Here is a 56372-nt window from a genome sequence, read left to right on the forward strand (position 1 = left end):
GGGCGTGACCTATCGCGGCAGCGGACAGGCGCTGATGGATGTGAATGCCGGACGCGTGCCGCTGATGTTCGACGGCATGACCTCCTCGCTGGCTCAGGCGCGGGGCGGGCGGGTGAAGCCGATCGCGGTGTCCTCAGCGCGGCGCTCGGCCTTCGCGCCGGAGGTGCCGACGCTTGCGGAATCGGGCGATGCCCGCCTGACCGGCTTCGAATCCGTCGGCTGGACCGGCATTCTCGCCGCGCGCGGCACGCCACGCGCCGTGGTCGAGCGACTGAACACCGTGGTGAACGAGGCGCTGGCCGATCCGGCGCTCACGCAGCGCTTCGCCGCGCAGGCGCTGGAGCTGTTCCCGCCGAGCTCGCCGGAGCAGTTCGCCGACTACATCCGCGCCGATGCCGCGCGCTGGCAGCGCGTGGTGCGCGAGGCGAAGATCCCGACGACGAATTGAGAGGCGTGCCCGCCGCGGGGCCCGTTCACGTTGCATCGTGGCGAGCCTGAACCGCGCTGCGGCCGCGCATCCCTCTCCATGACCCGGCGTTGCCCGCTCAGACCATCGCCGTGTGGCGGTGGCGGGAGGGCGATCCATGGCCACCAACCCCGATCCCTACGACCCCGCGAAGACCAGCTTGCCGCCGGCCGGGCCGCTCGGCACCGCGCCGTATTATCGCCGCCGCTCCACCTGGGGGTGGGGCGGCGCGGCGCTGGTGATCCTGCTGGTGTTGCTGGTGCTGTGGCTGTTCTGGCCGCGTGTGGAGCCCGCGCCGCCGCCGGGCGCCCTGGCGCCGCCGCCCGCGGGCGCGCCCGCCCCGGCGCCAGTTCCGGCTCCGACGCGCTGAAGCTGGCCGGGCGGCGCTACGGCGCGCCGTCCGCGTCCAGCGTCCGGCCGGCCCGGTGCCGCTGCAGCAGCCACAGGCCGATGCCGATGGAGATGGCGAGCAGCACGGCCGCAAGGGCGAGCTGCCACGCGCCCTCGACCCGGATGCCTTTGCCGAGCAGCGCGAAGACCACGGTCTGCGGCAGGTAGCCCAGCGCCGATCCGGCGAGGAAGGGCAGCAGCCGCAGCGCCGCCATCCCGGCCAGCAGGTTCAGCCCGATATTGCTGCCGACCGGCAGCAGGCGCAGCGCCAGCGTGGTGCCGAAGGGGTTCGCCGCCAGGATGTCGCGCAGCGGCCGCAGCCGGTGTCCGAACCGGCCGCGCAGCCGCCGCTCCGCCCAGTCGCGGCCGAGCAGCCTGGCCCAGCCATAGCTGGCCACGCAGCCCAGCAGCTGCGCCGCCATCGCCAGCCCGGTGCCGAGCACCACACCGAAGGCATAGCCGCCGAGGAAGGCCACCGACTGCCGCGGCACACCGGCCGCGGTGATGGCGGCGCCGACCGCCACGAAGACCAGCTCGCCCCACAGACCCTCGTCGCGGATCGAGGCGTCCACCCAGTCCGTGCCAGGCACGCCGCCCATCTCACGCAGCAGCGCCCCGCCCGCCACCAGCCCCGCCGCCAGCAGCAGCAGCTTGCCCAGCGACCGCCAGCGCCCTGAACGCGGCGCCGAGCCAGGAGTCATGCCGGATCCCATGGAGCGTGACCTGCGCTCGCCGCGGGCGGGCGAGCGCCCGAATGGGCGCCGCGCGTCATGCCGGAGGCGTGCCCTCGGCACGACGTGGCGCGAAGCCAAGCGCGCGGAGGCGCGCGCCGACGCTTGATGGCGGATCGGTTACGATCCGCGGGACTCGGCGTCACGGCGGCGGGATGGGCTCGGCCGCCGGGCGCTTCCAGCGGCGCTGCAGCCAGATCACGCCGAGCAGGTCGGACAGGCTGACGATCAGCCGGTCCAGCGTGCCGTAGTTGGATGCCCCCCGCAGGCGCGGGCGATGGTTCACCGGCTCGCTCACCACGCGCGCGCCCTGGCGCAGCACCAGCGCGGGCAGGTAGCGGTGCATGTGGTCGAAGCGCGGCAGGTCCAGGAACAGGGCGCGCGGGAAGACCTTCAGCCCGCAGCCGGTGTCGGGCGTGGCGTCGCCCAGCAGCCTGGCGCGGATCGCGTTGGCGATGCGGCTGGTCACGCGCTTCACGCCGCTGTCCTTCCGGCTGACGCGATGCCCGGCGACCAGCGCGGGCACGCCGCCGGCGACCTCGGCGCGGGCGCGCGCCCAGAGGCGGGGGATGTCCGCCGGGTCGTTCTGCCCGTCGCCGTCGAGCGTGGCGATCCAGGCACCACGCGCCGCCCGCACGCCGCTGATCACCGCCGCCGACTGGCCGCAGGACGCGGCGTGGCGCAGCGCCACAAGGGGGAAGCGCAGCGTCGCCTCCGCCAAGCGCCGCGCGGTCTCGTCGGTGGAGCCGTCGTCGACGCACACCACCTCGTAGCGCGTGCCGTCCAGCGCCGCCGCGATCTCCTCGAGCAGCGGCAGCACGTTCGGCGCCTCGTTGCGCATCGGGATGACGACGGAGAGCAGGGGCGGTGCGCCGGTGCCGGATGCGGCGGAATCCTCGGCGATCGCGACCGGGGCATCGGCGCGGGGCACGACCGGCGCCGGGTCGGCGCTGGCGGGCCGGTCCGGCCCCGGAGAGAGGTCGGGGGCCATGCGCGGCGGGGTAGCAGGGGGCCAGCGGCCGGGCAAGCAGGCCGGGCGGGGGTGCCAGACGCGGAACACGGCCCCTTGGATGTGGGCGGGTGGCGCAAGCGACCCTATTATGGGGGGCAATGCCCTTCGATCTTCGCCCGCTCACCCTTCCCGAATCCGAGCGCCCCGCCCGCCGGGATGCGCGCGCCGTCGCATTCTGGCTGCTCGGCGTCGCCGGGCTGGTCTGGATGATGGTGGCGATCGGCGGGGCGACGCGCCTGACGGGCTCGGGGCTCTCCATCATGGAATGGGCGCCGCTGTCCGGTGCGCTGCCGCCGCTGACCGAGGCGGAATGGCAGCGGCTCTACGATCTCTACCGCACCATCCCGCAATACGCGCTGGTCAACCAGGGCTTCGGGCTGGAGGGCTTCAAGGAGATCTTCTGGCTGGAATGGATCCACCGGCAATGGGGGCGGCTGATCGGCCTTGCCTATGCCGCGGGGCTGGCCTGGTTCTGGCTGCGCGGGCGGATCCCCTCGGGCTACAAGCCGCGGCTGCTGCTGCTGCTGGCGCTGGGCGGGCTGCAGGGCGGCGTCGGGTGGTACATGGTCGCCTCCGGCTTCGAGGCGGACCGCACGGCCGTCGCGCCCTATCGGCTGGTGATCCATCTCGGCCTGGCGCTGGTGATCTATGGCGCGCTGCTCTGGACCGCGCTCGGCCTGCTGCGGCCGGAGCGTGATGCCCCGGACACGGCCCGGCCGGTGCGCGCGGCGGTGCGCGTCACCTTCTGGGCGGTGGTGGCGGCGATGCTTGCGGGCGGCTTCGTCGCCGGCACGCGGGCCGGCTTCACCTGGAACACCTTTCCGCTGATGGACGGCGCGCTGGTGCCATCCGGCCTGCTCTCGCTCGATCCGTGGTGGCGGAACCTGACGGCAAATCTCATGACCGTGCAGTTCAATCACCGGGTGCTTGCGACACTCGCGGGCCTGGCCGCCCTCGCTGCGGTCGCCCTGGCGGTGCGGCGCCTGCCGTCCGGCCACGCGCGGCGGGCCGTGCTCGGGCTCGGCGCCGCGGTTGCGCTGCAATACGGGCTCGGCGTGGCGACCCTGCTCTGGGTCGTGCCGGTCTCGCTCGGCACGCTGCACCAGGCGACGGCGGTTCTCGTGCTCACGGCGGGGCTGGTCGCGCTGCACGCCCTGCGTCCCGCGCGCCGCGCCCCATGACCGACATGGCCTTCGCGCAGCGCGTTCTGGATTCGCTGCCGCATGCGATCAGCGCGATCGACGCCGAGGGCCGCTTTGCATTTGCCAACGCAGCCTTCTGGCGCGCGCTGGACCTGCCGCCGGCGGCCTGCCCGCTCGGCAGCCCGGTGCGGGTGCTGGTGCAGCGCCTCGCCTATCGGGGGCTCTACGGCCCTGGCGACCCGCAAGCGCAGGTGGAGGCGGTGCTCGCGATCGACCGCAGCCGGCCGACGCGGCGGCTGGTGACGCAGGCCGAGGGCTCGCGCGCCGTCGAGATCCTCTCCGTGCCGCTGCCCGAGGGCGGCTTCGTGAATGTCGGCCATGACGTGACGGCGCTGGTGCATGCGCGGGAGGAGCAGGCCGCGCGCGCACGCCTGCTGGAGAGCACGCTGGCCGAGCTGCGCAGCGGGCTCATGCGCTTCGACCCGGCGATGCGCGTCAGCTTCCACAACGCCGCCTATGAGGCGCTGGCGGGCCTGCCCGGCGGGGCCGTGCGCCCCGGGATGACCCATCGCGAGCTCGTCGCGCTGCTGGAGCGGCACGGCCAGTTCTCCGGCAACGAGGAGGCGGAGGAGGTGCTCGCGATCCTGGAGCGGGACCGCGTGGTCGCCGCAACGCGCGAGCGCCGGCGCCCTTCGGGCAAGGTGCTGCGCTTCGACGTGCGCCCGACCAGCGACGGCGGCTGCCAGGTGGAAGCGACCGACATCAGCGCGTTGAAGGCGGCCGAGGACGAGGCCCGCCGCCGCGCCGCGCTGCTCGACGGCATCCTGGCCGCGCTGCCGCACGGCGTCTGCGTCTATGGCCCCGACCGTCGCGTGGCGATGGTCAACGACGCCTATCGCTGCATCATGGCGGGCTCGCCCCTGGCGATCGGCGAGCACATCGAGGACATCGCCGCGCGGCGCATCGCGGAAGGCGAGTTCAGCGCGGACTACGCTGCTGACGTCCTGGCGAATCCCTTCGGCCCGAACGGCCCGATGGGGGAGCGCGTGCGGCACCGCCGCAACGGCACCGCCATCTCGATCCGCGGCGCGCCGCTGCCAGATGGCGGCCACATCTCCGTCGTCACCGACGTCACCGCGCTGCATGAAGCGCAGCAGGAACTGCGCCAGCGCGCGGCCCTGCAGGCGGCGATGCTCGGCACGATCCGCCACGGCATCATCCTCTACGGGCCGGATCGCCGCCTGCTCGCCGCGAACGCGAAGACGGCGGAGATGACGGGGATTCCGCGCGACCGGCTGCTGCCCGGCCGCAGCATGGACGAGCTGCTGGACGAGCAGGTCGCGCGCGGACAGGTCACGGCGGAGCAGGCGGCGCGGATGAAGGGCTACGACCGCAGCCGGCCGCTGCGCTACACGCGCGACTGCCCGGATGGCCGGGTGCTCGACACCGTCTCCGAGCCGACGCCCGACGGCGGCTTCGTGATCACCTACAGCGACGTGACGGAGGACCGCGCGATCCGCGCCGAGCTCGAAAGGGCGCGTGCGCTGGCCGAGGCGGCTTCGGAGGCGAAGACGCGGTTCCTCGCCACCATGAGCCACGAGCTGCGCACGCCGCTGAACGTGGTGATCGGCCTGTCCGAGGCGATGGGCCGGGAGCACGACCTGTCCCGCGCCCGCGAATACGCGGAGATGATGAACGAGGCCGGGCGCCACCTGCTGCAGCTGGTGGACGACATCCTCGACGTCGCGCGCAGCCAGGCCGACGCGCTGACTGTCGCCGACCTGCCGATCTGCTCTGCCGAGGTGATCGCGAGCGCCATCGCCGCCGCCATGCCGATGGCGAAGACCAGGGGGCTGCGCCTGGCCGCCGAGTTCGGCGAGCGCCTGCCCGCCCTGCGCGGCGATGCGCGGCGCTTGCGCCAGGTGCTCGACAAGCTGCTGTCCAACGCGCTGAAATTCACGCCGACCGGCGGCAGCATCACCGTCTCCGCCGGGCTGGAGGGCGAGGCGCTGGTGATCCGGGTTGCCGACACCGGCATCGGCATCCCGCCCGAGGAGCGGGAGCGGATGTTCGAGCCCTTCACCCAGCTGGACAATTCGCTCTCGCGCCAGTTCCCGGGCTCTGGCCTCGGCCTGCATCTGGCGCGGACGCTGACCATCGCCCTCGGCGGCGCGCTCACCCTCGAGCAGCCGCCCGGACCCGGCACAGTCGCGGTGCTGCGCTTCCCTGCCGACCGCCTCCTCACCATATCCGAGGACGTGACCGAGACGGCCGGCGCCGTGCCGGGCTGAAACTCCTTCCTGCGTAAGGACCACCACGTGACCGACGCGCTTGCCGCCACCGACACGCTGTTCTTCTCCACGCTGGATCGCGCGGCCGCCGAGCGGCTGACCGCCGAGGCCGCGCGCGGCGCGGAAGATGGCGAGCTGTTCCTGGAACACCGGGAGAGCGAGGCGATCAGCCTGGAGGACGGCCGCATCCGCAGCGCCTCCTTCGACGCGACGCGCGGCTTCGGCCTGCGCAGCGTGGCCGGAGAGGCGGCGGGCTATGCGCATGCGGCGGAACTGTCCGAGGCAGCGCTGGCCCGCGCGGCGGAGACGGTGAAGGCCGTGGCGGCGGGGCATTCCGGCACGCTGGATGTCGCCCCGCGCAGCACCAACCGCCAGCTCTATTCCGAGCTGAACCCGCTGAGCGCGATGGACTTCGCCGCCAAGACCGCGCTGCTGCAGGAGATCGACGCCTATGCGCGCGCGAAGGACAGCCGCGTGAAGCAGGTGATGGCGAGCATCACCGGCGAGTGGCAGGCGGTGCAGATCCTGCGCCCCGACGGACGGCGCGTGGCCGATCTTCGCCCGCTGGTGCGCATGAACGTCGCCGTGGTGGTGGAGGCGAATGGCCGCCGCGAGACCGGCAGCTTCGGCACCGGCGGCCGCTTCGCCTATGACCGCGTGCTGGGCGAGGGAAGCTGGAAGGCCGCGGTGGACGAGGCGCTGCGCCAGGCGCTGGTCAATCTCGATAGCGTTCCAGCCCCCGCCGGGGAGATGGAGGTGGTGCTGGGTCCTGGCTGGCCCGGCATCCTGCTGCATGAGGCGATCGGCCACGGGCTGGAAGGCGATTTCAACCGCAAGAAGACCAGCGCCTTCGCCGGGCTGCTTGGCCAGCGCATCGCCTCGCCCGGCGTGACGGTGGTGGATGACGGCACCCTTCCCGATCGCCGCGGCAGCATCACGGTGGACGACGAGGGCACGCCCTCCGGCCGCACCGTGCTGATCGAGGACGGCATCCTGGTGGGCTTCCTGCAGGACCGGCAGAATGCCCGGCTGATGGGCGTGAACCCCACCGGCAACGGGCGGCGCCAGAGCCACGCGCATATCCCGATGCCGCGCATGACCAACACCGTGATGCTCGGCGGCGCGCATGCGCCGGAAGAGATTCTCTCCAGTGTGAAGCGTGGGATCTACGCCCTGAACTTCGGCGGCGGGCAGGTGGACATCACCTCGGGCAAGTTCGTGTTCAGCGCGAGCGAGGCTTACCTGATCGAGAACGGAAAGCTCGGCGCGCCGGTGAAGGGCGCGACGCTGATCGGCAACGGGCCCGACGCGCTGACCAAGGTGGCGATGGTCGGCAACGACATGGGGCTCGATCCCGGCATCGGCACCTGTGGCAAGCAGGGGCAGGGCGTGCCGGTGGGCGTGGGCCAGCCGACGCTGAAGATGACGGGGCTGACCATCGGCGGGACGGCGATGTAGCGCCCGGGAGAGACGCGCATGGACATCAGGCGGGCCGGCTCGCGCCCATCCGGCAAGGGGCCGGCCGAGTATTTCACCGGGGCCGTGCGCATCGACCCCCTGTTCGAGGCCGCCGACCCGGCCCGCGTGGCCGGCGCGAGCGTCACCTTCGAGCCCGGTGCGCGCACCGCCTGGCACACCCATCCGCTCGGCCAGACCATCATCGTCACCGCGGGGCTCGGCTGGGCGCAGCGGGAAGGCGGCCACGTCGAGGAGATCCGGCCGGGCGACGTCGTGTGGTTCCCGCCGGGCGAGAAGCACTGGCATGGCGCCTCGCCGACCACGGGCATGACCCATATCGCCATCCAGGAAAGACTCGACGGCAAGACGGTCGAATGGCTCGAGCCGGTGAGCGAGGCCGAGTACCGGCGCTGATCACGACTCCGTGCGGGACTCAGCCCTTCGACTGGCAAGGCGTTCCGCATCCGACGCCAATACGACGTGGCGACGGAAGGGAGGACGCGCATGCGGCAAGGATGGGCTGCAATGTTCGGCGGCGTGCTGGCCGCCCTCTGCATGCTGGTGCCCGGCACCCCGCGCGCGCAGGTTACCATCTCTATCTCCTGCAGCGCGCTCGGCATCGAGGCGCGGCTCTGCCGCGAGGGCGCCGAGGCCTGGGCGCAGCAGAGCGGCAACGAGGTGCGGCTGGTCTCGACGCCGAACAGCGGCACGGAGCGGCTGGCATTGTACCAGCAGCTCCTGGCGGCGCGTTCGCCGGATATCGACGTGTTCCAGGTGGATGTGGTCTGGCCGGGCATCCTGGCGAACCATCTGCTCGACCTCTCGGGCCGCATCGACGTCGCCGGCCATTTCGAGGAGGTGGTGCGCAACAACACCGTGGACGGCCGACTGGTCGCGATCCCGTGGTTCGTGAATGCCGGCCTGCTCTATTACCGCCGCGACCTGCTGGAGGCGGCGGGGCGCGACGTGCCGGAGACCTGGCAGGCGCTGACCGAGACCGCGCGCGCGGTGATGCAGGCGGAACGCGAGCGCGGCAACGCGCAGATGTGGGGCCATGTCTTCCAGGGCCGCGCCTATGAGGGACTGACGGTCAACGGCATCGAATGGCTTGCGAGCCACGCCGCCGGCCGCATCGTGGAGCCGGACGGCAAGGTCTCGGTGGACAACCCGCGCGCGGCGCAGGCGCTGGCGCTCGCGCGCTCCTGGATCGAGGCCATCACGCCGCTCGGCGTGCTGAACTACGCCGAGGAGGAATCGCGCGGCGTCTTCCAGTCCGGCAACGCCGTGTTCATGCGCAACTGGCCCTATGCCTGGCCGCTGCTGAACGCCGAGGACAGCCCGGTCCGCGGCAAGGTCGGCGTGGCCGTGCTGCCGCGCGGCGACGTGCCGGGCGGCGTCCATGCGGCGGGGCTCGGCGGGGAGCAGCTCGCCGTCTCGCGCTACACGAAGCACCCCGATGAGGCGGTGGACCTGGTGCGCTACCTGACCAGCCCGGCCGAGCAGAAGCGGCGCGCCATCGCGGGCGGCTTCACGCCGAGCATTGTCGCCCTCTACGAAGACGAGGAGTTGCTGGCACCGAACCCCTTCTTCCGTGATTTGGTGCCGACGCTGCGCAGCGCGGTCGCGCGCCCTTCTGGCGTCACCGGGGCGCGCTACAACCGCGTCTCCGCCGAATTCGCGGCGGCGGTCCACAAGGCGCTGGCGGGGCAGGCGGAACCGGCCGAGGCTCTCGCGGATCTGGCGCGCAGCCTGCAGCGGATCGGCCGGGCCGGCCGCTGGTGAGCGCGGCCGCGCAAGCGGCGCCCGTCGCGGCGCCGCGCGCCCGCAACGCGATCTCGGGCATGCAGCGGCGCCGGCGGCGCACCGCCTGGCTGTTCCTGTCGCCGATGCTGCTGGTGCTGGCGCTGGTCGCCGGCTGGCCGCTGCTCCGCACGGTCTATTTCGCCTTCACCGATGCGACGCTGTTCGACATCGCCTTCCATGAGTTGGTGGGCGCGCAGAACTTCGCCTTCCTGGCCAGCGATCCCGACTGGTGGGCGGCGGTGCGCAACACGCTGATCTTCGCCACGGCGTCGGTCGCCATCGAGACCCTGCTCGGCCTGGTGATCGCGCTGACGCTCAATGCGCGGCTGCGCGGGCGCGGGCCGCTGCGCGCGGCGATGCTGATCCCCTGGGCGATCCCGACCGTCGTCTCGGCGCAGATGTGGGGTTGGATGCTGCACGACCAGTACGGCGTCATCAACGCGGTGCTGCTCTCCCTCGGCGTCATCGCGACGCCCTGGGCCTGGGTGGCCGATCCCTCGCTGGCGCTGTGGTCGGTGGTGGCGGTGGACGTCTGGAAGACCACGCCCTTCATGGCGCTGCTGATCCTGGCCGCGTTGCAGCTGGTGCCGCGCGACGTCTATGAGGCGGCACGGATCGACGGGCTCGGGCCGGTCGGCATCTTCGTCCGCATCACCCTGCCGCTGATCCGGCCGGCGCTCATGGTGGCCGTGCTGTTCCGCGCGCTGGATGCGCTGCGCGTCTTCGACCTGATGTATGTGCTGACCGGCAACAGCCCCTCCACCGCCTCCATGTCGGTCTATGCGCGGCAGCAGCTGGTGGATTTCCAGGATGTCGGCATGGGCTCCGCCGCCGCCACCTTCCTCGCGCTGGTGGTCGCCGCCTCCGCGGCGCTGATCATCGTGGCCGGCCGCGTGCGCTTCGACACGGCAGGGCGCTGAGATGCCGCGCCCGCTTCGCCGCGCGATGGGCCGTCTCGGGCTCTGGCTGCTGGTGGCGGTCATCGTGGTCTACACGGTGTTCCCCTTCTACTGGGCGATCGTCTCCTCGCTGAAGGGCGGGCAGGCGCTGTTCGGCACGGAGCTTCTTCCGCGCGATCCGCAATGGAGCAACTATGCCGAGCTGTTCCGCCAGCAGCCCTTCGGCAGGAACATCCTCAACTCGGTCTTCGTCGCGGGTTCGGTCGTGCTGGTCTCGCTGGTGCTGGCCTCGGGCGCGGCCTATGCGCTGGGCCGCATCCGCTTCCGCGGGCGCGTGCCGCTGCTGATGGTGATCCTCTCCGTCTCGATGTTCCCGCAGGTCGCGGTGCTGTCGGGCATGTTCGAGCTGATCCGCTGGCTCGGCCTCTACAACAACCTGCTCGGCCTGACGCTGAGCTACCTGATCTTCACCCTTCCCTTCACGGTCTGGGTGCTGACCACCTTCATGCGCGAATTGCCGCAGGAGCTGGAGGAGGCGGCGATGGTGGACGGCGCGACTCCCTTCGTGACCATCACCCGCGTCTTCCTGCCGCTGATGGCGCCGGCCATGGCGACGGCGGGGCTGCTGGCCTTCATCGCGGCCTGGAACGAGTTCCTCTTCGCGCTGACCTTCACGCTGACGAACGAGATGCGCACGGTGCCGGTGGCGATCGCGCTGATCAGCGGCGCCTCCGCCTTCGAGCTGCCCTGGGGGCGGATCATGGCGGCCTCCGTCATCGTGACGGTGCCGTTGATCCTGCTGGTGCTGGTGTTCCAGCGGCGGATCGTGGAGGGGCTGACGGCCGGCGCCGTGAAGGGTTGACCCTGGCTTCCCTTTTCCCCGGATTGCGGAGACAACTCCGCAACGGGCCGCCCTCCCCGACGGCCCCCGAGGGAACGCCCATGACGCCGCGCGGCCGCCATTTCTTCGCCAATCCGGGCCCGACCAACATCCCGGACAGCATCCAGCAGGCCATCACCCACCACACGGTGGACTTCAACGGTCCCGACTTCCTCGCCGTCTACGATGCCTGCATCGCCGGCCTGAAGCGCGTGCTGCGCACGCAGCAGCACCTGTTCATGTACACCGGCTCCGGCCACGCGGCCTGGGAAGCCACGCTGACGAACCTGCTCTCCCCCGGCGACCGCATCCTGGTGATCGAGACGGGCCACTTCTCCGAATCCTGGGGCCGCATGGCGACAGATCTGGGCCTGGAGGTGGAGACGCTGCCCGCCGATTGGCGCCGCGGCGTCGATTACGCGGCGCTGCGCACGGCGCTCGCCGCGGATGGCGCGCATCGCCTCAAGGCCGTCTGCGCCGTGCACAACGAGACCTCCACCGGCATGACGCTCGACCTCGCGCGCATCCGCGCGCTGCTGGACGAGACGAAGCATCCCGCGCTGTTCCTGGTGGACACCATCTCCTCCCTCGGCTCGCTCGACTACCGGCATGACGAATGGGGCGTGGATGCCGCGGTCGGCGGCAGCCAGAAGGGGCTGATGCTGCCGGTGGGCTTCAGCTTCACCGCCGTCTCCGAGAAGGGGTTTCGGGCGCACGAAGCTTCCCACCTGCCGAAGCACTACTTCCACTGGAGCCGCATGCTGGAGCGGCGGCACCGCAGCTTCATCGGCACGGTGCCCATCGCCCTGTTCTACGGCCTGCGGGAATCGCTGCGCCTGATCGAGGAGGAGGGGCTCGACAACGTCATCGCCCGCCACCATCGCCTGGCGGAGGCGGTGCGCCGCTGCGTGCGGCAATGGTCGGGCAATGACGGCCCGCAGCTTTTCTGCCTCTCGCCCGAGCGCGTCTCCGATTCCGTCAGCTCCATCCTGGTGCCGGAAGGCAGCGATGCGGAGGCGCTGCGCCGCCGCGTCGCCGGCATGAATGTCGCACTTGGCGGCGGGCTCGGCCGGCTTGGCGGCAAGGTCTTCCGGATCGGCCATCTCGGCGACCTGAACGAGCCGATGATTCTGGGCATCCTCGGCGCCACGGAGATCGGGCTGCGGCTGGAAGGCATGCCGCATGCGCCGGGCGGCGTGGAGGCGGCGATGGCCTATCTGGCGGAGACCGCCGGCTGAGAACGGCATGCCGCGGCGCTATCTCGACCAGCGCCTGAAGCTGCCGCTGCTGCGCGTCGCCGATGCGCTGGAGGCGCATGGCAGCCTGCTCAAGGCGGCCTCCGCCCTCGGCCTCGGCCAGCCCGCGCTGTCGCGCAGCCTGCAGGAGCTGGAGGAGATCGCCGGCGCGCGGCTGTTCGAACGCCATCCGCGCGGCGTGCGGCCGACCGAGGAGGGCATGGTCATGGTGCGCACGGCGCGCCGCGTGCTGGCCGAGCTGCGCCGCGCCGACGAGGAGCTGGATGCCGTCGGCAGCGCGGAAGGCGGCAGCGTCGCGATCGGCGTGCTGCCCGTCGCTGCGGTGGGCGTGCTGCCGGGCGCGCTGATCCGGCTGAAGCAGCGCCATCCCGCCATCCAGGTGCGCCTGCAGCAGGGCCGCACGGAGGAATTGCTGGCGCTGCTCGCCGCGCGGGAAGTGGAACTGGTGGTCGGCCGGCTCTACGCGCCCTCACTGCCCGATGGCTTCCTGCGCGAGGCGCTGTGGGAGGAGCCGATCTCCGTCCTCGCCCGTGCTGACCATCCGATCCTGGCGCGCGAAGGCCCGGTGCCGAAAGAGGCGCTGCGCCGCTACGACCTGGTGCTGCCCACCGTCACGCAGCGCGTCGGGCAGGAGATCGAGCAGCTCTTGTCGCTGCTCGGCCTGATGCCCGCAGCGCCGCTGCGCTCCTCCTCCTACGGCTTCATCCGGGAGATGCTGCTGGCGACGGATTGCCTTTCCGTCATGCCGCGGCTGATGATGACGGGCGACCTGCTGCGCGGCGCGCTGCGCGTGGTGCCGCTGCCCATCCCGGCGCCGGCGCGGCCCGCGGGGCTGATCCTGCCGCCGGAATCCAGGCCATCGCCGGCCGCCGCGGCCTTCCTCGCCTGCCTGCGCGACCACCTGGCGGAGATTTCCGCCCGCGGGCTTGCCGATATGCCGAACAGTGATACCAAGCCGGCAAGAAGCAATAGGACTCGTCGCCGCGTCGGGCCTAGGTAGCGTCGCGGGACGGAGGAAACCCATGCAGGGCGACGAGCCAGTCATGGACATCGCCCATCTGGGGCATGTCGAGCTGCTGACGCCGAAGCCGGAGGAGAGCCTCCGCTTCTTCCGCGACGTCATGGGCATGACCGTCAGCGGCGAGAAGGGCGACAGCGTCTTCCTGCGCGGCTGGGACGACTACGAGCGCTATTCGCTGCAGCTCACGGCATCGCACACCTCCGGCCTCGGCCACGCCGCCTTCCGCACCCGCAGCGCGCAGGCGCTGGAGCGCCGGGTGGCCGCGCTGCGCGCCGATGGCGCCGAGGTGACGCGCACGGGAGAAAACTTCGGCCATGGCGAGAGCTTCCGTTTCCGCGATCCGGACGGCCATGTCTTCGAGCTCTATTGGGAAACGGAGTGGTACGCGGCGCCGCCCGACCGCCGCCCCGCGCTGAAGAACCAGGCGGAACGCTATCCCGCGCGCGGCGTGAACGTGCGCCGTCTCGATCACTTCAACTGCCTCGCCGTGGATGTCCGCGCGTGCCGCGAATTCTTCCAGCGCACCCTCGGCTTGCGCTGCACGGAGCGCATCGAGCTCGACAGCGGGGAGGAAGCCGGGATGTGGCTGACCTCCAACAACAAATCCTACGACTTCGCCTTCACCAAGGAAGCGCATGGCGTGCCAGGGCGCTTCCACCACGTGACCTTCGCGCTCGACAGCCGCGAGGCGATCCTGCAGGCCGCCGACACCTTCCTCGAGGCCGGCGTCTTCATCGAGACGGGGCCGCACAAGCACGCGGTGCAGCAGACCTTCTTCCTCTATGTCTGGGAGCCCGGCGGCAACCGCGTGGAGGTGGCGCATGCCGGCGCGCGGCTGATCCTCGCGCCGGACTGGAAGACCATCACCTGGACCGAGGCCGAGCGGAAGAAGGGCCAGGCCTGGGGCCTGAAGACCATCGAGAGTTTCCATACGCACGGCACGCCGCCGTTGCCCGACAGCAAGAGGTAGATCGACATGCCCGCCAACACCGCGCTCGTCGTCAGCGCCCATTCCGCCGATTTCGTCTGGCGCGCCGGCGGCGCCATCGCGCTGCATGCGGCGAAGGGCTGGGAAGTCACCGTGATCTGCCTGAGCTACGGCGAGCGCGGCGAGAGCGCGAAGCTGTGGCGCCAGCCCGGCATGACGATGGAGAAGGTGAAGGCCGGGCGCGAGGCGGAAGCGAAGCGCGCCGCGCAGGTGCTGGGCGTGCACGACATCCAGTTCTGGGACCTCGGCGACTACCCGATCAACCTGACCAACGAGGCCTTCTTCCGCCTGGTGGACGTGTTCCGCGCCATCCACCCGAAGTTCATGCTGACGCACTCCGAGAAGGACATCTACAACCACGACCACCCGGCGGTGACCGCCTGGGCGCAGAATGCGCGCATCACCGCGCAGGCGCATGGCCACAACCCGCACCAGAAGGTCCTGGGTGCGCCGCCGGTCTTCCTGTTCGAGCCGCACCAGCCCGAGCAGTGCGACTGGAAGCCGGACGTCCTGCTCGGCATCGACAGCGTGTGGGAGAAGAAGCGCGCCGCCATCGAGTGCATGGAAGGGCAGGAGCATCTGTGGGAGTATTACACCCGCGTGGCCCTGCAGCGCGGCGCGCAGGCGGCGCGGAACTCCGAGAAGAAGATCACCTATGGCGAGGGCTACCAGGCGGTGTTCCCGCATGTGGTGGAGACGCTGGCGTGAGCTTCCGGGCACCTCCGCGCCGCGCCGGCTTCGTCGAGAGGCCGGATGGCGCGCGCATCGCCTACGAGGTCACGGGCGAAGGCCCGGCCATCGTCTTCGCGCATGGGCTCGGCGGCAACCTGATGTCCTGGTGGCAGCAGGTGGCGCATTTCGCGCCGCGCCACACCTGCGTCGCCTTCTCGCATCGCGGCTTCTTTCCTTCCGTCGCGCCGGCGGGCGGGCCGGACCCTGCCGAATACGCAGGCGATCTCGCCGCGCTGGTGGATGCGCTGGACCTCGGCGAGATCCGCATCGTCTGCCAGTCCATGGGCGGCTGGACCGGCGTGGAATACGCGCTGCTGCGTCCGGGCCGCGTGAAGGCGCTGGTGCTGGGGGCCACGATCGGCACGCTCGATCCGCGCCAGGCGCCGGGCGGCGCGCCGACGCATGACGCGGCGGCGGCGCGGGCCGAGCTGGTCGCGCGCGGCATCAACCCCGCCGCCGGCGCCCGCATGGCGGAGGAGCAGCCGGCGCTGCACCACCTCTACAACCACATCTACAGCCTGAGCCAGGGCTTCGACCGCGAGGCGGTGCGCGCGAAGCTCTACGCCATGCGCAATCGCGCGCCCGCGAGCTTCGGCGCGGCGAACACGCCTGTGCTCTTCGTGCCGAGCGAGGAGGATGTGGTGCTGCCCTATTCCGGCAGCGCGATGGCCGCGGCCGTGCCCGGCGCTCGCGCCGTCACGCTGCGACGCGCCGGCCATTCGGGCCATTTCGAGCGCGCGGCGGAGTTCAACGCCATCGTCGAGGCGTTCTTCCGCGAGGTGGGCGCATGACGGTGGTCAAGCGCAATCCGCCGCGCGTGGCGCCGGAGATCGCGGCGCAGTTCGCACCCTATGGCGTCGCGACGATCCATGAGGCGCAGGGCCGCAAGGGGCTGCTGCAATCCCACATGCGGCCGATCTATCCGCGCGCACGCGCCATCGGCACGGCGGTGACCGTCTCGATCCCGCCGGCCGACAACTGGATGATCCATGTCGCGGTGGAACAGTGCCGCAAGGGCGACATCCTGGTCGTCGCGCCGACCTCGCCCTCCGACGCCGGCTATTTCGGCGAGCTTCTGGCCTGCTCGCTCGCCGCACGCGGCGTGGTCGGGCTGGTGATCGAGGCCGGCTGCCGCGACGTCGCCGCACTGGAGGAGATGGGCTTTCCGGTCTGGTCGAAGGCGATCTCCGCCCAGGGCACCGTGAAGGAGACGCTCGGCAGCGTGAATCTTCCGGTCGTGATAGCGGGACAATCCGTGGACCCCGGCGACCTGATCGTCGGCGATGATGACGGCGTCGTCGTCGTGAAGCGCGCGGAGGCCGACGCGGTGCTCAAGGCCAGCGCCGCGCGCGAGGCGAAGGAGAACGCCACGCGCGCCCGCCTCAAGGCCGGCGAGCTCGGCCTCGACATCTACGGCATGCGGGACGCGCTGGCGAAGAAGGGCCTGCGCTACGAGGATGCGGATGCCTGAGCCCGTCGCCCTTCGCGCCGCCATCGGTCGCTACCCGCACACCGAGGCAATCCTCTCCGGCGCCATCGCCTCGCCGCTGCTCAGGCTCGACTGCGCCGACCTGCCCGTGCCGAGCCGTGCCTTCGCGCCGATGGTGCGGGAGGCGCGCTACGACGTCAGCGAGATGGCGATCGCGACCTTCCTGATGGCGAAGGCCTGGGGCAAGCCGCTCGTCCTGCTGCCGGTCACGCTCGCCGCGCGCTTCCAGGAAGGTGCGCTGCTCTGCCGCAAGGACGGCCCGGTGCAGCGGCCGGAAGACCTCGTCGGCAAGCGCGTCGGCGTGCGCGCCTACAGCCAGACCACGGCCCTCTGGCTGCGCGGCGTGCTGGCGGAGCGGCACGGCGTCGCCGCCGATGCCGTGCAATGGGTGACCTTCGAGGACGCGCATGTCGCCGAGTATCGCGACCCGCCCTTCGTGGAACGCGCGCCGAAGGGATCGGATCTGCTGGCCATGCTGAAGGACGGCGCGCTCGACGCCGCGATCTTCGGCAACGACATGCCGAACGACCCCGCGCTGCGCACGGTCTTTCCCGACGTCGCCTCGGCCGGCGCCGCATTTCGGGCGCAGCACGGCTTCGTGCCGGTGAACCACCTGGTCTGCGTGCGGCAGGAACTGGCGGAGAGCCAGCCGGCGCTGGTCGTCGAAGTCGCGCGCCTGTTCCGCGCCGCGACGGCCGGCAGCGGCCTGCCGCAGGGCCGCGCCGCGCTCGATCCGGCCATCGCGCTCGCCATCCGCTACTGCACGGAACAGGGGCTGCTGCCCCACACGCTGACGCTCGACGCCGCCTGGGCCGGCCTGCCCGCCGGCATCGCCTGAAGCGGCACCTCAAGGGAGGACGAACCAACATGCACGCCATCACCCGCCGCGCGGCGCTGCGCGGGCTTGCCGCCGGCGCGCTCGCGCTGCCGGCACTCGCGCATGCGCAGCAGGGCTGGCCCAACCGGCCGGTCCGCGTGATCGTGCCCTTCACGCCGGGCGGCAGCACGGACATCCTCGCCCGCGCGCTGTCCACCGAGTTGCAGGAAACCCTCGGCCAGCCCTTCGTGGTCGAGAACCGCGCCGGCGCCGGTGGCACGCTGGGGTCGGAGGTCGTCGCCCGCGCCGCGCCCGACGGCCACACGATCATGATGGGGCATATCGGCACGCTGGCGGTGAACCCCTCTCTCTACCGTAACCTCAGCTTCGACACCGTCACCTCCTTCCAGCCGATCGTGCTGGTGGCGATCGTGCCGAACATCCTGGTGGTGAATCCGCGCAAGGTGGCGGCCAGCAACGTGCAGGAGTTCATCGCGCTGGCGAAGCGCGATCCGCGCGGCCTCACCTACGGATCGGGCGGCAACGGCTCCGCCGCGCATATCGCCGCGGTCGCCTTCAGCGACGCCACCGGGATCGAGATGACCCATGTGCCCTATCGCGGCACCGGCCCGATGATGACCGACCTGATCGCCGGCACCATCGACCTGACGATGACCGGCGGCCCGCCCGCTCTGCCGCCGGTGCGTGCCGGGCAGCTGCGCGCGCTCGGCGTCTCCTCGCTGCAGCGCCTGTCCAGCGCGCCCGAGATCCCGACCATCGCGGAGCAGGGCGTGCCCGGCTTCGACGCGACGCAGTGGTATGGCCTGGTGGCGCCCGCCGGCACGCCGCGCGCGGTCGTGGATCGCCTGAATGCCGAAAGCGCGCGTATCCTGCGCGGTGACAAGCTGCGTGCGCGGCTCGAGGCGGAAGGTGCCGATCCGGCCCCTGGCACGCCGGAGCAGTTCCGCGACCTGATCGTCGCGGAGCGCGAGCGCTGGGGCGCGCTGATCCGCCGCGCCAATGTGCGCGCCGACTGAGTCCGTGAATGGGAGGCCAAGGAAGATGACTCGTATCAGCCGTCGCGCCGCGCTTGCCGCGGCCCTGTCCCTGCCGGCGCTCGGCGCGCGCGCGCAGACCTTCAGTCGTCCCGTGCGCATCGTCGTGCCCTTCGGCACGGGTGGCGTCGCGGACCTCACCGCACGCGCGGTCGCCCAGCAGATCGCGCCGCTGCAGGGCCAGCCCGTGGTGGTGGAGAACCGGCCGGGTGCCGGTGGCATCGTCGCGATGCAGGCGCTGGCCGGCGCGCCGGCCGATGGCCACACGCTGATGGTCGCCAGCAACGGCACCGCGATCAGCGCCAGCCTGTTCCGCAACCTGCCGCTCGATCCGCTGAAGGACCTCGCGCCGATCGTCACGATGGGCGCCTTCCCAATCGCCGTGGTCGTGAAGCCGGATTCGCCGATCAAGGACATCGCCGACCTCGTCGCGCGGATGAAGGCGGCGCCGGGCCGGCTGAACATCGGCACCATCACCCGCGGCAGCACCCAGAACCTCTCGGCCGAGCTGTTCAAGATCCGCACCGCGACCCAGGCCGAGACGGTGGTCTTCCCGCAGACGCCGCAGCTCGTCACCGCGGTGCTGCGCGGTGACGTGGATGCGGCCTTCGAGATCACCGGCCCGATCTTCGGCCAGATCCAGTCCGGCGCGCTGCGCGTGCTCGGCGTCACCTCGGCAGAGCGGGCGGCGAACCTGCCGAACGTGGCGACGCTGATGGAGCAGGGCGTGCCCGATTACGACGTGGCCTCCTGGAACGCGCTCGTCGCGCGCGCCGGCACGCCGGCCGAGGCGATCACCGCGATCAACCGCGCCGTGAACGAGGCGCTGGCGAAGCCCGAGCTGCGCAACGCGTTGACCGCGGTCGGCGTCGAGCCGAAGGGCGGCACGCCGGAGCAGATGGGGCGCCTGCTCGCCGCCGACATCGCCCGGTGGGCGGAGGTGATCGAGAAGGCCGGGATCGAGCGGCAAGGATGAGCATGCGCGAGATCCCCACCTGCAAGGGCCCGGACCCCGACACGAAGACGCCGCGCTACCGGCCGCCGGCTGGCGCCTGCGACACGCATTGCCACATCTTCGGACCGGGCGCCGTCTTCCCCTACGCGCCGGCCCGCGCCTACACGCCGCCCGATGCGCCCTACGAGGCGCTGAGGAATCTTCACCGTATCCTCGGCATCTCGCGCGCCGTCATCGTGCATGCCTCCTGCCACGGCAGCGACATGCGCGTGACGCTGGACGGGATCGCGCGCTCCGGCGGGACCATGCGCGGCGTCTGCGTGGTGGATCCCGGCGTCACGGATGCCGAGCTCGCGCGGCTGCACGAAGGCGGCATCCGCGGCGTGCGCTTCAACTTCGTGAAGCATCTCGGCGGCATGCCGGACATGGACGTGTTCCGCCGCGTGCTGTCGCAGGTCGAGCCGCTCGGCTGGCATGTCGTGCTGCATCTCGATGCGCAGGACATCGTGCCGCTCGCGCCGGTGATCTCCGCGATCCGCATCCCCTTCGTCATCGACCATATGGCGCGGGTGAAGGCGAAGGACGGGGTGGACCAGCCCGCCTTCGCGCAGCTGCGGGAGCTGATGAAGAACCCTCTCGCCTGGGTGAAGGTCTGCGGGGCGGAGCGGATCAGCTCCGCCGGCGCGCCCTTCCGCGATGCGCTGCCCTTCATCCGCACGCTGGCGGCCGATGCGCCGGACCGGCTGCTCTGGGGCACCGACTGGCCGCATCCGAACATCGCCGGCGACATGCCGAACGATGGCGACCTGGTGGATCTGCTGGCCGAGGCGATCGCGGACGAGGCGCTGCGCCACCGCATCCTGGTGGACAACCCGACGCGGCTCTACTGGCAGGACTGACCCCGGCAGCAGGCGCTACCCGCCGCGATCCTCCTGCACCTGGTCGCGCCAGAAATAAAGCTGGCCGGTCGCGGCGCCCTCCACAGGGGAGAGGCGCAGCATGTCCTCGGTGCGTTGCTGAAGGCGCCAGGAGGAGGTGCGGAAGACGGTGACGCAGCCGCCCTCCGCCCGCGCCGCCGCCAGGCGGCGCAGCGCGGCCGGGTCCGCAGCGGGTTCGCGCAGCAGGCGCAGCGCCCCGGCGTCCGCACAGCCCGTCGTGCCGTCGCGTGCCACGCGCCAGATCGGTTGTGTCTCGGCGGGCTGCGGCGCGGGCCGCCGCACCGCCCGGGTCGCCGGCGGCGGCGGAGGCGGCGCGACCTGCTGCGCGCGTGACGGCACCGCCGGGTGTTCGGCCGCGCAGCCGGCTGCGGTCAGGAGCAAGGCGAGGGCGAGACGCCGCATGATCACCTCCTGTTGAACAGGACGGCCTGGTGCAACCGGGGGGACTCAGCCGGCATCCTCCAGGCTAGCTGGAACAAAGAACTTCCGTAACGGGGCAGCGCGCCGCAAGCTGCATGGGCTGCAAGGAACGGGGATGCCGCCAGGCACGGGCTTCGCTTCACGCCTCCAACGCCGGCGCCTGCTGGCCGGCTTCGGGCTGGGCGCGCTGGTGGCCGCTTCTCGGCCACTGGCCGCCGCGGAGCCGGAGGATGCGGCCCTTGCGCGCCTCGGCCAGGCGCTGGCGGATGTGCTGGAGGCGGAGCTTCGGCGGATCGAGGCCGGCCTGCGGACCGCCGCCGCGGCCATGGCACCGCCGGGGACGGCGAATGGCGGCGCCCTGGACATCCTCGCCCTGGATCGGCTGGTGCGGGCGGCCGCCGCGGCGCTGGACGTGCCGGTGCTCGGCTTCGACCCGATGCTCGCTCCGCTGGCCGATTCGGCCCTGCCGGCCGGCACGCCGCTGCCTGCCTCCCCGGCGGCCGAGCTCGCGGCGGATGCGCTTGGTGCGATGCGCACGGCCGTGGCGCCCTTCGGTGCCGATCCGGTCCGGATCGGCGTCGCGGTGCCCGTCGGCGGGGGCGCGGCGGGCCGCGCCCAGGCGGTGCTCCTCGCCGCGCCTGCCGCGCCCGACCTGCTCGGGGGGCTCGCGGCTGTGCTCGCACGCATCCCGGAGGCGGGCGAGGTCTCGGTGCGCCTCGTCGCCCTGGGCGCGGGGCAGGATGCACCGCAGACCATTGCCTGGGCCGGCCGCGATCCGGTGGGCGCGCCCGATGACCGTCGCGTGACGCGCGCCCTGGCCGGCGCGCCCCGGCTCGCCCTGCTGTTATCCGGTCCCGCCGCCCCGCCCCCGCCCGAACCAACCGCATTGCCGGTCGTCGCGTCCGCGGTTCCGGTGCTGGCCGAGCTGCCCGCGGCGCCGCCCGCCCCCGTCCCGGCGCCACGCGCCGGCCTCGACACGCCGCTGCTGACGGTGGTGGGCCTCGGCGCGGCGGGGGTCGGTGCGCTGGCGGCGACGTTGCTCGCCAGCATCGGGCTGCGGCAGGCCCGGCGCGGCGCCGGGCGCAAGGCGGCGGCGCTGGCCGCCGCCGAGCAGGAAGCGCGGCACGCCCTGGCGGAATTGCGCGCGATCCACGACACGATCCCGACCGGACTCGCGCTGCTGGACCCGGAGGGCCGGCTGCTGAGCGCCAACCTGCACCTCGCCGCCCTTGCGGGGCTGGCGCCGGAGGCGCTGCCGGGCCGCCGGCTGGCGGATGTGCTGCCCCCGCCTTTGGCGGAGGCGATCACCGCCGGCCAGGCGCAGGTCCAGCGCGAAGGCCGCCCGGCGCTGGATGCGGCGGTGGTCGTCCAGGCGGCGGGGCCGCTGCGGCACGAGCGGCATCTCCTCGTCTCCTGCCATCCGGTGCGGGACGCCACCGGCCGCATCGAGGCGGTGAGCACCACGGTGCAGGATGTCACCGCGCGCGCGCGCGCCGAGGCCGGACGCGACCTGCTGGTGCAGGAGCTGAACCACCGCGTGAAGAACACGCTGGCCACCGTGCAGACCATCGCGCAGCAGACCATGCGGCAGGCCGGCGACGACCCGGCCGGATTCCAGCGCAGCTTCGGTGAGCGGCTGCGCGCCCTGGCCCGCGCGCATGACCTGCTCACCGCCCATGGCTGGGGACCGACGCAGCTCGGCCCGGTGCTGGAGGCCGCGCTGGCACCCTGGCTGGCCGACCGGCGCATCGCGGTGGAGCCGGGGCCGGAGGCCCTGCTGCGCCCGGCCCAGGCGCAGGCGCTGGTGCTCGCGCTGCATGAGCTGGCGACCAATGCCGCGAAATACGGCGCGCTCTCCGTCGAGGAGGGGCGCGTCCAGGCCGGCTGGTCGGTGAACGAGGCGGACGAGGTCGAGCTGCGCTGGTCGGAGACCGGCGGCCCGCGCGTGAAGGAACCCTCCCGCCGCGGCTTCGGCACGCGGCTGCTCGGCCAGGTGCTGCGCCAGGACCTCGGCAATGGTGCCGTGCCGGAGGTGGTGTTCGATCCGCGCGGCGTCCGCGCGACGGTGCGCTTCCGCCCCGCCGGGCTCGCCGCTGCGCCGGACGGCGAGGTGGCTCAGAGCGCGAAGGTGTCCGGGTGGAACAGTTCTTCCGGCGCGACCTCGCGCGCGGCAAGCCCGTCGGCCATCGCGTAGCGGCACATCGCGGCGATCTCGTCGCGGTTGCGCGCGAAGCCGTAGGGCCAGGGATCGCCGCCCATGAAGGCCGTCTGCGCCGCTGCCTCGGCGGCGATCCAGGGCAGCGAGACGCGCAGCACGTTCACCATGGCAAGCTCGACGAGCGCTTGCGCCTTGGCTTCGGCGAAGGCGCGGTGCAGCGCGGCCGCGAGGCCCGGATGCGCTTCCGCGACGTCGCGGCGGATGGCGATGCAGTGCATGATCGGGAAGAAGCCGGTGGCCTTGAAATAGTCCTGTTCGGCCGCGCGCGTGTCGGCGAACAGCCGCGCGACGGGCGCGCTGCGCTGCACGAAGCAGGCAGGCGGGCGCGGGCCGATGAAGGCATCGAGCCGGCCCTCCGCCAGCATGCCCTCCAGCGTCTCGCCCGCCGGGATCACCTGCATGTCGAGGCCGGGCGGCAATTGCAGCGGCGTGCGTTCGCCCCCCGAGCGCCACGCGATGCGCCGCGTGTCCACGCCGTGCTGCTCCCGCAGCATGCCGCGCACCCAGAGCGCGGCGGTCTGCTGGTATTCCGGCACGCCGATGATGCGCCCCGCCAGGTCTTCCGGCCGGGCGATGCCGCGATCCGTGCGCACATAGATCGCGCCGTGGCGGAAGGCGCGGGAGGGGAAGATGGGCACGCCGATGTAGCGGCTGTCGCCACGCGCGACCGAGAGGATGTGGCTCGCCATGGAGAGCTCGGTGATCTCGTGCCGCGCCTCCCGCATGGCGATGCGGAACAGGTCCTCGGGCTCGCCGGCGATGCGGGCGATGTCGAAGCCTTCGATCGCGACGCGCCCCTCATGGATCGGGCGCGTGCGGTCGCTCATCGTGCAGGCGAGGGTGAGGGTCATGTGGCCTTGGCGATGTTCTCGGGCGTGAAGGGCCAGTGCCGCACGCGCACGCCGAGCGCATCGGCGATGGCGTTGGCGATGGCGGCGATGGTCGGGCCGAGGCTGCATTCCCCGGCGCCGAGCGGCGGCGCCTCCGGCCGCGCGATCAGCTCCACCGCAACCTCCGGCACCTCCGGGAAGCGCAGGATCGGGTAGCGCTCCCAGGCATCGGAGGTGATGGTGCGCGTATCGTGGCGCACCGCTTCCAGCAGGCACATCGATGTCGCCTGGATCGCGCCACCCTCCACCTGGTTGGCGATGCCGTCGGGGTTGATCGGCTCGCCGACATCCGCGGCGAGCCAGAGACGGCGGCAGAAGACGCGCTCGGCGCATTCCACTTCGGCCACCGCCGCGCACCAGGCGCCGGTGCCCTTGTAGCGCGAGACCGCCAGGCCGAAGCCGTGCCCCTCCCGCTTCGCGCGCGTCTCCCATCCGGCCATCCGCGCGGCGCGGGCGAGCACGTCGCGCGCGCGCGCATCGTCCAGGTGGCGCAGGCGATGCGCCAGCGGGTCTTCGCCCGCCCTTGCGGCGATGTCGTCCATCACGCTCTCGATCGCCCAGACATTCACCAGCGCGCCGAGGCCGCGCAGCGCGCTCGCACGGATCGGCATCGCCTGCAGCGTGTGCATCCCCACATGCAGCGCCGGCACGCGATAGGGCGGCACGGCGTTGCGCTGCGCACCGCCGCCGCCGGCCAGCGGCGGATTGATCGAGAGCGGCACCTCGAAGCCGTCCGCGATCATGGAGGCCGAGAGCAGCGTCGGCAGCGCGCCCCGCCCCGGCCTGCCCGAATGGCCGTTCGAGGTGACCTGGTGCCGCCACGCCAGCAGCGTGCCCTGTGCGTCCGCCTCGGCCTCGATCTCCACCAGCATCGCGGGCGAGAAGGGCGACCAGCCCAGCTCCTCGGCGCGGGACCACATCAGGCGGATCGGCGTGCCGGGATGCGCGCGCGCGACCAGCGCGGCATCCAGCGCCACGTCGTCGGCGCCGTTGTGGCCGTAGCAGCCCGCGCCTTCGGCATGGTGCACGACGATGTTCTCGGGCGGCAGGCGCAGCGTCTTTGCGAGGTCGGTGCGCAGGTTGTAGATGCCCTGCGAATGCGTCCAGACCTCCAGCGTCGCGCCGTCCCAGCGCGCAACGGCACAGGACGGTCCGATCGAGCCATGCGCCAGGAAGGGTCGAAGGAATCTTTGCTCGACACGATGCGCGGCTTGCGGCGTCCCGGCACTGCGTTCGGTGACGACGGATGTCTCGCGCGGCGCGCTGCGCAGCCAGTCTTCCAGCGCGGACTCATGGGGCAGCGTGTCGCGCTCCTCCCAGCGCGCGCGGCGCGCGACACGCTCCGCCGCCTGCTCCGCGTGGTGCTCCTCCGCGGCGACGACGGCGACGAAATTGCCGTCGCGCAGCACCGTCGCGCCGCCGGGCAGCGCGCCCTGATCCAGCGCCGTCAGCACCGCGCCGCGGGAAGACGGGCGCACCAGGCGCGCATGCAGCATCCCCGGCAGCCGCAGGTCGTGGACGAAGCGCGGCGCTCCAAAAACCTTATCGGGCAGGTCGCGGCGCGGCGCGGAGGTTCCGGCGACGCGGCGCTCTGCGGCCGGCTTCGGCTTCGCCTCCGGCGAGGCCTCCACGGCCAGCAACCCCGCATCGGCCATGCTCCAATAGGAGCCTAGCACGCGGCCATCCGGCGCGCAGAATTCCCCGTCGCGAACGACGATGTCGTCGAGCGACACGCCGCTGCGCTGGGCGACAACGGACCGAAAAATGCGGCGCGCATCGGCGCAGGCGTGGCGCAGCGCCATGCCGCTCTCCTGGATGGAGAGCGAGCCGGAGGTCACCGCCTCGTCCGGGCTGTCCGGCGTCGCGGCGGGCTGCACGCGGATGCGCGCGAGCGCGACGTCCAGCTCCTCCGCGCCGATCTGCGCGAGCGCGGTCAGGATGCCCTGGCCGAGCTCCACCTTTCCCGGCGAGATGGTGACGAAGCCTTGCGCGTCGAAGCGCAGCCAGCGGTCCAGCCGGCGGTTGACGTGCAGGCTGCCCGGCAGCCGCGGCCGTCCGTCGTCCACGACGCCCCTGAAGGCCAGGTTCATGCGGGCGCCATGGCGTCTGCCGCGCGTCGCACGGCGCGGATGATTCGGTTGTGCGAACCGCAGCGGCAGAGATGCGGCGCCAGCGCCGCCTTGATCTCCGCATCGGATGGCTGCGGCACGCGCCGCAGCAGCGCCGCCGCCGCCATCAGGATGCCGGAGAGGCAGTACCCACACTGCCCCGCCTGCAGATCCAGGAAGGCCGCCTGCAGCGGATGCGGTGCCTCTGGCGTGCCAAGCCCCTCCACCGTCTCCACCTGCCGTCCCGCCGCGGCTGAAACCGGCAGCGTGCAGGCGAAGGCCGGCGCACCGTCCAGCAGCACGGCGCAGGCGCCGCATTGCTCCGTCCCGCAGCCGAAGCGCGGGCCGGAGAGGCCGAGCGGGCCGCGCAGCGCGGCGAGCAGCGGCGCCTCCGCCTCGATCTCCGGCGCGACGGGCGCGCCGTTCAGGACGAAGCCGACCGGCACGCGAGGCCTCTAGCTGGGCGTCATCTTCGCCATGCGGATGTATTCCGCCTGGCGGGTGATGTCCTGGCGCAGGAAGGCATCGAATTCCGCGATGCTCATCGGCATCGGCGCGGCGCCCATGCGCGCCTGGCTCTCCCGCGTGGCGGGCAGGGAGAGGATGCGGTTCAGCTCCGTGTTCAGCCGCTCGCGGATCGGCAGCGGCGTCGCCGCCGGCGCCATGATGCCGAGCCAGATGGAGGCCTCGTAGCCGGGCAGCGCCTCGGCCACCGCGGGCAGGTTCGGCAGCAGCGGGCTGCGCTGCGGGCCGGTGGTGGCCAGGCCGCGCACGCGGCCTTCCTCGATCTGCGGGCGCATGGTCGGGATGGCGTCGAACATGATCGGCACCTGGCCCGAGATCAGCGCCGTGCGCGCCTCGTTCGAGCCGCGGAAAGGCACATGCGTCGCCTGCGCGCCGGCCATGGCCAGGAACACCTCGGCCGCCACGTGGTAGGGCGTGCCGGGGCCGGAAGAAGCGTAGTCGTACTTCCCCGGATTGGCCTTCAGCAGCGCGATGAACTCCTGCAGGTTCTGCGCCGGCAGCGACGGGTGGATCGCCAGCACGTGGTGCGCGATGTTCAGCGCCGCCACCGGCGCCAGGTCGCGCATCAGCTGATAGGGCCGGTTCGGCAGCAGCGTCTCGTTCGCCGTGTGCGTGTTCGACATCAGCAGCAGCGAGTAGCCGTCGGGGGCGGACTTCACCACGTTGTCGGCGCCGATCGTGCCGCCCGCGCCGGGGCGGTTCTCCACCACCACCGACTGGCCGAAGGCCTGCTGCAGCGGCTCCGCCAGGAAGCGCGCCGCAACATCGGCGGAGCCGCCGAGGCCGAAGGGCACCACGATGCGGACATTGCGCTGCGGCCAGTTCCCCTGCGCCTGCGCGATGGCGGGCAGCGCAAGCCCGGCGGCCAGGATCGTCCTGCGACGAATCATCTCTTTCCTCCTCGGTGTCGTTGGTCGGACAATCGTGCTTGCGTGACGGTTCGGCAACCCCTCGCGGCATCGCACCGGCTGCGTCAGGATCGGGTTCACGTGTCCGACGGCTGAAGGAGGCATTCCATGGGTGAGACCGCATCCATACCGCTCGAGCGTTTCGCCGCCGTCCGGGCGCTGGCGCAGGGCTGGTGGCTGTTCCTGCTGCGCGGCGTGCTCGGCATCCTGTTCGGCATCGTGATCTTCCTGTTCCCCGGCGTGGGGCTGGCGGTGATCCTCGCCTTCCTCGCCGCCTGGGTCGGCGTGGACGGCGTCGCCTCCCTCGTGCACGCCTTCCGCGGCACGCCGGACCCGACGGGGCGGCACCGCTCCCGCACCTGGCTGACGCTGGACGGCATCGCCTCCCTGGCGCTGGCGGCCGTGGTGCTGATCGCGCCCGGCATCTCCGCGATCTTCCTGGTGATCTGCGTCGGCGCCTGGGCGCTGGTGGTGGGCGTGTTCCGGCTGGTGATGGCCTGGCGGTCCGGCAGCTGGATGCTCGGGCTGCTCGGCGCCGTCTCCGTGCTGGCGGGGCTGATGCTGATGATCGCGCCCGGGCCCGGGCTGCTGGCGGTGATCTGGATCGTCGCGCTCGAGGCGATCGCGATGGGCGTGCTGTTCGTCGGCCTGGGCTGGCGGCTGCGCAAGGTCGCCAATGACCCGCACGGGCCGGTGGCGGCGTGAGGAGGCCGGGGCGCGTGCCCTGGCCCCGCCTCACGGGATGACGAAGATGTCCGAGGCGGTGATCGTCGGCGCGCCGGCGAGGGTTGCCAGCATGACGGAGGCCGTCGGCCCGGTACCGTCCGGGTCGAAGCTCACCACCCCGCCGGCGTAGAGGATCTGCGCGATCGACGCGGTGGGCCCGCCGGCCGCGAAATGCGCCGCCGCCAGCGTGCCGAGCGGCAGGCCCTTGAAGAAGGTGGCGTCCACCTGGATCGTGTCGGCGCCCGGCGTGAAGTCGGTGATCAGGTCGCCGCCGTCCTGCAGCCGGATGTAGCGGAAGATGTCGAAGCCCGCGCCGCCGCTGAGCGTATCGGCGCCGGCCTCGCCCAGCATGATGTCGTTGCCGTTGCTGGCGGCGATGCTGTCGTCGCCGGCGCCGCCGAACAGCAGGTCGCGCTGGTTGACGCCGGCAATGGTGTCGTTCCCCGCCCCACCCGATTGCAGCGAGGGCCGGGCGGGCGAGGCGAAGGCGTCGTTCCCCGCGCCGCCGATGCGGGCGACGAAGGTGGAGGCCGCCTCCTCCACCGTCCCGTCGCCGTCCGTGTAGCGCGCCACCGAGCGGATCAGCGTGCCGAGCAGCGCGCCGGAGGGCGCGAAGCCGAGCCCGATGGCGCCCGGGATGTCCTGCCAGGTGCCGCCGGTGAAGGATTGCCAGCGGAAGGCGATCTCGCCGATGCCGTCCACGTCGGCGAGCTCGGCCGAGGTGGTCAGCACGCCCGCGCTGGCGTTGATCAGCAGGTTGACGATGCCGGTCGGCGCGTCGTTGACCGGGGTGAGGTCCATGCGCGCGACGGCGCCGACCTGGTTCGTGCCGTCGGAGACATCGAAGGCGAAGACGACGTTGCTGTTGTCGTTCAGCGCGGGCGTGAAGGTCCAGGTGCCGTTGCCGTTGTCCACCAGCGTGCCGGCGGGGTCGGAGATCACGGCGAGATCCAGCGCCTGCAGCGGCGCGCCTTCCGGGTCGGACCAGCCGGCCAGGAGCTGCGCCTGCGTGATCAGTCGCGTCGCATCCTCCGCGGAAGGCGCCAGCGTCACCACGCGCGGCCCCCGCGGCGCGTCGTCCTCGGTCGTCACGGCGACAGCCAGGGAGGCGGCGGGCGGGGTGACGTTGCGCCATGCGGCAAGCTTGCCGCCGCCGAAGCCGCCGGCCACGAGGTCCGCGTGCCCGTCTCCGTCGAAGTCGCCCAGTGTCGGCGTGCTGTCCTCCAACAACACACCATAGGAAAAGGGGCTGGTGGCGAGGCGGACGAAGCCCGAGTCGGTGTTGCGCCAGACCTCCAGCCTGGCGTTGTCATCGCCGAGGACGAGGTCGGCGCGCCCGTCCCGATCGATGTCGCCCAAGGCAGGCGCTGCATAGTCGAATGCCGGGATCCCGGCGAAGGGGTTGGTCGCGAACAGCTCGAAGCCCAGGCCCGTGTTGCGCCAGGCCGCGAGCGCGCCGAAATCCTCCCCCACCACGAGATCGGGCAATCCGTCGGCATCGATGTCCCCGAATGCCGGCGTGCTGCGGGTGCCCACGTCGATCCCGGCGAAAGGATTGGTCGGGAAGTCCTCGAAGCCGCTGCCCGTGTTCCGCCACGCCGACACGGTCCCGTTCGCATTGCCGACGGCCAGGTCCAGCAGACCATCGCCGTCGATGTCCCCAAGCGCGGGCTTGCTCAGGTTGCCCACGTCGATCAGCGCGAAGGGGTTTGTGACGAAGGGTTCGAAGCCCGCCCCTGTATTGCGCCAGGCCGAAAGCATGCCGCTGGAGTTCCCGACCACGAGATCCGGCAGTCCGTCCCCGTCGATATCCCCGAGCGCGGGCGCGGCGCCGCTGTCCGCGTTGATCGCGGCGAAGGGGTTCGCTGCATCGCTGAGCAGCGCGAAGGCCGGGGCGGCCGGGCCGCCTGGGGCGCCGCCATTCGCCTGCACCAGATCGAGCGTCAGCGTGCGGAACAGCGTCGGCGTCTCGCTCGCATTGGCATAGGCCAGCCGCCCGAGCAGCGCCTGCACGGCCGGGCCGTCGGCCGCGCCGGTCAGCGTGACGACGAAGGGCGCGCCGTCGCCGCCCGTGGCGGTGCCGATCTCCGTCCCGCCGAAGCGGAAGACGGTGCCGTCGAAGCCGATCTGTCCGGGCGCGTCGCCCTGCGGGAGGATGGTCACCCGATCCTCCGCCAGCAGCCCGGCAACGGTCAGCGTCGCATCGGCGAGCGTGTCCCCCTGCGTGAAGGTGGCGGCGGGGGCGAGCAGACGCAGCCCTGCATTCACCTGCCCCTCGGCAAAGGCCGCGAAGGCGCCAACACCGCCGAGACGCGGCACCTCCGGCACATTCGTGACGGTGATCGCGACGGCCTGGCTGGTGGTGGCGGTGCCGTCCGATACGGCGACGACGATATCGTGGATTTTGTCCCGGCCCTGGTCCTCCGGCTGCTCGAAGTCCGGCGCAAGGGCGAAGCGTACTGCGCCCGTTGCGTCGATGGTGAACAGTGCGGCATCGGCGCCGGAGAGCGACCAGGAGAGCGGCCCCGTGGCATCCGCATCGCTGGCCACCGCCTGCACCACGATGGCGCTGCCGTTCTCCGCGACGCTGACGCTGCCCGGCACGGTGAGCACGGGCGGGTCGTTCTCCGCGGTGACGGTGACGGTGACGGCGGGCAGGCCCGCCGTGCCGCGCCACGCGGTGAAGCCGCCGAAGAACTCGCCCGCGATCAGGTCGGCGCGTCCGTCGCCATCCACGTCCCCGATGGCGGGCTTGCTGACGGCGCTCAGCGTCGCGCCGGTGAAGGGGTTGGCGGCAAGGGCCTGGAAGCCGGCACCCGTATTGCGCCACACGGAAAGCCCGCCGTCCTCGTCGCCGAGCACGAGGTCCAGCAGCCCGTCGCCGTCGAGGTCGCCCAGCGAGGGCGCGCTGGATTCCGTGACGCTGATGCCGTCGAAGGGGTTCGTGGCGAAAGCCACGAACCCCGTGCCGGTGTTGCGCCAAGCCAAGAGCGTGCCGTCGCGGCCGCCAAGCACGAGGTCCAGCAGCCCGTCGCCATCGAGATCCCCGAGAGCCGGCGCCGCGCCAGCGGGCGCGTTCACCCCGGCGAATGGGTCGCCGGGCAGCGCCTCCCAGCCGGTGCCGGCGTTGCGATAGGCCGAGAACGCTCGGGCGACGGCGCCTATCACGATGTCGGCCAGCCCGTCGCCGTCGAGATCCCCGAGCGTGGGTATCCCCCATGCCGGGATCGGCTGACCTTCGAAAGCCGTGAACGGCTCGAAGCCCGTGCCCGTGTTGCGCCACACCGACAGCCGGAAGCCGCCATCCGAACCGATCGCCACGAGGTCAAGGCGCCCGTCGCCGTCGAGGTCACCGAGCGCAGGGGAGCCCCAGGCCCCGCCGTCGAGACCGTTCACCGGGCTGGCCGCGCCGGTGAGCAGGGCGAAGCTCGGCGCCCAGGGGCTGCCGATCTTCTGGCCCGCCGCGTCCGTCGCCATCAGCGTCAGCGTGCGCGCCGCGGTCGGCGTGTCGCTGACATTCGCATAGGCCAGCGCGCGGATCACCGCCTGCGTCGCCTCCGCCGTCGCCGCATCATTGAAGCGCAGGATCAGCGCGGTGCCGTCCCCGCCCGTTGCCGTGCCGACCGCGATGCCGCCATAGCGGATCGTGCTGCCCTCGAAGCCGACCTGGCCCGCCCCGTTCCCCTGATGCAGGACCGAGACGCGGTCTTCCGCCAGCAGCCCGGCGAAATGCAGCGTCCCGCCGGCCATTCCGTTGTCGGCGGTGAACGCCGCGGCGGGAAACAGCAGCAGCGGCCCCGCATTGGCGGCGTTCTCCGCGATGGTCAGCGCGCCGGGCAGCCCGGCCAGGGTCGGTGGCTCGGAGACATCCGTCACGGTGATGTCCACCGCCCGGGACGCGCTGGCCACCCCGTCGCTCACCGTCACGACGATCTTGTGGACGTTGTCGGCGAAGGCATCCTGCGGCGCCTCGAAATCCGGCGCGGCCTTGAACCGCACGGCGCCCGCGGCGTCGATGGTGAACAGCGCCGCGTCGGTGCCGGAGAGCGACCAGGTGAAGCTTGTCGGGCCGTCCGGATCGGTGGCCGCAGCCTGGTAGGCGATGCCCGTCCCGTTCTCCGCGACGCTGGCCGAGCTGCCCGAGACGATCAGCGGTGCGTCGTTCTGCGGCGTGACATTGACCGTCAGTGTCTGCGTGGTCGCCGCGCCAAAAAGAGGCTGGATGGTCAGCGTCAGGTTGCGCGCAGGCGCCGGCGCGTTGGAGACATTCGCGTAGGTCAGGGTCTGGACCAGCGCATCCAGCGCCGCGGCGCTGGGCGCTCCGGTGAACGCGACGGTCAGGGTGCCGCCCACGCCCCCCGCCACTGTGCCGAGCGGCGCGCCGCCGAAGGTCACGACGCTGCCGTTGAAGCCGATCTGCCCCCCGCCGATCCCCTGGTTGGCGATCGAGACCCGATCCTGCGCGAGCAGGCCCGAGATCGAGAGGGTGGTCGGCACGACCGGGCCGACGTAGCTGAGCGTCACGTCGCCATCGATGACCTGCGGCGCCGCGTTCACGGCGTTCTCGCCGAAGGTGACGCTCGGCCCGAAGCCGGTCAGGCTTATGGACATGGCCGCTCTCCACCGCGCGCTTTGGCGGGCCCCGATGCCCGCGGCGGAAAAAGTATCAGCGCGCGGTCATTTCGCAACGTTGCGGAACGACATCCGGTGGCATCAGGCGGCGATCTCCACCATCACCGGCACGTGGTCCGACGCCTTCTCCCAGTCGCGGGCGTCCTTCATCACATGATGCGCGCTGAGCCCGCCGGCGAGGTCGGGCGAGACCCAGATGTGATCCAGCCGGCGCCCGCGGTCGGAGGCGCGCCAATCCTGCGCGCGGTAGCTCCACCAAGTATAGAGCTTCTGGTCCTCCGGCACGAAGTGGCGGACGGCGTCGTACCAATGCCCCGCGCGCATCATCGCCGTCAGCGCCTCCGTCTCCACCGGCGTATGGGACACCACGTCGAGAAGCTGGCGATGCGACCACACGTCGTGCTCCAGCGGGGCGATGTTGAGGTCGCCGACCAGCACCGCGCGCTTGAAACCGCCGGCGTTCCGCCGCGCGGCCGACCAGGCGGTGGCCTCGGCCACGAAGTCGAGCTTGTGGGCGAATTTCGGGTTGGCGTTCCGGTCGGGCACGTCGCCGCCGGCGGGGATGTAGAAATCGTGCAGCTCGATCGGGCCGCCCGGCGCATCCAGTTCCACCGCGAGGTGCCGGCAATCGCCCTTGCCGCACCAGTCGGGATCGGCGCCGTCACGCAGGTTGAACGGCCGCTTCGAGAGGATGGCGACGCCGTTGTAGCCCTTCATCCCGCGCACCGCACGATGCGGGAAGCCGAGCGCTTCCACGCCTTCATGCGGGAAGTGCTCGTCGGGGCACTTCGTCTCCTGCAGGCAGATCACGTCCGGCTCCAGCGCGGCCGAAAGATCCTTCAGCAGCGGCAGGCGCAGCCGGACGGAGTTGATGTTCCAGGTGACGATGCGCAGCGTCTTGCGCGCGGGCTTGCGGGCCAAGGCGGCTCCCCCGGGGTTCGGCGACCGCCCTATCTGCCCGCGCCGCCCGGCGTTGCAAAGCCGGCGCGCGCGAGGGATCGTCGGCGCCTTGGCGAAGGAGGCAGGGCATGTCGGACGATTATGCGCGGCGCAGCTATGGCGAGATCGGCGTCGGCTTCGGCCGCAAGCCGGGCATCGTGGTGGTGGACTTCATGCTGGCCTTCACCGACCCGCAATACCCGCTCGGCGGCGCGCCGCTGGTGCTGCGCGCCTTCGAGAACACGCGCAAGCTTCTGGAGGTCGCGCGGCGCCACGACGTGCCGGTCGCCACCTGCAACACCGCCTACATGAACGAGCGGGAGATGCCCTACTGGAAGATCACCGCCGTGCGCGAGACCTTCCGGCACGACCACCCGAGCGCGGCGATCGACCCGCGCATCTACGACCCGTCCTATGACCTCGCCGTCTGCAAGAAGGGGCCGAGCATCTTCTTCCAGACCGGCGTCGCCGACTATTTCGCGAAGGAGCGGGTGGACACGGTGATCGTCACCGGCTGCAACACCTCGGGCTGCATCCGCGCCACCGCCATCGACAGCTTCAGCCATCGCTACCGCACCATCGTGCCGGAGGATTGCGTCGGCGACATCGAGGAACAGCCGCACCGCGACAACCTGCGCGACATCGGGCGGCGCTACGTGGATGTCAGCGACCTGCAGACCGTGCTGGCGCAGATCGAGGAGTGGCGGAAGGGGAACGCCTGAGGGCTTCCCCGCCGTGATCTCTCCCTCCCCCGCGGTGCGGGGGAGGGTCGGGGTGGGCGCCGGTCGGCCCTCCCTCAGACGATCTTCGTCCTGACCTCGCCGACGCCCTCGACGAAGCCTTCGAGCACGTCGCCCTTCACCACGGCGGCGACGCCTTCCGGGGTGCCGGTCATGATCAGGTCGCCCGGCTCCAGCCGCACCAGGCCGGAGAGGTTGGCGATCACCTCGGGCACCGACCAGATCAGCTTCGACAGGTCGGACACCTGCGTGACCTTGCCGTTCACCTTCAGCTCGATCTTGCCCTTCGAGCCGTCATAGGACCCGTCATGCTTCACCAGCAGGCCCATCGGGGCGGAGTGGTCGAAGCCCTTGCCCATGTCCCAGGGGCGGCCGGTCTTCTTCGCCTCGTTCTGGATGTCGCGGCGCGTCATATCCAGGCCGGCGCACCAGCCCCAGACATGCTTCAGCGCGTCGCCGATGGCGATGTTCTCGCCGCCGGTGCCGATGGCGACCACCAGCTCCATCTCGTGGTGCAGGTTCTTGGTCTGGCTCGGATAGGGCATGTCGGCCCCGTCGATCACCACGGAATCGGCCGGCTTCGCGAAGTAGAAGGGCGGCTCGCGGGTGGGGTCGGACCCCATCTCGATGGCATGCTCGGCGTAGTTGCGGCCGACGCAGAAGATGCGGCGCACCGGAAACTTGCCGCCGCCCTTCACGGGCAGATAGGCGACCTTGGGCGGCGCGATGACGAAATCGGACATGTGGACGGTGTTCCCCAACCGGACAGCGACGGCCCTCTTACCCGCTGGGTGCGCCCACGCAAGATCGTGAGGCGGCATTTCGGGGCGTTCCGCCGCAAAGAAAAAACGCCCGGTCAGGGGGGTGACCGGGCGCTACTTTCATATTCCGATCGGAATGGTCGGGCGAGCCGGCAGGGGAACCGGTCCGCTCACCGGCATAGTTTGGCCGGCCTGCAGAGAATAGCGCGTCCACAGCCCCCCATGCAAAAGGCGAATGCGCTTCAGGGACACGGATTCGTCGGAATCCGCTTCAGGTCGCGGCGACGTGACCGGATGCAACCGGCCGACAGTTGACGCCCTCAGGCCGCAGCCAGACGGCGTGCCTCGGAGCCCGGCCGGCGGCCCTCCGCCCAGGCAGCCGCGGCGGCGCCGAAGGCCTCGAACAGTGCGCGGCTGAGCGCATCCTCCTCCCAGTCGTATTCCGGGTGCCACTGCACGCCGAGCACGAAGCCCGGCGCATCCGCGACATGCACGGCCTCGATCGTGCCGTCCGGCGCCCAGGCCTCCGGCACCAGGCGCGGCGCCAGGCGCTGGATGCCCTGGTTGTGCAGGGAGTTCACCGCCACGCCCTCCGGCCGCCAGGGCAGGGCGGCCTGCGACCAGATCCGTGCCAGCATCCCATCGGTCGCCACGCGCACCGCATGCGCCTTGCCCGTCCGCACCTTCGGCAGCTTCTGATCGGAGGGCGTCGAGTGGTCGAGCCGCCCGGGCAGGTCCTGGATGCGCTGGTCGAGCGACCCGCCCAGCGCCACGTTCAGCTCTTGGAAGCCGCGGCAGATCGCCAGCAGTGGCAGGCCGGACGCGATGGCGGCGCGGATCAGCGGCAGCGTCGTGGCGTCCCGCAGCGGGTCCTCCGGCGTGCCTTCCGCATGGGCCGGGCCCTCGTAATGGTCCGGATGCACGTTGGAGCGGCTGCCCGTCAGGATCAGCCCGTCCAGCCGCGGCAGGATGTCCGGCACCAGCGCCTCCCCGGCGGCGGGCAGCAGCACCGGCACGCCGCCCACCGGACCGAGGGTGCAGCGCACGTAACTGTCGGACGCGGCGTGGTTCGGCGTCCCGAAGAGGCCGAAGGGCTTGTTGCAGCAGGAGATGCCGACCATCGCGCGCATGTCTCCCAATGTCCTGCTCCCATGTGGCAGGATCAAGACATCGTTTCGCCAGCTTCCACGCCGCCAGTCGCATGGCTGGCGCGCCCGGAGCGCGGAACGGCGGCAGGATGCCGCGGCAAGGAGCAGGTCATGATCGGACGTCGGGGCACCCTTGGTGGACTCCTCGCTGCGGCGGGGTTGGCCGCTGGCGGCACGGCACGGGCGCAGGGCGCGGGCGGCGCCTGGCCGCAGCGCCCGATCCGCTGGATCGTCGGCTATCCGCCCGGCGGCGCCTCCGACACCTTCGCACGGGTGATCTCGGCGCAGATGTCGCCGCGTCTCGGCCAGAACGTCGTTGTCGAGAACCGTCCCGGCGGCGGCGCGGTGCTGGCCTCCGAGGCCGTCGCCCGCAGCCCGGCCGACGGCTACACCTGGATGCACGTGGACAACGGCATCCTCACCTACAACCCGGCGCTCTACGCCCGGCTGCCCTACGATCCGGACCGGGACTTCACCGGCGTCGGCTTCATCGGCCTCTTCCCGCTCTATGTCGTCGTGCGGAACGAGAGCCCCTGGCAGGATTTCGCCGCGCTCCGCCGGGCCTCGGAGACGCGCGTGCCCACCTACGGCACGCCCGCCGTCGCCTCCCCCCACCACCTGGCGATGGAACTGCTGAAGCGCCGCAGCGGGCTGCAGGCGGAGCACGTGCCCTATCGCGGCGGCCCCGCCGCGATGCAGGACCTGCTGGCCGGCAATGTGGACGTCGTGGTGATCGACACCGCGACTGGGACGCCCTTCATCCGCGACAACCGCGTGCGCACGCTCGTAGCGCTGACCGAGCGGCGGACGCGCCTGGCGCCCTCCGTGCCGACCGCGCGGGAGATCGGCTTCGACGCCGTGGCCTATGGCTGGCAGGGGATGAGCGTGCCCGCCGGCACGCCCGGCGCCGTCGTGGAGCGCCTGTCGGACGAGATGATCCGCGCCATGCAGTCGGACCAGATCGCCGCGCGGCTGCGCGATCTCGACATCGAGTATCGCCCCTGGTCGCCGGCCGAGTTCCAGGCTTTCGTCGGCCGCGAGAACGCGCTCTGGCGGCCGCTGATCCGCGAGCTCGGCATCCGGCTGGACAGTTGAGCCCGGCGCGGCTGCCGCGAAAAAGCCGCGGCCGCGCCAAGACCGCGTCAACCATCCTGCGTCAGATTGGGACGCGCCGGGCGGAATACGCCGCCTGGCGCCAGGACGGCCCTCTCGCCCGCTGGACGGTGACGCGCCATGCCCGGAATACTGCAACGCCTGATCGCCAGCCTGCGCCGCTGGCTGACCTACCGGCCGGAGCGCCGCTTCATGCGGGGGTGATGCACGCCCGCAGACACCGAAATCTTGCCCGCCTCTTCATGATCGCGTAATTGTTATGCAGACGGCGTGGTGCTGCCGGCCTTGCGGACGGTCAGCCAGACTCCGACCACCATCCGGTGGCCGCCTGTCGCGAGAGGCAGGGAGGCGCCCGTGTCGGTCAGCTGGAACGTCGGCATCAGCAGCCTCGGCCTGACCGAGTATGTCGACTCGAACGATGTCCTGACCCGCTGGGCCCTGCTGCAACTGACCGTGGAAGGCGGCTACGACCCCTTCCCGGTGCCCGCGCCCGGCAGCGTCCAGGTCATCTGGGGCTCCAACGGCGTCGACGGCACCGAGCCCGATCCGATGCTCTACGCGTTCTCGGGCGGGACAAGGCTGCTGCCGGATGGCGGCCGCTACTATGCCGACGGGTTCTACACCGTGCGCATCACGGGGGAGTTTCCCGGCGGCCTTCAGGTGCTGCGCCTCGTGGACCTCTTCGTCACCGTGTCGTCCGACACGGGCGTGGAGCGGACCGGAACGGGCCGGATCGACGGGATGGTCGGCGGCAGCGGCGGCGACACGCTGATGGGCGCCGGCGGCGACGACTACATCGACGGCGCGGAGCGCTCGGACCTGCTGGTCGGGTCCAACGGCAACGACACGCTCTTCGGCGGGCTGGACGGCGGCCTCGATACGCTGCTCGGCGGTGCGGGCAACGACCTGCTCGATGCCTATGACGGGCATGACCACCTTTCCGGCGGCACGGGCAACGATTCTGCCCATGGCGGCGCCGGCAACGACGGCCTGCTCGGCCAGGACGGCGACGACCTCCTGGAGGGCGGCAGCGGCGACGACCGCCTGGTCGGCGGCCTCGGCAACGACATGCTGTATGGTGACCATGTCAGCCCCTTTCTCGGCGTCACCTATGGGAACGACACGATCCTGGGCAACGAGGGCAACGATGCCCTCTATGGCGGCGAGGGCTTCGACAAGCTGGATGGCGGCGCCGGCGACGACTACCTCTGGGCGGACGAGGACGACGACACGCTGATCGGCGGCGACGGCAACGACACGATGCATGGCCGCGAGGGGCATGATCGGCTGACGGGCGGCGCCGGCAGCGACGCCTTCAATGGCGAGTCCGGCAACGATACCTTCTACAGCGACCTCGACGGGCGGCAGGACCTCTTCTACCTCAACGATCCTGGCGCGGGCGCGGACCACATCGCCCGCTTCGAGGCGGGCATCGACAAGATCGACATGTGGTTCGCGAAAGGCGTGGGCGCGACATTCGTCACCAGCGCATCCGCCGTCGCCGGCGGCGGCGTGTGGGTCATCTACGACCGGGCCAGCGGCATGCTCTCGGTGGACATGAACGGCACCGGCGCCGGCGAGAGCTACGACATGGCGCTGCTCTACGGCCGGCCCACGCTGACCGCCGCCGACATCATGGGCCTGTAGGCAGGGCGGCGCGCCGGGGGAGGTCAGCCTTCCAGCGCGTGCGCCTTCAGGTCGTCCAGCGCGACCACGGCCAACGCGGCGACATGCGTCGCCTCCAGCAGCACCGGCGGCGCGACGCCGGCCAGGCGCGCCTCCTCCCACCGTGCGGCGCAGAGGCACCAGCGGTCGCCGGGCTCGAGGCCGGCGAAGCCGTATTCGGGGCGCGGCGTCGAGAGGTCATTGCCGCGCGCCTTGCTGAAGGCCAGGAACTCCGCCGTCACCTGCGCGCAGACCACATGCAGGCCGAGGTCATGCGGCCCGGTGTTGCAACAGCCGTCGCGGAAGAAGCCGGTCAGCGGCGCGACCGAGCAGGGCAGCAGCGTGCCGCCGAGCACGTTCTTCGCCGGCACCGGACCCTGGCCGCGTCCGCCGCGGCGCTGCGTGTCGTCGAGGGGCATGCGTCACCTTATGCCCTGCGGGGGAGGGCCGAACGGTCACGCCGCCGCGCGGATCGCCGCGGCCTTCACATCCTCGCCGACGGCGCCGGCGAAGGTCTCGAAATTCGCCTCGAACAGGCTGACGAGGTGCTTCGCCTGGCGGTCATAGGCGTCCTTGTCGGCCCAGGTCTCGCGCGGGTTCAGCACCTCGGACGGGATGCCGGGGACGGCCTTCGGCATCATCAGGCCGAAGAAGGGATCGCGCACGAACTCCACCTTCGCCAGCGATCCGTCGAGGGCGGCGCGCAGCAGCGCGCGGGTGTGCTGGATGCTCATGCGCTTGCCGGTGCCATAGGCGCCGCCGGTCCAGCCGGTGTTCACCAGCCACACCTGCGCGCCGTCGCGCGCGATGCGCTCGGCCAGCATGCGGCCATAGACCTCCGGGTGGCGCGGCAGGAAGGGCGCGCCGAAGCAGGTGCTGAACGTCGCCTGCGGCTCCTTGCCCAGCCCCTTCTCGGTGCCCGCGACGCGCGCGGTGTAGCCCGACAGGAAGTGGTACATCGCCTGCGCGGGCGTCAGCTTGGCGATCGGCGGCAGCACGCCGAAGGCGTCCGCCGTCAGCATCACCACCGTCTTCGGCTTGCCCGCGCGGCCGCCGGCCACCGTGTTCGGGATGAACTCGATCGGGTAGCAGGACCGCGTGTTCTCGGTCAGGCGGTTGTCGTCGAGGTCGAGGTTGCCGTGCTCGTCGCCGATCACGTTCTCCAGCACCGCGCCGAAGCGGTGGGAGGCGTCCCAGATCTGCGGCTCGGCCTCCTTCGACAGCTTGATGACCTTGGCGTAGCAGCCGCCCTCGAAGTTGAAGATGCCCGTGTCGGACCAGCCATGCTCGTCGTCGCCGACCAGCGCGCGCTCCGGGTCCGAGCTCAGCGTGGTCTTGCCGGTGCCGGACAGGCCGAAGAACAGCGCCGCGTCGCCCGCCGCGCCGACATTGGCGCTGCAATGCATGGGCAGCACGCCGCGGTCGGGCAGGATCCAGTTCATCACGGTGAAGATGGATTTCTTGATCTCGCCCGCATAGCTGGTGCCCGCGATGCAGATCGTGCGCTTGGCGAAGGACAGCGCGATGCAGGTGGAGGTGCGGCAGCCGATCTCGGCCGGGTCGGCCTCGAATTCCGGCGCGTGCAGGATGACGTAGTCCGGCTTGAAGGAGGCGAGCTCCGCCCGCGGCGGGCGGATGAACATGTTGCGCGCGAACAGCGCATGCCAGGCATTGGTGGTGATCAGGCGCACGCGGATGCGGTGCGCGGGATCGGCGCCGGCATAGAGGTCCTGGGTGAACAGTTCCGGCTGCTGGCCGAGCCAGGTGCGGACCTGGCCGCTGAACTTCGTGAAGTTCGCCGGGGAGAGCGGGCGGTTGACCTTGCCCCACCAGACGGCGTCATGCACTTCGGGATCGTCCACCACGAACTTGTCCTGCACGGACCGGCCGGTGTGCTGGCCGGTGACCGCCATGAAGGCCCCGTCGGCGGAAAGCCGGCCCTCGCCGCGGCGGAGCGCATGGGCGTAGAGCCCGTTCGCGCTCAGGTTGGCATGGATCTCCGCCGGGCCGGCGACGCCGGTCCCAGAGAGCGCTGCATCAGCGGACGTCATCAAGGGCCTCCTCAGGCGCGCGGACCGGGTCTGGCGCGGGGGCATTCCGGCGTTGCCGCGCAATGACCACCCTATCCTGGGTGACTGCGGCGAAATTACGCCCGCTAAGCGAAAGTGACAACGTGAACCGGCTGGTTACCTGTCTGACATATTCTTGTTCGGGTTGTTACGCCCCGCGCGCGCCGCACGAATGAGTTGTGCGCGCACCCCGCCGGCGTCCGAGACCGGCGCCGCCCAGGCCAGGCGCAGCACCCTCTCCTCCAGGGCCAGATCGCAACCATCGGTGTCCACGGCGGTAAGCCTCCAAGCTCCCCGCCCTGCTCCCAGCAGCCCCTCCGCGATCGCCGCCACCGCATCCGCATGGTCGGCATTCACGTGGTCGAGGATCTCCGCCTCCGCGGCCGCGACCACCGCCACGGCCGCCGGGTCGGGCAGCAGATCGGCCAGCTTGAGGCGCGTGGCCCGGGCGAAGCCGCCGACCAGCAGCGCGCCCCCCGGCCGCACCCGCCACAGCGCGAAGTCGCCGAAATCGGCATAAAGGGCCGCATAGGGATGTCGGGCCAGCCAGCGCGCCTTCAGCGCCGGCACCTCCGCCTCCGGCACGGGTTCGGCCAGGCCGCTGATCGTCACGCGGGGCGCGGTCTGCGGGTTCGGCCCTTCCGGCACGCCGGTGAACAGCAGGGCGCAGCGCGGCTCCGCCCGCAGGTGGCGAGTATGCTCGGACAGGCTGGAGAGCAGCATCAGGGGCGCCAGGTCCGGCGCGGTGGCCGGCGTGACCAGGGAGGCGAAGGGCTGGCCCTCCGCGCTGGTGGCGAGCGTCGCCGAAATCGCCCCGCGGACCAGCCGCCGCGCCTCGAAGCCCAGCCCTTCCGTCGCCATATCGTATCCCGTTGCCCGACCCGTCTTTGCCACAATCCGGCGCCAGACTGCGCGCCGAGCATCGCATGGGCCCGGCCGCCGACCTGCCTGCGACCGCCCTGCCTGCGACCGAGGAGCATACACCGTGCCGCCCACCATCGCGCTCGTGGACGACGACCGCAACATCCTGACCTCGGTCTCGATGACGCTGGAGCAGGAGGGCTTCCAGGTCCGCACCTTCACCGACGGCGAATCCGCCCTGCAGGGACTGATGGCGCGGCCGGCGGACCTGGCGGTGCTCGACATCAAGATGCCGCGCATGGACGGAATGGAGCTGCTGCAGCGCCTGCGCCAGCGCAGCGCCATGCCGGTGATCTTCCTGACCAGCAAGGATGACGAGCTGGACGAGCTGATGGGGCTGCGCCTCGGCGCCGACGACTACATCACGAAACCCTTCAGCCAGCGCCTGCTGCTGGAGCGTATCCGCGCCCTGCTCCGCCGCAACGAGGCGAGCCGCGCGGAGGGAAGCGGCACCGTCGCCGGCGGCATCATCGCCCGCGGCGACCTGGTGCTGGACGAGACCAAGCACACCTGCCTCTGGAAGGGGCAGCAGGTTCAGCTGACGGTGACGGAGTTCCTGCTGGTCAAGGCGCTCGCCGTCCGCCCCGGCATGGTGAAGAACCGCGACCAGCTGATCGACGCCGCCTATGGCGAGAACATCTACGTGGACGACCGCACCATCGACAGCCATGTGAAACGCGTGCGCAAGAAGTTCCGCCAGGTGGACAACGACTTCGCGCAGATCGAGACGCTGTACGGCCTCGGCTACCGCTACAAGGAAGCCTGAGCCCGGCCCTTCTGGCCGGCGTAGCGATCAGCTAGCCTTCGGGCGGAACGGACAGGGCCCGGATGCCGGACGCAAGCGGCGCGCCGCTGGTGCAGACGAAAACCGAGGCGCGGCGCCGGCGCTGGATGTCGCCGCTGCTGCGGCGCATCCTGCTGCTCAACGCGCTGCCGCCCGCGCTGCTGGCTGCCGCGCTGCTCTATCTCGACCAGTACCAGAACGGGCTGCTCGCTGCGGAGGTCGAGGCGCTGCGCACCCAGGCGCGCATCTATGCCGGCGCCATCGGCGAGGCCGCCACCCGCACCCGCGACGACCGCACCGTGCTGGTCCCCGAGGTCGCCCGCCCCCTGCTGCGGCGCCTGGTCGAGCCCTCCCCCAACACCCAGGCGCGGCTGTTCGACACCACCGGCCTGCTGGTCGCGGACAGCCGCGTGCGCGAAGGACCGGGCGGCGCCATCACCACCGAGCCGCTGCCGCCGCCCGAACCGCGCGGTGCCTTCGCCGGCACGGTCGGCGGCGTCTATGACCGCATCCTCTCCGTGCTGCCGCTCGGCTCGCGCAACGCGGTGACGGTGGACGTCAACCCCGACGCACCCTCCTTCGACTGGCAGCCGGAATTCGGCGGCACCGGCAACGCCCAGACCAGCGCCGACCGGCGCGAGGAACTGCGCCTGGCGCTGGAAGGTGGCGTCCGCCCCTATATCCGCCGCACCGCGGAAGGCCGCCTGCTGGTCTCGGTCGCGGAGCCCGCGCGGCGCGGCGCCGCCTCCGTCGGCATCGTGCTGCTGACGCGCGAGGCGCGGGAGGTGGATGCGCGCCTGCTGGAAATCCGCATCTCCGTGCTCGCGCTGTTCGGCCTGGCGCTGCTGCTGACCGTGCTCGCCTCCTTCTATCTCGCGCGCACGCTGGCGACGCCGATCCTGCAGCTGGCGGAATCCGCCGCCGCGATGCGCGAAGGCGAGGGCCGCGCGGGCAGCGTGCCGGCCGCCGTGCTGGCGCGCGACGACGAGATCGGCGTGCTCGCGCGCGACCTGCAGGACGCCGCCCGCGCGCTCTGGGCCCGCATCGACGCCAACGAGCGCTTCGCCGCCGATGTCGCGCATGAGCTGCGCAACCCGCTCACCTCCGTCCGCTCCGCCATCGAGACGCTGCGCCGGATCGAGGATCCGCCCAAGCAGCGCCGCCTGCTGCAGATCATCTCGGACGACGCCGTGCGCATGGACCGGCTGATCAACGACATCTCCGACAGTTCCAAGGTGGACGCCGAGCTCTCCCGCACCGTCGCGCAGCCGGTGGATGTCGCGCCCATCCTCGGCGCGCTGGGCGAGCTGCATGCCGCCACGCGCGACGAGGACGACCCGATGGTCGAGATCGAGACGCCGGAGCGCCTGATCGTGCGCGGCGTGGAAGGCCGGCTGGTGCAGGTGTTCCGCAACCTGATCGGCAACGCGGTGTCCTTCAGCCCGCAGAAGGGCCATGTCTGGGTGCGCGCCCGCCCCGTCGGCGCCTTCGTGGAAGTGACCGTCGAGGATGAAGGCCCCGGCATTCCGGAAGCCAAGCTCGAGAGCATCTTCGACCGCTTCTACAGCGAACGCCCAACCGGCGAACGCTTCGGCCAGCACTCCGGCCTTGGCCTGTCCATCTCGCGCCAGATCGTCGAAGGCCTGCGCGGCCGCATCGCCGCCGAGAACCGCCGCGACGCCGAAGGCCGCGTGCTGGGCGCCCGGTTCATCGTACGACTGCCGGCCGCGTAGGGCGCAGCGTTCCGGGCCGTTTCCGGGAGGGACGCTGTCCCTCCCGGACCCTTCCTGCCAGGAACCTGAGGTTCCTGGACCTCCCTTCGATGGTTGAGAGAGGGAGGGGGCAGGAGCGTGCGCCGGGCCAATCGGTCGCGTCGGCCCCCTCCCTCTCTCAACCATGAAAGCGTGGGTTCCAAGGGCCTACTGGCCCTTGGCAGGAGGGGTTCGGGGAGGACGGCGTCCTCCCCGAGAACTGCACCCGAAGCGCGCCCTATGCCGCTGCGGCCGTCACACGTGAGCCGGAGTTCTCGTTCGCGGCCTTCAGCATTGCGGCGCGGTAGCGTTCGCGGCGCCATTGCAGCAGGCGCCAGGCGCCGCGGGCGGCCAGGTCGGAGAGCCGGCCGCGGGGTTCGAGGCCGACGGCCTTGAAGATCATGCCCATGCCGCGTTCGACGTGCCGGTAGCGGTAGTAGCCCATGGCGCGGGCCATGTAGCCGGTGATGCAGCGGTCGTGCTCGTAGGGTGTCGCGGGGTCTTCGTTGGAGCAATGGAAGGCGTAGGCGAGTTCGTCGTCCTCGCTTTCGCCGATGCGGCCCGCGGCGACCTTGAGCCGCTGCACGAAGGAAAGGTTCTCGCGCGCCAGGTAGCGCTTCATGTGGTCGTAGAACAGCTTGAAGTGCCGGTATTCATCCGCCGCGATCAGCCGGCAGATCTCCTTCAGCACCGGCTCTTCCGTCGCTTCGCCGAGCGCGGTGTAGTAGCTGCTGGTTCCCGTCTCCACCATGCAGCGGGCGATGAGTTCGCCGGTGCGGCTGCCGCGGATCGAGGCATCGGCCTTGGTGTCGATCGTGTAGCCGGCGCGGTAGCGCGCGAAGGCGGCGCCAAAGTCCCAGCCCGGATCGGCGAGCGTCGCCCAACGGCCGAGCGCGTCGCCGTGCTGGTTCTCCTCGACCGCCCAGTTGTTGGCGGCCTGCTGGAAGTCCGGGTCGTCGTGGAAGACGGAGTTCAGGTAGAGCGCGTAGTCGTCCCCGTTCCGCTCCACCATGGCGGCCGCCTTCACGAGGGGGATGACCTCGGCGTCCACCTTCGACGGATCGAACCGGTTCCAGGCCACCTGCTCGATTCGCCAGTGCTTCATGGGTCCCCCGGATGCGCGAAAGGCGTCCGCAAGTGATGTTTTGCGGACGCCTTCCGGATTCAAGCACCGGGTCGTCCCCGGCGGGCGGATGGGGTCAGGCGGCTTCGGCCGCGTCCAGCATGGCGCGGGCGGCGAGAAGCTTCGCCATGGCCGCGTCACGGCGTTCCGGCGTGTCGTCGGACGCGGCGGCGTAATCGGCCTCCGCGTCGCGGATGCGGGCTTCGGCGTCGGCGCGGGACAGCTCGGTCACGGGCGTCGCCTCGTCGGCGAGGACCGTGCAGCGTTCCGGCGTCACCTCGGCGAAGCCGCCCGCGACGAAGAGCCGGTCGGTGACCTGGCCGTTCTCCGTCACGCGGATCACGCCGCCGCGCAGCGTCACGATCATCGGCGCGTGTCCGGCCAGCACGCCCATCTCGCCCTCGGCGGCGGGGATGACGGCCATCTCCACCTGCCGGCTGAGCAGCAGCTTCTCGGGGCTGACCAGTTCAAGCTGGAAGGTCGCCATGAGGGTGTCCTTTCCTGAAGGCGCGGCTTACGCCGCGGCCTTCAGGCTTTCGCCCTTCTTCACGGCGTCTTCGATCGTGCCGACCATGTAGAAGGCCGCTTCCGGCAGGTGGTCGTACTCGCCCGAGACGATCGCGGCGAAGCTGCGGATCGTGTCTTCGAGCTTCACGAAGACGCCCGGCGTGCCGGTGAAGACTTCCGCGACGTGGAAGGGCTGGGACAGGAAGCGCTGGATCTTTCTGGCGCGCGCGACAATGAGCTTATCTTCCTCGGACAGCTCGTCCATGCCCAGAATCGCGATGATGTCCTGAAGCGACTTGTAGGTCTGCAGGATGCGCTGCACCTCGCGCGCCGTCTTGTAGTGCTCCTCGCCCACGATGCGCGGGTCGAGCGCGCGGGAGGTGGAGTCGAGCGGGTCCACCGCCGGGAAGATCGCCATCTCCGCGATGGAGCGCGACAGCACGGTGGTGGCATCCAGGTGCGCGAAGGAGGTCGCGGGCGCCGGGTCGGTCAGGTCGTCGGCCGGCACGTAGATGGCCTGCACCGAGGTGATCGAACCCTTCTTCGTCGAGGTGATACGCTCCTGCAGGGCGCCCATGTCGGTGGCGAGCGTCGGCTGGTAGCCCACCGCGGAGGGGATGCGGCCCAGCAGCGCCGACACTTCCGCGCCGGCCTGGGTGAAGCGGAAGATGTTGTCGATGAAGAAGAGCACGTCCTGGCCCTGCTCGTCGCGGAAGTACTCCGCCATCGAGAGGCCGGAGAGGGCCACGCGCGCGCGCGCGCCCGGCGGCTCGTTCATCTGGCCATAGACCAGCGCGACCTTGGAGCCGTCGGTGTTGCCCTCGTTCAGCTTGATGACGCCGGCATCGACCATCTCGTGGTAGAGGTCGTTGCCCTCGCGCGTGCGCTCGCCGACGCCGGCGAAGACGGAGACGCCGCCATGGGCCTTCGCAACGTTGTTGATCAGCTCCTGGATGGTGACGGTCTTGCCGACGCCGGCGCCGCCGAACAGGCCGATCTTGCCGCCCTTCAGGTAGGGCGCGAGCAGGTCGATGACCTTGATGCCCGTGACGAGGATCTCGGCGCTGGTCGCCTGGTCCTCGAAGGCCGGGGCCTCGCGGTGAATGGTGTACTGCTTCTCGGCGGCGACCGGGCCGCGCTCGTCGATCGGCTCGCCGATGACGTTGAGGATGCGGCCGAGAGTGCCGTTGCCGACCGGCACGGCGATGCCCGCGCCGGTGTCCACCACCTCGGAGCCGCGGACCAGGCCGTCCGTGGTGTCCATCGCAATGGTGCGGACCGTGCGCTCGCCGAGGTGCTGCGCGACCTCGAGCACGAGGGTGCGGTCCTCGATCTTCACGGTCAGCGCGTTCAGGATGGAGGGGAGCTCGGCCGGGAACTGCACGTCCACGACGGCGCCCAGAACCTGCGTGACCTTGCCGACGTTGTTCTTCATGGGTGCATTGTCCTCGTCAGACGGCTTCCGCACCGGAGATGATCTCGATCAGCTCCTTGGTGATGTTGGCCTGTCGCGTGCGGTTGTAGTTGAGCGTGAGCTTGTTGATCATCTCGCCGGCGTTGCGCGTGGCGTTGTCCATCGCGTTCATCTGGCTGCCGTAGAAGCCGGCATTGTTCTCCAGAAGCGCGCGATAGACCTGGATCGCCAGGTTCCGCGGCAGCAGCGTGGCGAGGATCTCCTCCTCGGCCGGCTCGTATTCATAGAGCGCCTGCTGGTCCGAAGCGGCCTCGCTCGCCTCCGGCAGCGGCGCCGGGATCAGGCGCTGATCGGTCGGCACCTGCGTGATGACGCTCTGGAAGCGGTTGTAGAGCAGAGTGCAGACGTCGAACTCGCCGGCCTCGAGCATGTCGGTGATGCGCTCGGCGATCATCGCCGCATCCTCGAAGCCGATGCGCTTCTTCCCCATGAAGCTGATCTCGCCGACGATGTGGCGGGGGAATTCGCGCTTCAGGAAGGTCGCGCCCTTGCGGCCGACGCTCAGCACCTTGACCGTCTTGCCCTCGGCCTCGAGCGCGCGGATGCGGTTGCGGGCGAAGCGGCCGACATTGGTGTTGAACGGCCCGGCCAGGCCGCGGTCGGCGGTGACCACCACCAGCAGGTGTACCTTGTCGGCGCCGGTGCCGACCAGCATGCGCGGCGCGTCCGGGCTGCCGGCGACCGAGGCGCCGAGAGAAGCCAGCATGCGCGCCATGCGTTCCGCATAGGGGCGCGCCTGCTCGGCCTGGGTCTGGGCGCGGCGGAGCTTCGCCGCCGCGACCATCTTCATGGCCTGGGTGATCTTGCGCGTGGACTTCACGCTGTTGATCCGGCCCCTGAGGGCCTTCAGGCTGGGCATGGTCCGCTACCTGGCTCCGGCGCTCAGGCGAAGGACTTGGCGAAGCTGTCGAGGAAGGCGGTCAGCTTCGCCTCGGTCTCCTTCTTGATCTCGCGGTCGGTGCGGATCGCGTTCAGGATGTCCGGTGCGTTGCTCTTGAGCTCCGACAGCATCTGGCGCTCGAACTCACCCACCTTGTTCACCGGGATGCGGTCGAGATAGCCGCGCGTGCCGGCGAAGATCGCCGCCACCTGCTCCTCCACCGGCACCGGCTTGTACTGCGGCTGCTTCAGCAGCTCGGTCAGGCGCGCGCCGCGCGCCAGCAGTGCCTGCGTCGTCGCATCGAGGTCGGAGGCGAACTGCGCGAAGGCCGCCATCTCGCGGTACTGCGCGAGCTCGAGCTTGATCTTGCCCGCGACCTGCTTCATCGCCTTGATCTGCGCCGCGGACCCCACGCGGGACACCGAAAGGCCGACATTCACGGCGGGGCGGATGCCCTTGAAGAACAGTTCCGTCTCCAGGAAGATCTGCCCGTCCGTGATCGAGATCACGTTGGTCGGGATGTAGGCGGAGACGTCGCCGGCCTGCGTCTCGATGACCGGCAGCGCCGTCAGCGAGCCCGCGCCGAAATCGTCGTTCATCTTCGCCGCGCGCTCGAGCAGGCGGGAGTGCAGGTAGAACACGTCGCCCGGATAGGCCTCGCGTCCCGGCGGACGGCGCAGCAGCAGCGACATCTGGCGGTAGGCGACGGCCTGCTTGGACAGGTCATCGTAGAAGATGACGGCGTGCATGCCGTTGTCGCGGAAGAACTCGCCCATGGTGCAGCCGGTGTAGGGCGCGATGTACTGCATCGGCGCCGGGTCCGACGCGGTCGCGGCGACGACGATGGAGTATTCGAGCGCACCGTTCTCCTCCAGCGTCTTGACGAGCTGGGCGACGGTGGAGCGCTTCTGGCCGACCGCGACGTAGATCGTATAGAGCTTCTTGCTCTCGTCGTCGCCGGCGTTGATGGTCTTCTGGTTGATGATGGTGTCGAGGATGACGGCGGTCTTGCCGGTCTGGCGGTCGCCGATGATCAGCTCGCGCTGGCCCCGCCCGATCGGGATCAGGGCGTCGATCGCCTTGATGCCGGTCTGCATCGGCTCATGCACGGATTTGCGCGGGATGATGCCCGGCGCCTTCACCTCGACGCGCTTGCGCTCAGTCGCCACGATCGGGCCCTTGCCGTCGATCGGGTTGCCGAGGCCGTCCACGACGCGGCCGAGCAGGCCCTTGCCCACCGGCACGTCCACGATCGCGCCGGTGCGGCTGACCGTGTCGCCCTCGCGCACAGACTTGTCGTCGCCGAAGATGACGACGCCGACGTTGTCGGTCTCGAGGTTCAGCGCCATGCCCTTCAGGCCGGCGTTCGGGAACTCGACGAGCTCGCCGGCCATGACGTTCTGCAGGCCGTAGACGCGGGCGATGCCGTCGCCCACGGTCAGGACGGTGCCGACCTCGGCGACATTCGCCTCGGCGTCGAAGCCCTGGATCTGCTGCTTCAGGATCTCCGAGATCTCGGCAGGACGGATCTCCATGTCAGGCAGCCCCCTTCATCGCGTACTGCAGTCGCTGCAGCTTTGACTTGATCGAGTTGTCGTAAAGGCGCGAGCCGATGCGGACGACCAGACCCCCCAGGAGCGAGGGATCCACGGTCTCCTGCAGCTGCACGCCGGAGAAGCCGGCCTCCGTCAGCCGCGCGGTGATCTGCGCGCGCTGCGTGTCGGAGAGCGGATGAGCGGTGGTGACCTGCGCGGTCTGCTGGCCGCGCCGCTCCGACAGCAGCGCGCCGAAGGCGGCCGCGACGGCGGGAAGCTGGCCGAGCCGGCGGTTCACGATGAGAACGCCGAGCAGGTTGCGGACCTCGGTGCCGATGCCCGCCTTCTCCACCAGGGCGAAGGCGCCACGGCGCTGCGCGCCGGCATCGAGCCGCGGATCGGCGACGAAGGCGCGGAAGCCAGCATCCTCGCGCCAAAGGCGGAACAGCGTTTCGAGATCGGCGCCGATGCGGTCGGCCGCACCCGGCTCCTTTTGGCGAAGGTCGTCCACGATCCCGAGGAGGGCCAGCGCATAGCGCTCGGCCACGCCGGTCGGATTCGGGGCCTTCACGGAGGCCGAGACGATATCTGTGGATGCGGAGGCCAAGGCGGTCCCGGTCCTGTGCTTGGGCGGCACGCCGGCGAGGGCGCGGCCGATGAAGCGCGCCAGGGGAAGGCCAAGACCACCCCCGGCAGCGGCGGCGGGGCCTTAACACGGGCTCTTGTGCGCGGCAACATGTTGCGGCGCGATGATCGCCCCTATCGGGCGCCGATCAGCACAAGAACCACGCCGGCCACCACCACCAGCGCCCCCGCCATGTCCGCCGGCTTCGCCTTCTCCCGCAGGAAGAAGCGGCTGAAGGCCAGGGTGAACAGGATCTCCACCTGTCCCACCGCGCGCACCAGCGCCACCGGGGCCAGCGCGAAGGCGGAGAACCAGCACGCCGAGCCCATGGCCGACAGCGCCCCCACCTGGGCGGAACTCCGCCAGCTTGCGAGAATCGGCCGGAAGGAGGCCGGCTCGGTCCAGGCGACCCAGGCGCCCTGCATCAGGGTCTGCAGCAGGTTGGTCACCACCAGGATGGCCAGCGCCTTGTGGATCAGGTCCTCGGCCGGCATCTCCTGGTTGGCGGCGCGGATCAGCACCGCGGTGAAGGCGAAGCCGAAGCCGGCGCCGATGCCGCAGAGCGCGGCGGGCTGCGCTATGCCACGCAGCAGGTCCCCCGGCGCGGTGCCCCGCCCGGCGAGAGAGAGATAGAGCACCCCCCCCACCCCCACCGCGATGCCGAGCCAGGACAGCGCGGAGAGCCGGTCACCCATGACGAGCAGCCCGATGAGGGCCGCCTGCATCGCCTCGGTCTTGGAATAGGCAGTCCCGACCGCGAAGTTGCGGTAGCCGAAGGCCATGATCAGCAGGTTGGTGCCGAGGATCTGGCCGAAGCCGCCCAGGGCGCAGAGCAGCACCACCCAGGCGCTCATGCCCGGCACCGGCTGGCCGGTCGCCGCGCCATAGCCCAGCAGCAGGGTCAGCCCGACCGGCACGCCGTAGAGGTATCGCACCACCCCTGCCGCGTTCACCGAAAGCTCGCCCCGCAGCTTCTGCTGCAGCGCCGTTCGCCAGCACTGGAACAGCGCTGCGACGAAGGTGAAGCCGATCCAGCTAGCCATCGGGGCCGCTCACCACATATATCTAAAGTTAAATGTTTTCGGAGCGTCGCAAATGCGTCGCCTGGTTCCCCTGCTGGCTCTCCAGCTTGCCGCCACGCCGGTCCTCGCCGCTGATCCGCTGACCGACGCGATCGCGCGGATCTATCCCGATTACCGCACGGCCCTGTTCCGCACCAACAGCGGCCCGCCAGATGCGGCGCTGGCCGCGATCCGCGCCACGCGGACGGCGTGGCAGGGCCTGTCCGCGCGCTTCAGCCAGCCGCTGCCGCCCCCCTATGCGACGGAAGAGGGGTGGCCGGCGTTGTCCACCCGCGTCGCCATGCTGCTCGGCGAGGCGGAATCCGAAACCATGGCAGGCCGCCTGCCGGCCGCGCATGAGGCGCTGGAGGAAATCCGCGACCTGCTCGGCACCCTGCGCGCCCGCAACGGCGTCTTCACCTTCAGCGACGCGATGAACGCCTATCACGAGGAGATGGAGCGCGCCTTGCCGCTGGCGCTCGAGCCCGACGAACGGATCGCGGAGCTGCGCGAGCTGGCGGGGGTGCTCCACTATCTGGCCGGCCGCCTGCCCGCGGCCGCCCCCGCCGCGCTGCAGGGCGACGCCGAGTTCACCGCGCTGGAGGCGGCGAACCGCGCCGCCGCGGAGGCATTCCGGACGGCGGTGCGCAGCGGCGACCTGGCGGCGATCCGCCGGGCGGCCCAGAGCCTGCGCCCGGCCTATTCCCGCCTGTTCCTCCGCTTCGGCTGAGCCCGGCCTCATCCGAGGCGCGGGTCGAGCCAGGGCCGGTCCATCCGCTTCCAGGGCGCATGCGGCCCGGGCCCGAGGCGGATGCCCAGGCCGGGCGCCTGGGGCAGCGGTGCCGCGCCCTGCACGAAGCGCAGGCTCTCGCCCTCCACCATGTCGAAGAAAGCCTCGGTCTCGCCGAACTGGACTTCCAGCAGCAGGAAGTTCGGGATCACCGAACAGAGATGCACCGAATGCGCGTGGCAGACCGGGCCGGTCGGGTTGTGCGGCCCGATCTCGACGCCCGCGGTCTGGGCCAGGGCGGCGATACGGCGGATCTCCTCGATGCCGCCGGCATGCTTCGCGTCCGGCATCAGCACGTCGTAGCAGCCGGCCTCGATCACCGGGCGATAGGCGGCGAGGCCGGCCAGGCTTTCGGCGCCGGCGAGCCGCATGCCGCGGTCATTCGCCATGCCGCGCAGGCGGCGGATCTCGGCGCGGTTGGCCTCCGCCACCGGGCATTCCAGCCAGAACAGGCGGAACTCCGCGACGTCGCGCACCAACCCGGCCGCGCCGCCGGGCGAGAAGCGCCAATGCGCGTCCACCATCACCTCGACGCCCGGCCCGACCGCCGCGCGCACCGCGGCGATGCGGGCCAGACCTTCGGCATAGGCGGCGCGGTTCGTCTCCGAGAATCCGTCCTCCCAGACAAGGGGTTCGAAGGGCGCGAGCTTGACCGCGCCGAAGCCCTGCTCCACTGCGCGGCGCGCGGCGGCCGCGAAGCCATCGGGGCTGCGCGGATTGGCGCCGCGGTTGATGTTGGCATAGAGCCGCACCGGATCGCGCAGCGCCCCGCCCAGGAACAGGTGCAGCGGCTGTCCCGCGCGCTGCGCGGCGAGGTCGCACAAGGCCTGCTCGAAGGCGGAGAGCACCGTCGCCGCGACCAGGCCGCCCGGCGCATGCGGGATCAGCCGCGCGAGGCGGTTGCGCTGCCGCGCATCCTCCCCGGCGACATTCGCCGCCAGCCGCGCCGCCTCCGCCTCCAGCAGCGGCTCGTTGTTGGCGAGGGTGCATTCGCCGAGGCCGGTCAGCCCGTCCTCGGTCGTCACCTCCAGGAAGGCCCAGTTGGTCTTCGGCGTGACGTTGATGCCCCTGAAGGCGAGGCGCGCGATCCGCGACACGGTGCTGCTACTCGACCTTGATGTTGGCGCGCTGCGCCAACTCGCGCCATTTCGCGATGTCGCTCCGCACGCGCGCGGCGAGCACATCCGGCGTGCTGGTGACCACCTGCCCGCCGATCAGCTTCACGCGGTCCACCACCTCCGGCAGGCGGCCGATGCGCTGCAGTTCCGGCACCAGCCGGTCCACGATGGGCTGCGGCAGTCCCTTCGGGCCGAACAGCGCATTCCAGGCGATGGTCTCGAAGCCCGGCAGGCCGCTCTCGTTCAGCGTCGGCACATCGGGGAGGTCCGGCCAGCGCTCCATGCTGGTCACCGCCAGCAGCTTCACCTCGCCGCGCGCGACGAAGGGGTAGATGTTCACCAGGTTGGCGATCAGGAAGGGCGCGTCGCCGGTGATCACCGCCTGGCCGAACTGCGCGGCGCCGCGATAGGGGATGTGCTCCATCTCCACGCCGGCCATCTGCTTGAACAGCTCGGCCGAGAGATGCGCCGAGGAGCCGACGCCGCCGCTGCCATAGTTGTAGTGGTTGGGCGGCTTCGCCTTGATCGCCGCGATCAGCTCCGCGACCGTGTTCACCGGGAAGATGCGCGGATTGACCACCAGCGCGTTCGGCCCGGTGACCAGCAGCGAGATCGGCGTGAAGTCGGTCTCGAGGTTGTAGGGCAGGTCGCGGTAGATCGCGGCGTTGATCCCGTTCGATCCGGCATTGCCGATCAGCAGCGTGTAGCCGTCGGGCGCGGAGCGGAAGACGTTCTCGACACCCACGCGCCCGCCGGCGCCGGGGCGGTTCTCCACCACGAAGGACTGGCCGAAGGCGCGGTCGAGATGCGGTGCGAAGAGGCGGATGGTGGTGTCATTGCCGCCGCCGGGCGCGCCGGGCTCCACGATGCGAACGGGGCGAGTCGGCCAGGCCTGCGCCGCGGCCATGCGCGGCAGGGCGAGCGCGGCCGATGCGGCCAGCAGCGTGCGACGTTTCATTGGACTTCCTCCCTTGTCGCCATTCAGCGACGCACTCTGCCCCAGCCCGGATCTTCCTGCACCATGTGGCGCAGGCCGGAGCGGTCGAGCATCTGCTCGCTCTCCCGCCGCGCCGCCTCGACGATGGCGGCGGGATCGAGATGCGGCGCGACGCCGTCCTGCAGCAGCACGCGCCCGCCCACCACCACGTCGCGCACGTCATGGCCGTTGGCGAAATACACCACGCGCGCCACCGGCATGTTCGCGGGCACCATGTGCGGGCCGGTAAGGTCCACCGTGATCACGTCGGCCAGCTTGCCCGGCTCCAGGCTGCCGAGCGTGTCGGCGATCCCCATGCCCTTGGCCGCGTCGACCGTCACCATCTCCAGCGCCTTGCCGGGCGGGATCATGGTCTCGTCGCGGAAGGCGCGCTGGTGGTAGCGGATGCACTGGAACATGTGGCGGAACATGTCGCCGGAGCGGTCGGGCGCGGTGGCGTCCGATCCGATCATCACCGTGACGCCGGCCTCCATCATGCGCGGCGCCGGGCAATAGCCGCGCACGGCCGCGATGGCGGAGGGGTTGTGCACCACGCTCGCGCCCTTGCGGACCAGCGTGTCGATGTCGGCGTCCGTCAGGTCGGTGCAGTGGCTGTGCCAGGAATCGGGGCCGATCAGCCCGAACATCCGGTCCGCCATCTCGATGCTGCCCTGGCGGTGGCCGTCCTGGTGGAACCAGGCGCCGCGCCTGGTGCCGGCCTCGCGCACCAGACGGCCCTGGCGCTCGATCTCCTTCACCTTCGCCGGGTCGTGCTTCGCCTCCCGATACACCGGCATCAGCGTGGCGACGCGGACATTGCCCTTGCCGTGCCAGGTCTCGACGCCCGCCGTGATGGTCTCGAGCTGCTGCTCGAAGGAGACGGGGCGTTCCACGCCGTCGGGCCCGACATAGGGCCGCGGGAAGGGCGGGCGCGTCGGGCCGAGCACCAGGACGGAGCGGATGCCGATCTCCTCCGTCGCGGTCGCATGCGCATCGGTGAAGGCCGGATGGTCCACGCGCCCGATGCTGTCCCCGCCGCCGAGCAGCGAGACGCCGGTGGTCACGCCGAAGCGCAGCCGCTCATAGGCCGCGAGCTGCGCCTCCGCCCGCCAGAAGCTGGGCGGAGAGGCGAGGGTGTAGATGATGCGGCAGGCTTCCGACCACGCTTCGCTGTCGTTGTTGCCCATGGTCTTGACCAGGCCGTGGCCGGCATGGGCGTGGCCGTCGATGAGGCCGGGCAGGATCGCCTTGCCGCGCGCCTCGATCACCTGCTGCGCGCCGGGATGCGCGGCTTCGACCTCGGCGGTCGGGCCGACGGCGAGGATTTTTCCGTCCCTGACGGCAATCGCGCCGTCCGCGATGACGCGGCGCTGCGCGTCCATGGTGATGACGGTGCCGTGGCGGAGGAGGAGGTCGGTCATGCGGGGCGTGCTCTGCTTCTCCCTCTCCCGCAGGGCGGGAGAGGGTCCGGGTGAGGGGAGGATGAGGGCCGTCAGTCCACCTTCACCAGCCACAGCCGCAGCCGGTTGTCCGGCGCCTGGCGCAGGTCGATGCCGCGCCGCGACGCCCAGGCGATGGGCTGCTGGAACAGCGGCACATGCGCGATCTCGGCGCGCTCGATCGCCAGCGCCTCGCGGATGAA

52 protein-coding genes (2 of these 52 only partly in view) are annotated in these 56372 nt (G+C 71.3%); 27 read left to right on the plus strand and 25 right to left on the minus strand.

The window, feature by feature from the left end; all coding sequences use genetic code 11:
* On the plus strand, positions 1-448 hold the end of the coding sequence (locus DFH01_RS06000; protein WP_109869422.1) for a Bug family tripartite tricarboxylate transporter substrate binding protein. Its footprint begins 548 nt before the window's first position; 448 of the gene's 996 nt are visible here — the last part of the coding sequence; its start codon lies off the left edge, out of view; its stop codon occupies positions 446-448.
* Between the two features lie 136 nt (positions 449-584).
* Positions 585-836 carry a hypothetical protein gene (locus DFH01_RS28420; RefSeq protein ID WP_109869423.1) on the plus strand — a complete coding sequence of 84 codons (252 nt, stop codon included), beginning with the start codon at positions 585-587 and terminating at the stop codon, positions 834-836.
* A 16-nt stretch (positions 837-852) separates the two neighbouring features.
* Here the strand turns inward: DFH01_RS28420 and DFH01_RS06010 are convergent, their stop codons facing one another.
* Positions 853-1557 (minus strand): TVP38/TMEM64 family protein, encoded by a 705-nt coding sequence (locus DFH01_RS06010; RefSeq protein WP_109869962.1) that lies wholly within the window; start codon positions 1555-1557, stop codon positions 853-855.
* Positions 1558-1729: 172 nt separating this feature from the next.
* Positions 1730-2578 carry a glycosyltransferase family 2 protein gene (locus tag DFH01_RS06015; protein WP_109869424.1) on the minus strand — a complete coding sequence of 283 codons (849 nt, stop codon included), beginning with the start codon at positions 2576-2578 and terminating at the stop codon, positions 1730-1732.
* A 119-nt stretch (positions 2579-2697) separates the two neighbouring features.
* Here DFH01_RS06015 and DFH01_RS06020 point away from each other — a divergent pair, with 119 nt between their 5' ends.
* The 17 genes from DFH01_RS06020 (at position 2698) to DFH01_RS06100 (ending at position 20284) form a co-directional block, all read left to right on the plus strand.
* Positions 2698-3780, plus strand: coding sequence for a COX15/CtaA family protein (locus tag DFH01_RS06020; protein WP_109869425.1), 1083 nt, complete (start codon positions 2698-2700; stop codon positions 3778-3780).
* Complete coding sequence (locus tag DFH01_RS06025) at positions 3777-6032, plus strand: sensor histidine kinase (RefSeq protein WP_109869426.1); 2256 nt, start codon at positions 3777-3779, stop codon at positions 6030-6032. The genes DFH01_RS06020 and DFH01_RS06025 overlap by 4 nt, the downstream gene beginning before the upstream one ends.
* A 27-nt stretch (positions 6033-6059) precedes the next feature.
* Positions 6060-7490 (plus strand): metalloprotease TldD, encoded by a 1431-nt coding sequence (tldD, locus tag DFH01_RS06030; RefSeq protein ID WP_109869427.1) that lies wholly within the window; start codon positions 6060-6062, stop codon positions 7488-7490.
* A gap of 18 nt (positions 7491-7508) precedes the next feature.
* Entirely contained in the window at positions 7509-7904 is a 396-nt protein-coding gene (locus tag DFH01_RS06035) for a (R)-mandelonitrile lyase (RefSeq protein ID WP_109869428.1), read from the plus strand.
* A gap of 111 nt (positions 7905-8015) precedes the next feature.
* Positions 8016-9272: an ABC transporter substrate-binding protein gene (locus DFH01_RS06040; protein WP_109869429.1), complete on the plus strand. Its 1257-nt coding sequence runs from the start codon at positions 8016-8018 to the stop codon at positions 9270-9272.
* Positions 9269-10213, plus strand: coding sequence for a carbohydrate ABC transporter permease (locus tag DFH01_RS06045; protein ID WP_332903266.1), 945 nt, complete (start codon positions 9269-9271; stop codon positions 10211-10213). Before DFH01_RS06040 ends, DFH01_RS06045 begins: the two co-directional genes overlap by 4 nt.
* A 1-nt stretch (position 10214) precedes the next feature.
* Positions 10215-11054 (plus strand): carbohydrate ABC transporter permease, encoded by an 840-nt coding sequence (locus tag DFH01_RS06050; protein ID WP_109869430.1) that lies wholly within the window; start codon positions 10215-10217, stop codon positions 11052-11054.
* 80 nt (positions 11055-11134) lie between these two features.
* Positions 11135-12310, plus strand: a complete 1176-nt coding sequence (locus DFH01_RS06055; protein ID WP_109869431.1) for a pyridoxal-phosphate-dependent aminotransferase family protein — start codon at positions 11135-11137, stop codon at positions 12308-12310.
* A gap of 7 nt (positions 12311-12317) precedes the next feature.
* On the plus strand, positions 12318-13328 hold the full coding sequence (locus DFH01_RS06060) for a LysR family transcriptional regulator (RefSeq protein WP_109869432.1): 1011 nt from the start codon (positions 12318-12320) through the stop codon (positions 13326-13328).
* Between the two features lie 22 nt (positions 13329-13350).
* On the plus strand, positions 13351-14319 hold the full coding sequence (locus DFH01_RS06065; protein WP_109869433.1) for a catechol 2,3-dioxygenase: 969 nt from the start codon (positions 13351-13353) through the stop codon (positions 14317-14319).
* A gap of 6 nt (positions 14320-14325) precedes the next feature.
* Positions 14326-15045 carry a PIG-L deacetylase family protein gene (locus DFH01_RS06070; protein WP_109869434.1) on the plus strand — a complete coding sequence of 240 codons (720 nt, stop codon included), beginning with the start codon at positions 14326-14328 and terminating at the stop codon, positions 15043-15045.
* A complete protein-coding gene (locus DFH01_RS06075; RefSeq protein WP_109869435.1) occupies positions 15042-15860 on the plus strand; it encodes an alpha/beta fold hydrolase in 819 nt (272 codons plus the stop codon). The genes DFH01_RS06070 and DFH01_RS06075 overlap by 4 nt, the downstream gene beginning before the upstream one ends.
* Positions 15857-16540 (plus strand): 4-carboxy-4-hydroxy-2-oxoadipate aldolase/oxaloacetate decarboxylase, encoded by a 684-nt coding sequence (locus tag DFH01_RS06080; RefSeq protein ID WP_109869436.1) that lies wholly within the window; start codon positions 15857-15859, stop codon positions 16538-16540. Before DFH01_RS06075 ends, DFH01_RS06080 begins: the two co-directional genes overlap by 4 nt.
* Positions 16533-17396, plus strand: a complete 864-nt coding sequence (locus DFH01_RS06085; protein ID WP_109869437.1) for an ABC transporter substrate-binding protein — start codon at positions 16533-16535, stop codon at positions 17394-17396. The genes DFH01_RS06080 and DFH01_RS06085 overlap by 8 nt, the downstream gene beginning before the upstream one ends.
* A gap of 29 nt (positions 17397-17425) precedes the next feature.
* A complete protein-coding gene (locus tag DFH01_RS06090) occupies positions 17426-18412 on the plus strand; it encodes a Bug family tripartite tricarboxylate transporter substrate binding protein (protein ID WP_109869438.1) in 987 nt (328 codons plus the stop codon).
* Positions 18413-18437: 25 nt separating this feature from the next.
* Positions 18438-19406 (plus strand): Bug family tripartite tricarboxylate transporter substrate binding protein, encoded by a 969-nt coding sequence (locus DFH01_RS06095; protein WP_109869439.1) that lies wholly within the window; start codon positions 18438-18440, stop codon positions 19404-19406.
* Positions 19407-19408: 2 nt separating this feature from the next.
* Positions 19409-20284, plus strand: a complete 876-nt coding sequence (locus DFH01_RS06100; RefSeq protein ID WP_233255984.1) for an amidohydrolase family protein — start codon at positions 19409-19411, stop codon at positions 20282-20284.
* A 15-nt stretch (positions 20285-20299) separates the two neighbouring features.
* Here DFH01_RS06100 and DFH01_RS06105 read toward each other — a convergent pair whose 3' ends face one another.
* The gene (locus tag DFH01_RS06105) at positions 20300-20725 is read right to left on the minus strand and encodes a hypothetical protein (RefSeq protein ID WP_109869441.1); all 426 of its coding nucleotides are present in this window, start codon (positions 20723-20725) and stop codon (positions 20300-20302) included.
* A 133-nt stretch (positions 20726-20858) separates the two neighbouring features.
* On the opposite strand from DFH01_RS06105, the gene DFH01_RS06110 reads away from it, so the two are divergent.
* Positions 20859-22937, plus strand: coding sequence for a sensor histidine kinase (locus DFH01_RS06110; RefSeq protein WP_109869442.1), 2079 nt, complete (start codon positions 20859-20861; stop codon positions 22935-22937).
* Here DFH01_RS06110 and DFH01_RS06115 read toward each other — a convergent pair.
* The 4 genes from DFH01_RS06115 to DFH01_RS06130 are packed head-to-tail and all read right to left on the minus strand — an operon-like array spanning position 22859 to position 27374.
* Positions 22859-23812: a substrate-binding domain-containing protein gene (locus DFH01_RS06115; protein ID WP_109869443.1), complete on the minus strand. Its 954-nt coding sequence runs from the start codon at positions 23810-23812 to the stop codon at positions 22859-22861. The two genes, DFH01_RS06110 and DFH01_RS06115, sit on opposite strands and share 79 nt — an antisense overlap.
* Positions 23809-25941 carry a xanthine dehydrogenase family protein molybdopterin-binding subunit gene (locus tag DFH01_RS06120; RefSeq protein WP_109869444.1) on the minus strand — a complete coding sequence of 711 codons (2133 nt, stop codon included), beginning with the start codon at positions 25939-25941 and terminating at the stop codon, positions 23809-23811. Before DFH01_RS06120 ends, DFH01_RS06115 begins: the two co-directional genes overlap by 4 nt.
* Positions 25938-26405: a (2Fe-2S)-binding protein gene (locus DFH01_RS06125; RefSeq protein WP_109869445.1), complete on the minus strand. Its 468-nt coding sequence runs from the start codon at positions 26403-26405 to the stop codon at positions 25938-25940. Before DFH01_RS06125 ends, DFH01_RS06120 begins: the two co-directional genes overlap by 4 nt.
* Before the next feature lie 9 nt (positions 26406-26414).
* The gene (locus tag DFH01_RS06130; RefSeq protein ID WP_109869446.1) at positions 26415-27374 is read right to left on the minus strand and encodes a Bug family tripartite tricarboxylate transporter substrate binding protein; all 960 of its coding nucleotides are present in this window, start codon (positions 27372-27374) and stop codon (positions 26415-26417) included.
* A gap of 126 nt (positions 27375-27500) precedes the next feature.
* Between DFH01_RS06130 and DFH01_RS06135 the strand changes: the two genes are divergently transcribed.
* Positions 27501-28097, plus strand: coding sequence for an HdeD family acid-resistance protein (locus DFH01_RS06135; RefSeq protein ID WP_109869447.1), 597 nt, complete (start codon positions 27501-27503; stop codon positions 28095-28097).
* A 30-nt stretch (positions 28098-28127) separates the two neighbouring features.
* Here the strand turns inward: DFH01_RS06135 and DFH01_RS06140 are convergent, their stop codons facing one another.
* Together DFH01_RS06140 and DFH01_RS06145 are read right to left on the minus strand one after the other, a co-directional pair.
* Positions 28128-32729: an FG-GAP-like repeat-containing protein gene (locus DFH01_RS06140; protein ID WP_109869448.1), complete on the minus strand. Its 4602-nt coding sequence runs from the start codon at positions 32727-32729 to the stop codon at positions 28128-28130.
* A 102-nt stretch (positions 32730-32831) separates the two neighbouring features.
* Positions 32832-33671 carry an exodeoxyribonuclease III gene (locus DFH01_RS06145; RefSeq protein WP_233255985.1) on the minus strand — a complete coding sequence of 280 codons (840 nt, stop codon included), beginning with the start codon at positions 33669-33671 and terminating at the stop codon, positions 32832-32834.
* Positions 33672-33778: 107 nt separating this feature from the next.
* Here DFH01_RS06145 and DFH01_RS06150 point away from each other — a divergent pair, with 107 nt between their 5' ends.
* Positions 33779-34411 (plus strand): isochorismatase family protein, encoded by a 633-nt coding sequence (locus DFH01_RS06150; protein ID WP_109869449.1) that lies wholly within the window; start codon positions 33779-33781, stop codon positions 34409-34411.
* Between the two features lie 74 nt (positions 34412-34485).
* On the opposite strand, the gene DFH01_RS06155 is transcribed toward DFH01_RS06150, so the two are convergent.
* Together DFH01_RS06155 and DFH01_RS06160 are read right to left on the minus strand one after the other, a co-directional pair.
* Positions 34486-35172 carry a fumarylacetoacetate hydrolase family protein gene (locus DFH01_RS06155; RefSeq protein ID WP_109869450.1) on the minus strand — a complete coding sequence of 229 codons (687 nt, stop codon included), beginning with the start codon at positions 35170-35172 and terminating at the stop codon, positions 34486-34488.
* A gap of 338 nt (positions 35173-35510) precedes the next feature.
* Positions 35511-36320 (minus strand): gamma-glutamyl-gamma-aminobutyrate hydrolase family protein, encoded by an 810-nt coding sequence (locus DFH01_RS06160; RefSeq protein ID WP_109869451.1) that lies wholly within the window; start codon positions 36318-36320, stop codon positions 35511-35513.
* A 129-nt stretch (positions 36321-36449) separates the two neighbouring features.
* Between DFH01_RS06160 and DFH01_RS06165 the strand changes: the two genes are divergently transcribed.
* Together DFH01_RS06165 and DFH01_RS06170 are read left to right on the plus strand one after the other, a co-directional pair.
* On the plus strand, positions 36450-37433 hold the full coding sequence (locus DFH01_RS06165; protein WP_109869452.1) for a Bug family tripartite tricarboxylate transporter substrate binding protein: 984 nt from the start codon (positions 36450-36452) through the stop codon (positions 37431-37433).
* Between the two features lie 372 nt (positions 37434-37805).
* Complete coding sequence (locus DFH01_RS06170) at positions 37806-39098, plus strand: calcium-binding protein (RefSeq protein WP_109869453.1); 1293 nt, start codon at positions 37806-37808, stop codon at positions 39096-39098.
* A gap of 23 nt (positions 39099-39121) precedes the next feature.
* Here DFH01_RS06170 and DFH01_RS06175 read toward each other — a convergent pair whose 3' ends face one another.
* The 3 genes from DFH01_RS06175 to DFH01_RS06185 form a co-directional block, all read right to left on the minus strand.
* Positions 39122-39535, minus strand: a complete 414-nt coding sequence (locus tag DFH01_RS06175) for a DUF2237 family protein (protein WP_109869454.1) — start codon at positions 39533-39535, stop codon at positions 39122-39124.
* A 36-nt stretch (positions 39536-39571) separates the two neighbouring features.
* On the minus strand, positions 39572-41167 hold the full coding sequence (locus DFH01_RS06180) for a phosphoenolpyruvate carboxykinase (protein WP_109869455.1): 1596 nt from the start codon (positions 41165-41167) through the stop codon (positions 39572-39574).
* Positions 41168-41302: 135 nt separating this feature from the next.
* A complete protein-coding gene (locus DFH01_RS06185; RefSeq protein ID WP_109869456.1) occupies positions 41303-42046 on the minus strand; it encodes a HugZ family pyridoxamine 5'-phosphate oxidase in 744 nt (247 codons plus the stop codon).
* 124 nt (positions 42047-42170) lie between these two features.
* Between DFH01_RS06185 and DFH01_RS06190 the strand changes: the two genes are divergently transcribed.
* A complete protein-coding gene (locus DFH01_RS06190; RefSeq protein ID WP_109869457.1) occupies positions 42171-42872 on the plus strand; it encodes a response regulator transcription factor in 702 nt (233 codons plus the stop codon).
* Positions 42873-42934: 62 nt separating this feature from the next.
* On the plus strand, positions 42935-44623 hold the full coding sequence (locus tag DFH01_RS06195) for a sensor histidine kinase (RefSeq protein WP_109869458.1): 1689 nt from the start codon (positions 42935-42937) through the stop codon (positions 44621-44623).
* 256 nt (positions 44624-44879) lie between these two features.
* On the opposite strand, the gene DFH01_RS06200 is transcribed toward DFH01_RS06195, so the two are convergent.
* From DFH01_RS06200 to DFH01_RS06230, 7 genes are all read right to left on the minus strand, one after another.
* The gene (locus tag DFH01_RS06200; RefSeq protein WP_109869459.1) at positions 44880-45746 is read right to left on the minus strand and encodes an acyl-ACP desaturase; all 867 of its coding nucleotides are present in this window, start codon (positions 45744-45746) and stop codon (positions 44880-44882) included.
* A 94-nt stretch (positions 45747-45840) separates the two neighbouring features.
* A complete protein-coding gene (locus tag DFH01_RS06205) occupies positions 45841-46251 on the minus strand; it encodes a F0F1 ATP synthase subunit epsilon (protein ID WP_109869460.1) in 411 nt (136 codons plus the stop codon).
* A 27-nt stretch (positions 46252-46278) separates the two neighbouring features.
* Positions 46279-47706 carry a F0F1 ATP synthase subunit beta gene (gene atpD / locus DFH01_RS06210; protein WP_109869461.1) on the minus strand — a complete coding sequence of 476 codons (1428 nt, stop codon included), beginning with the start codon at positions 47704-47706 and terminating at the stop codon, positions 46279-46281.
* A gap of 16 nt (positions 47707-47722) precedes the next feature.
* A complete protein-coding gene (locus DFH01_RS06215) occupies positions 47723-48604 on the minus strand; it encodes a F0F1 ATP synthase subunit gamma (RefSeq protein WP_109869462.1) in 882 nt (293 codons plus the stop codon).
* Between the two features lie 23 nt (positions 48605-48627).
* Positions 48628-50160: a F0F1 ATP synthase subunit alpha gene (gene atpA, locus DFH01_RS06220; protein WP_109869463.1), complete on the minus strand. Its 1533-nt coding sequence runs from the start codon at positions 50158-50160 to the stop codon at positions 48628-48630.
* Position 50161: 1 nt separating this feature from the next.
* Entirely contained in the window at positions 50162-50731 is a 570-nt protein-coding gene (atpH, locus tag DFH01_RS06225; RefSeq protein ID WP_233255986.1) for an ATP synthase F1 subunit delta, read from the minus strand.
* Positions 50732-50919: 188 nt separating this feature from the next.
* Positions 50920-51828, minus strand: a complete 909-nt coding sequence (locus tag DFH01_RS06230; RefSeq protein WP_109869465.1) for an EamA family transporter — start codon at positions 51826-51828, stop codon at positions 50920-50922.
* Positions 51829-51880: 52 nt separating this feature from the next.
* Between DFH01_RS06230 and DFH01_RS06235 the strand changes: the two genes are divergently transcribed.
* On the plus strand, positions 51881-52576 hold the full coding sequence (locus tag DFH01_RS06235) for a hypothetical protein (protein ID WP_109869466.1): 696 nt from the start codon (positions 51881-51883) through the stop codon (positions 52574-52576).
* 8 nt (positions 52577-52584) lie between these two features.
* Here DFH01_RS06235 and DFH01_RS06240 read toward each other — a convergent pair whose 3' ends face one another.
* The 4 genes from DFH01_RS06240 to DFH01_RS06255 all read right to left on the minus strand — a co-directional run.
* Positions 52585-53733: a mandelate racemase/muconate lactonizing enzyme family protein gene (locus DFH01_RS06240; protein ID WP_158287629.1), complete on the minus strand. Its 1149-nt coding sequence runs from the start codon at positions 53731-53733 to the stop codon at positions 52585-52587.
* 7 nt (positions 53734-53740) lie between these two features.
* On the minus strand, positions 53741-54712 hold the full coding sequence (locus DFH01_RS06245; RefSeq protein ID WP_109869468.1) for a Bug family tripartite tricarboxylate transporter substrate binding protein: 972 nt from the start codon (positions 54710-54712) through the stop codon (positions 53741-53743).
* A 23-nt stretch (positions 54713-54735) separates the two neighbouring features.
* Positions 54736-56151 (minus strand): amidohydrolase family protein, encoded by a 1416-nt coding sequence (locus DFH01_RS06250; RefSeq protein WP_109869469.1) that lies wholly within the window; start codon positions 56149-56151, stop codon positions 54736-54738.
* 71 nt (positions 56152-56222) lie between these two features.
* Positions 56223-56372: the 3' portion of an ABC transporter substrate-binding protein gene (locus DFH01_RS06255; RefSeq protein ID WP_233255987.1), read on the minus strand. Its footprint extends 1431 nt past the window's final position; the window shows 150 of its 1581 coding nt (coding positions 1432-1581); its start codon lies off the right edge, out of view; it ends in the stop codon at positions 56223-56225.

The organism is Falsiroseomonas bella (assembly GCF_003173615.1).
Taxonomy (GTDB): Bacteria; Pseudomonadota; Alphaproteobacteria; order Acetobacterales; family Acetobacteraceae; genus Falsiroseomonas; species Falsiroseomonas bella.

Bases quoted from the DNA above. Each gene is read 5' to 3' on its own strand.
- DFH01_RS06050 (WP_109869430.1), top strand. From the start codon at position 10,215: ATGCCGCGCCCGCTTCGCCGCGCGATGGGCCGTCTCGGGCTCTGGCTG.
- DFH01_RS06090 (WP_109869438.1), top strand. From the start codon at position 17,426: ATGCACGCCATCACCCGCCGCGCGGCGCTGCGCGGGCTTGCCGCCGGC.
- DFH01_RS06135 (WP_109869447.1), top strand. From the start codon at position 27,501: ATGGGTGAGACCGCATCCATACCGCTCGAGCGTTTCGCCGCCGTCCGG.
- atpA (WP_109869463.1), bottom strand. From the start codon at position 50,160: ATGGAGATCCGTCCTGCCGAGATCTCGGAGATCCTGAAGCAGCAGATC.
- DFH01_RS06020 (WP_109869425.1), top strand. From the start codon at position 2,698: ATGCCCTTCGATCTTCGCCCGCTCACCCTTCCCGAATCCGAGCGCCCC.
- DFH01_RS06235 (WP_109869466.1), top strand. From the start codon at position 51,881: ATGCGTCGCCTGGTTCCCCTGCTGGCTCTCCAGCTTGCCGCCACGCCG.
- DFH01_RS06200 (WP_109869459.1), bottom strand. From the start codon at position 45,746: ATGAAGCACTGGCGAATCGAGCAGGTGGCCTGGAACCGGTTCGATCCG.
- DFH01_RS06080 (WP_109869436.1), top strand. From the start codon at position 15,857: ATGACGGTGGTCAAGCGCAATCCGCCGCGCGTGGCGCCGGAGATCGCG.
- DFH01_RS06250 (WP_109869469.1), bottom strand. From the start codon at position 56,151: ATGACCGACCTCCTCCTCCGCCACGGCACCGTCATCACCATGGACGCG.
- DFH01_RS06105 (WP_109869441.1), bottom strand. From the start codon at position 20,725: ATGCGGCGTCTCGCCCTCGCCTTGCTCCTGACCGCAGCCGGCTGCGCG.
- DFH01_RS06140 (WP_109869448.1), bottom strand. From the start codon at position 32,729: ATGTCCATAAGCCTGACCGGCTTCGGGCCGAGCGTCACCTTCGGCGAG.
- DFH01_RS06055 (WP_109869431.1), top strand. From the start codon at position 11,135: ATGACGCCGCGCGGCCGCCATTTCTTCGCCAATCCGGGCCCGACCAAC.
- DFH01_RS06205 (WP_109869460.1), bottom strand. From the start codon at position 46,251: ATGGCGACCTTCCAGCTTGAACTGGTCAGCCCCGAGAAGCTGCTGCTC.
- atpD (WP_109869461.1), bottom strand. From the start codon at position 47,706: ATGAAGAACAACGTCGGCAAGGTCACGCAGGTTCTGGGCGCCGTCGTG.
- DFH01_RS06160 (WP_109869451.1), bottom strand. From the start codon at position 36,320: ATGCGCGCGATGGTCGGCATCTCCTGCTGCAACAAGCCCTTCGGCCTC.
- DFH01_RS06025 (WP_109869426.1), top strand. From the start codon at position 3,777: ATGACCGACATGGCCTTCGCGCAGCGCGTTCTGGATTCGCTGCCGCAT.
- DFH01_RS06100 (WP_233255984.1), top strand. From the start codon at position 19,409: ATGCGCGAGATCCCCACCTGCAAGGGCCCGGACCCCGACACGAAGACG.
- DFH01_RS06015 (WP_109869424.1), bottom strand. From the start codon at position 2,578: ATGGCCCCCGACCTCTCTCCGGGGCCGGACCGGCCCGCCAGCGCCGAC.
- DFH01_RS06065 (WP_109869433.1), top strand. From the start codon at position 13,351: ATGCAGGGCGACGAGCCAGTCATGGACATCGCCCATCTGGGGCATGTC.
- DFH01_RS06155 (WP_109869450.1), bottom strand. From the start codon at position 35,172: ATGTCCGATTTCGTCATCGCGCCGCCCAAGGTCGCCTATCTGCCCGTG.
- DFH01_RS06095 (WP_109869439.1), top strand. From the start codon at position 18,438: ATGACTCGTATCAGCCGTCGCGCCGCGCTTGCCGCGGCCCTGTCCCTG.
- DFH01_RS06110 (WP_109869442.1), top strand. From the start codon at position 20,859: ATGCCGCCAGGCACGGGCTTCGCTTCACGCCTCCAACGCCGGCGCCTG.
- DFH01_RS06085 (WP_109869437.1), top strand. From the start codon at position 16,533: ATGCCTGAGCCCGTCGCCCTTCGCGCCGCCATCGGTCGCTACCCGCAC.
- DFH01_RS06010 (WP_109869962.1), bottom strand. From the start codon at position 1,557: ATGACTCCTGGCTCGGCGCCGCGTTCAGGGCGCTGGCGGTCGCTGGGC.
- DFH01_RS06070 (WP_109869434.1), top strand. From the start codon at position 14,326: ATGCCCGCCAACACCGCGCTCGTCGTCAGCGCCCATTCCGCCGATTTC.
- DFH01_RS06180 (WP_109869455.1), bottom strand. From the start codon at position 41,167: ATGACGTCCGCTGATGCAGCGCTCTCTGGGACCGGCGTCGCCGGCCCG.
- DFH01_RS06185 (WP_109869456.1), bottom strand. From the start codon at position 42,046: ATGGCGACGGAAGGGCTGGGCTTCGAGGCGCGGCGGCTGGTCCGCGGG.
- DFH01_RS28420 (WP_109869423.1), top strand. From the start codon at position 585: ATGGCCACCAACCCCGATCCCTACGACCCCGCGAAGACCAGCTTGCCG.
- DFH01_RS06060 (WP_109869432.1), top strand. From the start codon at position 12,318: ATGCCGCGGCGCTATCTCGACCAGCGCCTGAAGCTGCCGCTGCTGCGC.
- DFH01_RS06115 (WP_109869443.1), bottom strand. From the start codon at position 23,812: ATGACCCTCACCCTCGCCTGCACGATGAGCGACCGCACGCGCCCGATC.
- DFH01_RS06175 (WP_109869454.1), bottom strand. From the start codon at position 39,535: ATGCCCCTCGACGACACGCAGCGCCGCGGCGGACGCGGCCAGGGTCCG.
- DFH01_RS06215 (WP_109869462.1), bottom strand. From the start codon at position 48,604: ATGCCCAGCCTGAAGGCCCTCAGGGGCCGGATCAACAGCGTGAAGTCC.
- DFH01_RS06195 (WP_109869458.1), top strand. From the start codon at position 42,935: ATGCCGGACGCAAGCGGCGCGCCGCTGGTGCAGACGAAAACCGAGGCG.
- DFH01_RS06245 (WP_109869468.1), bottom strand. From the start codon at position 54,712: ATGAAACGTCGCACGCTGCTGGCCGCATCGGCCGCGCTCGCCCTGCCG.
- DFH01_RS06130 (WP_109869446.1), bottom strand. From the start codon at position 27,374: ATGATTCGTCGCAGGACGATCCTGGCCGCCGGGCTTGCGCTGCCCGCC.
- DFH01_RS06230 (WP_109869465.1), bottom strand. From the start codon at position 51,828: ATGGCTAGCTGGATCGGCTTCACCTTCGTCGCAGCGCTGTTCCAGTGC.
- DFH01_RS06150 (WP_109869449.1), top strand. From the start codon at position 33,779: ATGTCGGACGATTATGCGCGGCGCAGCTATGGCGAGATCGGCGTCGGC.
- DFH01_RS06165 (WP_109869452.1), top strand. From the start codon at position 36,450: ATGATCGGACGTCGGGGCACCCTTGGTGGACTCCTCGCTGCGGCGGGG.
- DFH01_RS06120 (WP_109869444.1), bottom strand. From the start codon at position 25,941: ATGAACCTGGCCTTCAGGGGCGTCGTGGACGACGGACGGCCGCGGCTG.
- DFH01_RS06040 (WP_109869429.1), top strand. From the start codon at position 8,016: ATGTTCGGCGGCGTGCTGGCCGCCCTCTGCATGCTGGTGCCCGGCACC.
- DFH01_RS06035 (WP_109869428.1), top strand. From the start codon at position 7,509: ATGGACATCAGGCGGGCCGGCTCGCGCCCATCCGGCAAGGGGCCGGCC.